This is a genomic window from Afipia sp. Root123D2, from assembly GCF_001425835.1.
Classification (GTDB): domain Bacteria; phylum Pseudomonadota; class Alphaproteobacteria; order Rhizobiales; family Xanthobacteraceae; genus Afipia.
The window spans coordinates 1,238,816-1,295,426 of the sequence record NZ_LMDP01000001.1 but is presented as its reverse complement, the minus strand read 5'-3'; the positions used below and the strand labels follow the sequence as shown (position 1 = coordinate 1,295,426).

The window sequence follows — 56,611 nt, the reverse complement described above, 5'->3', positions numbered from 1 at the left end:
CGCGGCGGGACGCCCGCTCGGCGGTCCGCTCAGTGCGGGACAGGCCGCGCGCATCTTCACCGGCGGCGTCGTTCCCGACGGCGCCGACGCCGTGGTGATCCAGGAAGACACCACGCGCGACGGCGACGTCGTCGTCATCACCGAGGCGGCGAAACCCGCCGCCAATATCCGCGGCGCCGGTCTCGATTTCCGTGAAGGCGACGTGCTGCTCAGGCAAGGCACGCGGCTGACCGACCGCGACCTGTCGCTCGCCGCCGGAATGAACCATCCGCGCCTGCCGGTTCACCGCCGCCCGAAAGTTGCGGTGCTCGCCACCGGCGACGAACTGGTGATGCCCGGCACGATCCCCGGCCCCGGCCAGATCGTCTATTCCAACGGCTTCGCGATCCGCGCGCTGGCGCGCAGCGAAGGCGCCGAGGTCGTCGATCTCGGCATCGCGGGCGACACGATCGAGGCGACCGCCGAAGCGATCCGGCGCGGGCGCGACAGCGGCGCCGACATCCTCGTCACCACCGGCGGCGCGTCGGTCGGCGATCACGACGTGGTGCAGCGCGCGCTCAAATCCGAAGGCGTCGAGATGACGTTCTGGAAAGTCGCGCTGCGCCCCGGCAAGCCGATGATGCACGGAAGGCTCCATCGCCCGTCAGGCGTGATGCGCGTGATCGGCCTGCCCGGCAATCCGACCTCGTCCTACATCTGCGCGTTCCTGTTCATGGTGCCGCTGATCCGCGCGCTGTCCGGGCGCAGCAGCGTGGCCCACATTCCCGAAACTGCCATTCTCGGCAACGACCTGCGCGCCAACGATCAGCGCCAGGATTATCTGCGCGCGCGCCTCGAAACGCGGGCCGACGGCCAGGTGGTCGCCTCCACCGTGAGCCATCAGGACTCCTCGCTGCTGGTCAATCTGTCGGCTGCCCGCGCCCTGATCGTCCGCCCGCCGCACGCCCCTGCAGTTAAGGCCGGAGAGGCCTGTGCCATTCTCAAGCTGCCGGCTTAAGCCTTCCTGCTTCGTTCACTCAAAATTAACCGTTGCGGAACACATATGGAACATATAGTGTTCGTTCATGATTTGTTTCGAGTGACTCGCACATAACGGGACCGTCTCGGCGGACCAGACCGGCGAATCGCTTTCCGGACAGAGGTCGCAAGAACCGGGCTGATCGGGCCGGGCTGGTGCGGCGCACCGGATAGGCGGGCCCGGACGGACAGGTCTTGAGGCACACAACTTGGCGATGGCCGGGCAAGGACTGCCGGCCGAATTGGGGACTGCTCAGATGCTTACACGCAAACAATACGAACTCCTGCGTTTCATCAACGAGCGGCTCAAGGAAGCCGGTGTCCCGCCCTCCTTCGACGAAATGAAAGACGCGCTCGATTTGCGCTCCAAGTCGGGCATCCACCGCCTGATCACGGCTCTTGAGGAGCGCGGGTTCATCCGCCGCCTCGCCAACCGGGCGCGCGCCATCGAAGTCATCAAGCTCCCTGAACTCGGCCACAGCGGTGGCGGCAACGGCCGTCGCGGGTTCACCCCGAGCGTCATCGAAGGCAATCTCGGCAAGGTGCGCGGCAACACCACCCAGAACTCCGAGGACGACGGCAACCGCCCGGTCTCGGTGCCGGTGATGGGCCGGATCGCCGCCGGTACGCCGATCGAAGCGTTGCAGACCCGCAGCCACACCATCAGCGTGCCGCCGGACATGCTCGGTGCCGGTGAACATTACGCGCTGGAAGTGCGCGGCGATTCGATGATCGAGGCCGGCATCCACGACGGCGACATGGCGCTGATCCAGAAGAACGACTCTGCCGACACCGGCGATATCGTGGTCGCTCTGATCGACGAGGAAGAAGCGACGCTGAAACGCTTCCGCCGCCGTGGCGCGTCGATCGCGCTCGAACCCGCCAACACCGCCTATGAAGTCCGCATCCTGCCGCCCAACCGCGTCCGCATCCAGGGCAAGCTGATCGGGCTGTACCGGAAGTATTGAGGGCCGCATTTAGCGAGTTCGCCATTCGGATGCGATATCGCCCCGCACTTTGATGTCATCACCGGGCTTGTCCCGGTGATCCCGCTGCACAGTGCATCCCTGATCGAGATGGCAGGGGCATAGGCGAGCGGAAGCGACGCCGTTCTTCGAACGGCTAAGCCCGGCCATGACAACGAGAACGCCGCTTAATCTTCCGCCTGCAGATCGCTTTCCGCCGGGGTCGCATCGACCGGCCGCTGTGGTGTGCGCTTCGACAGACCTGTCCGTGCGGATCGCGCGGAGGAATCCTTCGCTTCCGCAATCGCCGGCGACCATGGCCGATCGACGCCGCGCGGATGGATCGCGCTGACGGCGTAGTCCGCCTCCGCACCGCTGCCGATCCGGCGCAGCGTCACTGTTCCCGATCTGTGCAATGCATCGCGATCGAATACCCGCGCCGCGCAATCCACCGGCGGCGGATAAGACGTGACGACAATCGTCGCCCGCGCGCAGTCGTCGGCGAGCGACTCGGGCTTGAGCGACATCGCAACGAGGCGTCCGTCCGCCGCCCGCACCACGCAGCCGGACTGGTCACACGACACGCCATCGTTCAGGCTGGTGTCGGCCGCCCCGCGCGGATCGGCGTCGGCTGACAGCCATTCGCGCAGCAGGAACGCATCCCTGCCCGCGCTCATGACATGCAGCCGCCCGTCGCCGCCGCGCACCGCGACATGGCGGCCATCGCCCGCGATCAGGATATCCGGCTGCGGCGCCGTCACCGCCCAGAACGTCGCGAGCGCGATTGCCGCCGCCCCGCACCAGCGCAGCCTTGAGCTCAGCAGGCCGAGGGCGACAATGCCCGCCGCCATCAGCAGCAACGGCCCGGTGCCGAACGCCGCCATCCGCCCGAGCGCGCCCGGCAGCGCCGCGACCCACTGCGTCACCACGATCATCCATTCGATGCCGACATCCATCAGCCGCCAGAAAATGCTGTCGAGGCCGAACGGGATCGCCGCGATGCCGAGCAGCCCCGCCGGCATCACCAGCACCGACACCACCGGCATTGCCGCGAGATTGGCGAGCACGCCATAGGGCGTGATGCGGTGGAAGTGAAACGCGGCGTAAGGCGTGGTGGCGAGACCGACGACGAATGACGCCAGCGCCAGCGTCGCGATCTCGCGCCCGCCCCACAGCGCGGCGCGCGCCACCTGCGAATTATCCGGCGTGGCGAACAGCTTCGGCATCCCGATCTGCACCAGCGCAACGAGGCCCAGCGTCGCCGCGAACGACATCTGGAAGGTTAGACGCTAGTTCCTGGATTACTTGTGAATTCATCGTTTTAACTGGCGTCCCGTAACTTACTCCGGGATTTTTTCCGGGATTCCGCGAGCCGTTCAACGGCCACGGCAACATCTTCGTCGAGCACATGCGCATAGCGCAGCGTACTCTTGATGTCCCGGTGATTGAGCGCCTTCTGGACCAGTTTCAGATTGCCGCTGTCCCGCAGAAGCTTCGTTCCAAAGTCGTGCCGGAAGTCGTGGAAACGGAAGTCAGCCACGCCAGAGATGGTGCGGAGGCGCTGCCAAGCCGTCTTAGCGCCCGCATAGGTCAGAGGGTATCGCTGGCCCCTCACCCGGCCTAAGCGCTTGTTGCCGTAGACAGCCACGTAGGTGAATACGAACTCGGGATGCTGGCCCTGCAATGGAAAGAGGATCTCGCGAACCGCTGGTGTGATGGGGAAAACCACGCGCTGGTCGCCTTTGCCGGTCCGTACAATCTGTCGGGCGCCGAAATCCACCTCGGACCATCGCAGTGTCACGCACTCGTTCAGCCGCATACCGCTGGCGCGAACGAAATCAAAAAACGGCGCGTAGTCCACACGCATTACGCTGTCGAATGCGTTGGCCTCCTCGATCTTCAATTCGCGGACGCGTTCCAATGGCTCAGAGAGCAATAAATCTTCCCATTTAGGCTCACTGTCGAACACGGCGCCCTCGGACCTAGCGAAGGTGAATAGCCGTTGCAGCACCTTTGTCGCCGACCGATTGACCGTGGCGTTAGATATCAACGGTAAGGCCTGTTCCTCTTCCTTGGTCCGCTTGCCGCGGCGGGAGACGCGCTGGCCGCGGCGCCATGCAACCAATTCCTTGGCTGCCTTGTGGTCGATCTCAGTCAGCGGCTTTGCCTTGCCAAAATACTCGATCAGGCGCGCGAGATTGGTCTCAGTGGCCTTTGGCTCCGAGTCGTATTGCGCGCTATCATTCCAGAGGCGATCGGCAACGTCATCAATGGCCAGCGACGCCTTGGACCGCCGCGTCGCCTTCACTAGCGCCTTGGCTTTCTCTAGCTCTGCAGCCTCGAACCTTTCCGCGTCTCGTCGAGTCGTGCATTTCGTGCTGCCATGAAACCGATGACCTTGGTGCTGGAAATCGTATTGGTAGTATGGCGAACGCTTGTCACGATAGACTGACACGGCACTTCCCTCCTGCGGCGGCGCTCAAGAAACTCTTGGATGTCTTGCTCTGCGTATCGCCTTCGTGGCCGCTTCTTTCCGCGCCCGACGTTGATGTAAGCAATTTCGCCGTCGTGAGTGAGCGCGGCGAGTTGGTCTTCAGTGATATTGAGTCTCACAGCCGCCTGCTCGGGTGTGAGCAAGCGGCTATTATCGTTAGCGTGACTAGGAGTCATGTTCAGGATGAGCGTTAAGCACCACCTGTCCTACGAGAGATAAATTCTTTGACATAATCGGTGGCGGATTCCGGAAGCCAAGAACGGCCTACACCGGCCATTATATCATTGTCGGCTTCTTGATCCTGAAGGTCAGCAAAGAGATCGTAATAAGCGTCGAGTACACTGGGTTCGATCGAGTCCACGGTTTCGGCCAACCGAGTGAAAATCTCGGCGCGAGGTTGGTCCCCCTTCGATTGAGCAAATTCAGATGCACCCTGGAATTGAAGCTTCAGTAGGTCATTTGACACGGTTTATCCCCATAAAATCCCGCTCGCCGCGCCACCATTGGCGCAAGCGTCTTCGTTGCCCCGCGAAGGGGCGTCAGTTTGATTTTTTCGGGGTGTCAGCGCGCCCCGGATAGCAGTTGAAGAGCTTTACCTCGCCAGCTTTCGCTGACGCACAAGCCGCCCAGAATGGCGCGCCGCTCGGAGAAATGGGTGGACGATCCGAGCGGCGCAAGGGGTGGGCTGCAACTTTTTTACGACTCGCCCATGAGCCATAGAATTATACCGCAGGCGCGCCGGCCCTATGCCATGCCTCGGCAGGTTGGTGCGGAAAGTACCGCGAGGCCAGTTGATCGTTACAGAAGTCCGCAAGGCCGTGGTCTCGCCGGTCAATCCCGTGGCTGCGCTCGATCCAGAGGGCCAAGCCTGCTGCGCGGCGCGCCATTCGATTCGACCATTCTTTGCAACGCTTCTCGTCCCACATATGGGCTTGGTCGACATCACCGGCCTCGTCATAGAGGAAGACGACCTGCGCAAGCGCATCAACCGCAGTTATCGGACGCACGTATGACATGTTGCGCATAGTGGCGTAGGCGGCATCGAATTCCGCATAATCGTCGGATTTGCCGTTGTTCTGTTTGTCTTCGAACGACGCCCAGAGACAACGAAAAAGCGAGAGCATCGCCGAACTAAGCGACTCCGGGATAACTTTGCGCGGTTCTGTTTGGGGGGCAACTTTCGGTGTAGTTTTGCGGATAGCCATGGCGCAGAAGATCCTTTCGCGTCGAGGTTAGAGCCGGTGCAGGCGTTCCAGCGCTTGCCCGGCTCGCCAATTTATGACATCATCAAACCATGAAGTCAATAATAGATAGCGCTAAAAAACGCAAAAAGGGACGCCCGCCAGTGGACTCCATCGCGGTCAACGTGCGCTTGCCTATGGACGCGGTTTCCGAGATAGACGACTGGCGCCGCCAACAGGAAGACCTCCCCGGCAGGCCGGAGGCAATAAGAAGGCTGGTTGAGTTGGGGCTGAGGGGGAGGACTAAGGGAAGCGCATGAAAGGAATGAAGGCAGTAATGGGATTAGGATTAGGCCTCGCCCTGTTTTCAACAGTGGCGAGCGCTTCCCCCATTACCTTGATCTGCACTGGCAGTCTGACCTTTGCAAAACAGGGATCGCAAAAGATTGAGAGCGAGACCGCAATTGTAGATTTCGATGCTGGGTCGTTTAAGCCCCCGCTATATCCAGCGCTGCCAATAACTCGCGTTGATGAATCGAGTGTCAGCTTTGGAAACGAACGGGCAGACGTCTCGACGCAGGGCGGCCTCGACCGCATATCCGGTAGTCTGTGGATGAATGTGATGAGTACCGCCGACCGAAAGAAGTTAGGGGTCGGAAAAGGTGCACAATTCATGGCCTGGATGTCGGGAAAGTGCGCGCCAGCAAAAAGAATGTTCTGAACAAAACCGAGTGGTACCGATAATTCCAAGTCTTGTTGCGCTTGGTTCGGGCAAATCCCGGCGATACTGCCAGGTTTCCGCCTCGACGGCTAAACCGCCCCTTTCCCTCGCACCGACTTCATTACAATCAAATGTTTCGGCCGCTCGGGATAAATGAATTCATCGCCGAGCATCCAGCGGCCGTTGAACTTGTCCCAGAATCTGATCGCGTCGAACTGCCGGATGAAGTGATAGGTGCACCAGCGTTTGCCCTCTTGCTCGAACACTTCGCCGGTAGCATCGAACGGCACATCGTTGAACCGGCAACATTCGCTTATGTCGTCATAGCGCTCGCGCGCAAAGAAGTCCTCAAGCGCGACGTGATAGGGATGGGTTGGCTTCCAGTATCGACGGTGCTGCACCACGGGGCCGCGCTCAGTGAAGGCCGGATTTTTGTTTAGAAGCTCAGGGATGCGCGCGATGGTGCCAGCGATCCGGCGGGCTTCATCGCTGGTCAGGTGACCTTGGCCGAAACTCCAATGCTGTAGGTCGTCCCGGCAATAGACGCTGGCGAGGGTCACGCCGTTGGAATCCTTCACCAGATAGCCGTGCTGGGTGACTTCCACCCGCCAAGGTGGTGGGAAACGGCGTTTTGGCTCTCTTGACAGCATGAGAACAAAATAAGAACATCGGCCAAGCTTGGTCAATGAGGAACCGTGCCATGCTGTCGGATATTCTCAGCGAACGCTTTCAATGGGCGTCGTACTGGTTTCTGGAAGGATCAGAATTTCGCGAACTTACCGATGAAGAGTCCGCAGCCGTGCACCGCTTCGAAAAGCTCAGCGAAACAATTGCTGCGATCCCGCTGCCGTTGCTTGAACATGCCGAGTGCCTGGCGCAGGCGAACGATGAAAAATTCAACGCCACGTTCGATCAGATGATTTCGCGGGTGGGACGGGGCTACTACCCGGACACCGCGGAAGAGTTTGTCAGGACGTTGAGCGGATTCCTTGAATCCGCTTAGATCGCACTGCGATACGAGCGGAGCATTGTGCGGGCATCCTAGGTCGCGCTAGGCTTGGTGCGGGTCTGGGGAGATTTGAATGAAAAAATCGTTCGGGGCGCTGTGCATCACAGCATGCCTTGTTGCGTTCAGCAGCGCGGTCGCCCGTGCCGACATATCGGAAGATCTAAAGTTCTGCTCAACTCTGAAAAATGGAAAAGAGCGTTTGGCGTGCTATGACGCTGCAGCGCGGATTGAGAAACGCCAGCCGGTTCATCTCCGCTCCTCGTCGCTGGCGCTGACCAGAAACACGGTCACCGTATCAAGCCCCAACATTCCGCTAAAGAAGGAGTTTGCGGGCGCTTACGTTGTGGGCGTGGGAGGCTACGACTTCGGTGGAGACAATCCGGGATCGTTGCCATTTGCCCCTCCTACCCTTCCTATGATGCAAGGTGCTTTAGTAGGCGCCGCTGCAGGTTGGAATTTTCAGAGCGAGAACATTTTATTTGGCCTTGAAGGGCGCGCCTTATACTCGATGTCCAAGGCGGAGCGTTCTGACTCGTTCGTCGGCACTCCGATTTCTTTTCCTTATTGGTCCGGCTGGTGCCAGAGCTTTGGCGATCCCTTCTGTACGACCAACGCCAGTGCACCGCAGTTTCCCTTTGGTTTCCCATACCGGTCAGCGTTCGCGCTCACCAACAAGCTCGAACGCACAGCTGCATTCGACGCGTCCGCGAGGTTTGGTAGCGTGATTGCCGACTCTCTAATTTACGCAAAATTTGGCGGCGGCGCCGAAATGATCAAGTCAACATCGGTGAGTGACAGCACAGCACGCCTGACCTGCAACAATCCAGTTAGCGTGGTTATTCCGACAGGTCCAGATTCCGGAGACGCTTACGTTGTAGGCTGCGGGTCGATCACAGGCGGTACGGTTTCCGTCAGAACGGCTAACACCATTCAGCCTTATCTCACTGTCGGCCTCGGCCTCGAAAAGAACTTCGGCAGACTGTTCGCGCGCGTCGAGGGCGAAGTTCAAACTCATTTTATGCCAGCCGGCATTAACGGGTTGGGAGCGGTCTATTACACCACTCAGATAACAGCCGGATTGGGCTACAGATTCTAAATGCCTGAACGTCTCAGTTTTGCCAGTTTGGTTTTTGCGCGATGACGAGAAAAAAGATGGACATTGCAATTTTTTGGCTTCCGCTGATTGGGGGCCTTTTACTCGGCGGCGTAGCGATCAGCGGATGGTATGGAGGGGATAAATCGTTTGGACTGTGGATTGGCTTCACAGGACTCATACTTTTCTTGCTTGTGGCGGCCATCCAAATTCAACAATTCATCTGGCAAAACGTAAATCAACCGGACATTGACCTGGTCGCCTCTACGCAACGAGCCGTACTGAAATGGAATCCATCGAAAGGTGAGGCTTTTACGATGTTTAATGAAGGCGATCAGTTACCTCGTGGGCACTGGGCCGTACCAAAGCTAAAGCTTAAAAATAAGAGCACCTATAATGCGCTGGATGCAAAGATATCGTGGAGTGTTGCCCCTTACGATCTACGAAAACTGTTAGAAAGCCCCTCGCTTCAAAAAAAGAATATTGCCGTACTACCAGGATCACAAGTGCAGGTAGGAAACACCATTTATGATGTAACTCAACGGCACGACTTACCGATTATTTTCATTACTCGTGACACTGATACGTTCATTCCGCTCAATATTTGGATCAATGCGGCGCTTTTCTTCGCGGCCAGCCTACCGCCAGAACCGGGATCTCACTCGCCGACGTACTTTCTTGATGCAGTGATTAGCTGGAATATTCCGGACGGTGGCCAACCAAAGCGCTTGCGAGTCAAGGCGACCGCTACAAACATGGGTCCTGCTGGGGGCCTGGACGACGAATTCAGTGCCCTCATTGATTTTGAAGTCGAACAAAGGCCGCAATAGTACGTCGGCCGATTCAAGCCACCCTCCTCAGCGCCCACTTCCTCGCCTTCTTCATTAGCCGTTCCCGCTTTAGCCGCGACAGGCCAGCGCCATCCCGCCCCGCTCGCCACTGCGCCCAAACAATCGGCTGCGGCTCGATTGGTCTCTGAGTTTTATGGCGACCCTGTCTGGTCCATAACCATCTCGATCAACTTGGCTATTTTATCACGCGTCAAATCCCCGGAATTAGAAATGTAAGGTTCAGCCTCTGGATCAAAAACAAACGGGATGCCTTTTGATGTTCCACTATCCCCCACGCGCGTAACTACAATGTTCCCGTATAACGTCGTAATGCTTGTGGGAGCACCATTTCCAATCGTGAAGGACACTCCTACCGGGCGATGATCATTGAGCCCGACCTGAGGAGCGAAAGAAAACTGATCGTCTCCTAGGTGGTGCTTAAGCTCATTCAAAAAGGGAATAACTTCGCGTTATAGCGCATCTTTGCAATACTCGATGTCAGCAGTTCGCTTTTCCGCATTATCGTTGGCAATTCCAGTTTGCCTTTCCCTTTCAGCGACGGCGGCCGCGATCTTCGCCTTAAATTTATTAGCCAATTCTTCAGCGTTCATTTTTGGCTCCAATTGGTCAGATATTCCTAGATAGCCTATCCCGGTCTGGCGCCCTGGCATCGGGCCGGACCATCAACCTGCGGCCAATGCGAAAGCGCGCGGGCCCGGCTCCAAAGATCGCCGGCATACCGCGCGCCCACGCCACCCGACTAGTGCCGGGCGTCAGTCGACTCCTTCCCGCTCTCGAACTCTTCCAACGCCTCTATGAGCTGGTAGTCGTCCAGCACATTAAAAAGTTCGTTGATCGTTCGCTCGGGATCTCGAAAGCCGGGCTCGACATACGCTGACAGGACAAGCTGAGCATCCCTCACCGCGGCGGCTATTCTTTGTTCGGGGGTCATACGCCTTACTCACTCAACGCAACGCTACTTACCCCCGAACGGTTTCGACCTGCTCTCGTTCCACGGGAGGCGCGGGAACATCGCAGAATAAGCGATGTTCTATCCTCATGTCTGACGCGCCTGACTATCTGATGGCCCACGCCAAGAGGACCCTGCTGGAGGCTCGCACACTCCCTCCAGGGCCGATGAAGTTTTGGCTGCGACGGATCGGTGGAATCTACCACCTGCTCGCAAAGCAAGGCGCATACTCGAATATCGAGTTCCTCAACGACTATCGGGCTGTAAAGCAGGTCGAGCACGATTTGCGCCGCCGCTCGTGATCTCCATGGAACCAACGGGCCCGCCCGCAATTGAATCGCGATTGTGTAATGTTGCGTAGGAGTGCGTCCATGGCCCCGCGAGCCAATTGGAAGGGTTTTTTGCGTCTCTCGCTCGTTAACTGCCCGGTCGCATTGTATCCGGCAACTTCCGACGCTGAGAAAATTAGCTTCAATCAGATCAATCGAAACACCGGTCACCGCATTCGGTATCTCAAGGTAGATGCGGAATCCGGTGAAGAGGTTGAGGCGGAAGACATCATAAAGGGCTATCCCGTCGACAAGGACACCTACATACAAGTCTCCAAGGACGAGCTTGAAAACATTGCACTAGAGTCCACGAGAACAATCGAGATAGACGAATTTGTCCATAGAGACGATATCGATCCTCGTTATCTAATCCGACCGTATTACCTGGTCCCGGATGGCAAAATTGGTCACGATGCTTTCGCTGTCATTCGCGAAACCATCAAAAGCATGGGCATGGTGGCGATTGGTCGCGTTGTTCTGACGAACCGCGAACACATCATCGGGCTAGAGCCGCTCGGCAAAGGCATCATGGGTACTTTGCTTCGCTATCCTTATGAGGTGCGCTCCGAGAAAGACTACTTCGACGATATCCAAGACGTGAAAATTACGAAGGACATGCTCGACCTAGCGAAGCACATTGTCGAACAAAAAACTGGTCAATTTGAACCCGAGAAGTTCGAGGATCATTACGAGTCGGCCCTTGTTGAACTGATCAATAAGAAACGTGCGGGCCAAGCAATAGACGCCCCTGCGAAGTCTCGGACTTCCGGTAACGTTATTGATCTGATGGACGCTCTCCGGAGTAGCCTAAAGGACGTCAAGCAGCCGACATCTGGGGCAAAACCTAAAAAAGGAAAGAAGCGCGCTGCTGGACAAGGCGAATTGCTGCTTCCTATCAGTGGCAAAGGCGAAGCCAAGGCAGAAAGGAAGAAAGCTGAAAAGCCTTCGAGGTCGACAGCGCGGTCACGGAAGGCTGGCTGACAGGCGCTCATCACCTTGCACGGCCTCAAGCGATTGGTAGAGTTAGCTCTGCTCAATGCTCGGGCTAGCCTAGCGCGCGATATCGAAAGGAAGCTTTCGGTGAAACAAAGCCGTGACCACACTGGCGTCGATGAAATGCAACCCTCAAAGCGCAAAAGGCGGACGCTAACCTGGCTGGATCTCTTGCCCCTGATCGTTGGGTTCGGCTGTGCAGTCGCTATGTGGTCGGCCGGCGTGGTGTGGGTGATCTATCGGTAAAACTATGTCCAAACGCCACCATTACCCGCACGACGACGGCCTTTCCGAATTGGCGCTGGGGTTTTTTTTCGGCCTCGGCGCAGGCCTGTGTTTAGTCGGGCTAGCGGCTGTGCTGGTTATCGCGTTCGTCCCGCAGTGGATTCCACCGACGATACTTGGGCTGTTAGCACTTCACTAATCGCGCTGCTTGCGCTCGCTGCACCGCAAACCGTACTGACAAAGCGGCGAGACTGTGCCTAGAGTGGAGAATGGGAAGCTCAGCGCCTTATTGCCCAACGTGCAGACAGCCGATGACGTCCATGTTTAAAGGACGGAAGAAAACATTCATCTGCTCAAAGTGCGACGAAGATCCGCTGGAATCTTCGAAGCTTCAGAAGCTGATCCGGGCGGTTAAGCCTCCGAAGGATTCGTCCGAAATTCCTGGCGAGTGATTTGCCCAGCGAATGCGCGCGGACTAAAAGTCACCGACGCCATTTGCGGTTCAACTTAAAAAATCAGATCAGCCTACAGACCAAGACTGGAAGATGCGCGCGAACCATGCATCCACTTCCTCCGGCGTGTTCATCATCATGTCGACATAGGAGCCGAGGCAAAATTTACCGGCAACCGACGCGCCGTACCTGTCATCTGCATCTAGCCTAACACGCGTGCAGTTCAACACCCCGGCGTCGATGATCTCAGCCGCCGACAGATGTTTTCCATTCAAAGTAAAATAGACGCCATTGGTGAGGTCCCACGCCTTCCACTTGTTTTCGTGGAATACCTCGAAAATGATATGCCCATCGTCGACGCCGTTACGCTCTTCGCGGGTCAGAAGATTGATTTTGCGCGCCTGGTAACCGAACTGCGGAAGCATCCACACCATCAATCCGGCGATGTATCCGCACCGTAGCCGCCACTTGTGAGTCCGGCCGGCATTTGCCATGGCTTGAAAATCTGCCTGCTCGTCCTCTGTACCATGTTCATGATGCCAGGACGCGCCCGAGATGAACTCATAAAGCCCACCCTTTGTCATGACCAATCGGGATTGAATCGGAGAACTTCCCCCATCCCAAAATCGGTAAAGGCCAGCACGATTGCAATCGAAGCCCTGACCAGCAAAAAGGTAGTTGCCGGGAGCCATGGTGACGGCATCACTCGGAAGAACCCTAGCCGCCATCGTGGATGACAGAGCCTCGGCAGGTGCGTTCGACGAAAATAACTTTACGACAGGCCGTCGTTCCGTGGTGGCAGACGCCGGGGCGGTGACAGCCGAGAGCGCGATCGGCGTGAATGCCACTAGTCCACAGAAGTTGCGCCGGGATACTGCCATTGAGGCAACTTACCGACTGCGGGGCAAACGATCAATACCAGGCCCACGGACATCCCTGGACGTCCATTACCAAGCCCCATATTGTTGACCCATTTGGGATCGGGTTCATTTCGATGGTTTATTTCTTAGTCAGCGGCGCCGTTGCGCTCGCTCTTATTGTCGTTGTGGTGGCGGGAGTCATCGCGAAACTTCGTGAGATGGAGCCGCCAAATTGGCGATAGCTCCCGGTCGAGGTCGCGCTGGCTGCGGCACTCACTCCCGCCAATCCAGCGTCAGACCATGAATCTTTACGTTTTTCCCGTTGAGTGTCTTGATGCGCGCCGCGAATGATGTCCCTGCAGTGCAGGCGGTGTCTGCTGTCTCTGCTACACTTCGTCCGCCCTGACTATTGGCGGTAACGAGCGTCAGTGTCGCAGCAGCCCAGTTCGATCCGCCGTCGCAAGTCACCTCGACTGTCAAATCAGTATTAAGTGTCGGCGTCGCAATGTTGTCGTATTCGAGAAGAACGCGGCCATTACTCACCGACGAGTCCGCGGTTTGCGCGGCTGTGACCAACGTCATGTTGTTGGGCGTGCCAACATAATTGATCTCCATACGCCAATCTTCAGACGATGGGAGATTATTGGTAATCGCGGTGATAGTTGCACCGCGACCAGACCCATAGCTAGCGCTGTTAGCCGCCGTGTCGAAAAATACGTTTGGTGTACCGGATACAGGGGTCACCACCAACCAATAGACTGTGCTGCCTGTCACGGACGGAGGCGACCCGAAGGTGAACGTTTTCGCCCCACTGGTCGTGATCGACGTTCCTGAACTTGAAGAACCGATCTTCGTTCCCGGAGAACCGGAATTATTCGAATAGAGGCGCGCCTCCCAGGTGCCGCCGGTAGTGACGCTGTTAACGCTCATGCGGGCAGTATCAATCGTGCCGTCCGATGGTGCGGTAAATTGCATCGCAAGGCTTTCCCCGTCCGATGACTGTCGACCGCCGCCACCGGTAGAGCTGAGGGCGAACGTTCCAGTCGTTGTACCCGAGATGGTTGGCGCGACATAGCCATCGGTCGAATTTACCGAATAGTTGGACGAGGCGCCGGTGTTGATACCATTCGACGCGTCGTTGGCGCCCTTGAACCCGACGAGCCCTCCTGGCTGGTAGGACACCTTCCCAAAGCCAAACTGATAAACCTTGGCAGCCCCCTCCGGATTAATCGGTGCTCCGCACCTATCCGGCCAATGCTTCAGAATGCGTGATTCAACACGGTCCGCATAAACCGTTGTCAGCTGCGCAAAAGCGCCAACGGTGAAGGCCGACCCTCCCGCCAAGCCGGCATCGCAAACCTTAAGCCCGCGTTGCGCTTCCAGCGCCAGCATGCCATGCGAAACCGGATCGGAGATTCCCAGACGCTCGGTAAAACCACTGCCAAACTCATCAGCTTTTTGGTTTCCTATCACCAAACGTAGCGAATGTGATGTAAACGCCGGCGAGTAGTTCCAACAGTCAGTATCGCACCGAACGAATTTGAACTCCTTGTCAGTTGTCTTGGCGTTTAGTTTGAAGAATTGCCGCTCACCGTCCGGGGAGAAGCCACCCACATAGAATCCGAGGTTCAACTCAGGACGGCCATCGACGAAAATCTCGATCATTTTTGGGAGGATAGCCTCGACGTCGGCGACGACCTGATCGATTGTCACGCACATCTGCCCTGTCATTCCGAGTTGTCGACACAACTCAAGCGGGCCGCTAATACCGATCGCGCATCGCGCATGAGGAAACGCGAAAACCTTTTGGCCGATGGTGACCATACGGTTGGTATTCGGATCAATGAATGCGCCGTCTGAGAAGAAATGGATGGCGTCGTGTGTCTGAACAACGTTGAGAGCGGTCATGGTTTTCCTTTGAAGAGCGAGCCGGTACGTCCACGGTCGCGCAGTAGAGATGTTGCGAGCCCGCTTGACCGGCACATGCAGCCGTGCGGTTATTCGACTTTTGGGTCGCGAGATGATTTTAGAGAATATTGCGGGGGTGCTAGCGGTCTTGGCGGGGTTCGCGCTGGTGGTGCGCTGGTGGCAAAAGCGGCAAGACGTTATGCGGTACGTCGAGCGGCGCGACGATTAGTCAAGGATGTCGTCGGGCTCCTCTGCTGGCGCCCAATTGATTTTCGATGCATCCGCCGGCGTCGCGCCCATGCTGCTGAGACAGAGCCTCAACAAGCTCAGCGATTTCGTTCCCATCTCCTGGCCCGACTCCAATCGCGCACGCAGCACCGCGGCAATGCTCACGATGCACCGGTCGCTGACGCGCAACCAGGGAAGTTCGGACTCAAGTGAGCGCCATGCGGATTTCTGGCCTTCGTTTAGCCAGGCTGGCGGATCACCGATCGGTGACGCGGTTGGCGTGTTTCGCTTATAGCGGTGTGGATTCTTGATGTGGCGGCCTTCGACTTCTGCTCTGGCCGTTGGAGCACGTGGTCTTGCCAACTTTCGCCCCTGGGGGTTTGATTTGTGGACACGTGTGAAAGTGGGTGCCGCCGGTCCTTAAGACGGAAGGTCGGAGACTTTTTTTCGATCAAGATTGGTGGCGGTCACCCAAGGGAACCGAGGATGACCGCCCTGCTCACCGGTTTGCGTCCGACCAGCGAGCGAACCGCGCACGCCGCACAACGCGCGCGGTTGGTTGGTTAGGTGCTGACCGACAGGTCGCCGGAGACCAACGCTTCCGGGCGCGTCACCACGAATGCGAGACGCGACTCAACGCGCACGGTCGCCATATTGGTAGAAAAATTGTCCCCGTCCTCAGTGGAGATAAGGACTTCCGTATCCAAGCGATCGAAGATGAAGCAGTTGTTTGCAAACTGCCCGACGAGAAATTCTCCCGCGGGGATGGACTGACTGGTGACAACCGGCAGATTCCACAACCGCGGCACCTGCACTCCGAATGGCGACTGTTGCGCGATGTAGCGATTTTCGCCGTCCTTAATTCCCAGCAACGAGCGCCAGTCCGTGCTGTTAAGCACAATGCCATCGGCAACCGCGTTCGCCTGCTCAACCTGAGCGAGAGCCGCGTTGATTCTATCGAAGGCTTGTTCCGCGTCGGTCGTGAACGGTGGCGCGTAAGCAGTCGCCTGTGGCACGATTCCATTCAGGTTTTGGCCGGTGCCGTTGCCGGTTAGAAGCTGCTGCTCCTCAACGTACTTCAGGCCGTAGGTGCCGCGTGAACCGACATAGGCTGCAAGGCTGGGCCCGTCGTCCAACATTTGCCGGCTAATCTTGAAGATGTGAGCCAGCGTACGAACCGGCGCGGTCAAAAGATTGAAGGTGATAGCCGACTCAGGCTTTGCAGTTGTCTCAGTTACCGGACGCGCGTTATTCGAAAATCCGGTTTCCTTAACCCACTCGACTGAGTTGCTGGTGGTGCGCGCCTGCGTGCATAGATCACGGATTGTAAGCTGGCGTTCATAGGGAGTGACGATGCCAGCCACGCGCATACCAGGGACCAACGACGTCCCTGCGGACCGGCCGGCGCCAACGGTCGTGTCTGCAGAGGTGATCGCGGCACGCTCACCGGTGATCTTCACAACTGCCTTGCCGCGGAAGGTCGAAGTGAGATCCTTGATCTCCCTCGAATCCAGCAGCGCGGCAGCAAGTGGATTGTTGTCGTTCGCGGCAACGTAATTGTTCGGCGCATCTTCCGAGCGCGCAGCGCGCTTTTCCAGTTCGCCGATGCGAGTGCTGTGATCTTCGCGGACCTCCTTAAAAACTTCGGTTAGCTTGGTGATAGAGTTGTTCAATTCACTCAAATTAGTAGTCCTTGTAAATGCTGCAATGTACAGCGATGGAATTGCGCAGGGCAGCAAGCGCGTCTTTCATTTCTTCGTCTTCACGGTATTCATCGAGAAACGAAAGTCTCTCACGCGCCCACAGCGGCACGTCTTCGCCGTTGGCCTCGGCACGCTTCTTTTCTCTGACCGCCGCTTCGATCTGGACGATGTGGGTTGCGAGCGGGTGACCTCGCTTTGCTAATTCCGCGAGCGCTTCTCGCGCGGCAGTCAGTGGCGAAGGCGAGAATTCCGACTGGCCGTTTCGCTCGGCGAATTTATCGTGGCCGTAGTGAATGGCCGGAGTGGTGTTGAACATTAGGTTTCCTTATGTTTAGGCGAGTGCCGCAGCCAACCGGCCTACGGCTACGGCTTCGTCCGCGTCGTGTGGCGTGTAGCCCTGCATTTCGAGGATTGCCGCAGCCAGGTCGTCGCCGCGGATGACGACATGACGAGCCGCACCTTCGGCATGGGATGCGCCGTACCGGAGGTGGTGCGCAGCGGTTGAGATGGAGACGCCGGCTGGATCAAGCTGGACAATCACTGACTGCAAACCGGCAACGGCCGCGCGGCCAGATATCCACGCCTCAATCAGATCGACGAGCACAAGGCCCTCCGCTGACTGCAGGCCGGCAAATTCACGCACTGATTGACCGGCAACACCGATGCCTCTGTCGGCGATGCAGGCGAGCGTGAGATAGGAAAGCTCTAATGGAGAAAGTCGAGGGTTCGACTTGCCGGATCCTTTTGGTAGTATGCCTGCATCTGACGCCGCGACCAGCAAGGCGCTTACGCGTCCGTGCGATAGATTCAACCGGCGCGAAATAATCCGCGCCGCCTCGCCCTTCATCATGGCGACGCTCCATAGCTTCATGATTTCATTATTTTCAATGCAAACCCCGACGCGGTTACATCCGCCGCCGCCGGAAAAATGTTGCCGGAATCGAACCGGCTAATTGCACATCACGTCGGGGAAATAATGCCCCTCGAATACATACGGTCCGGCGATATTATTTATGCCGCCCGCATCTGTCGGGGAGTGTTGTCATTCGCCGCGACAGGCATCTTCCTTGGCCTGCCGCGCTTTGCTCTTTCGGCGGGTATCTCGGCCCATTGATCTGCAGTCTGGTCGATCAGGGCAATCATCGCGTTTTCCACCGCGCTAGGGTCGCCGTAACAACCGGCTCTGCCGGCCGCTGCGTTGCCGTGCACTGCCCTTCCCATGAAGCCAACATCAGCGGCGCAGCCAGTATCCAACCGCTCAACAGGGCCGGGCGTGGCCGTCCACAACGGCATGATCTCCACCCAATGCATCGCCCGTTGCCGCCGGTAGTCTTCGCCCTCTGAGCCGCATTCCCTGAACTGCGAGCGCTCCGGGAAGACGCCGGTCGCCGGCAGGTCCAGGTGCCGCGCATTGACATTTGCGCGCGTGGCCTTCGTCTGCCGGCGGCTGCCCTTGCTCTGCCGATATTTCTCCGCGGTGGAGTGCCAGCGTCCGTCCAGGCCCAACCATTTCGAATGGTCTGCGTTGAACGTCATCCGCGCCGCTTCGTCGAGTTGGGCACCATAAGCAGGTCCCATGCCGGGGAAGCGGCGGTGCAAGATGCGGTTCAGCTCTTCTGGGCTAGGGCGCAGTTCTATTACGGTGTCGGCGCCGAGTTGGTCGTTGTCGTTTGTATGCATGATGTGCACCCATGATGGGTTTCGTCTCAGGCCATTTTCTGGCTCTTAGTTTCGTCCGACTGTGCCGCCGGATCGGAATCAAAACCAAAAAAAATCTGTGCGTGTCGGGGCTGCTGGTATTCAGGTGTCGACGTTTTCCGCGTCGTTAATACCCCTGCGCTTTTCGTCTGTTTCAGTGCGAATTAGTATTGGCGTGCCCATTTCGGGCAGGGAGAAAAATTAGAATGGCAAGTTGTACTGATAAAGGCGGAGATACTTGGGAAATTTACCACGGCAATGATGGCTATCGTTGGCGCAGGACTGCATCGAACGGCCGAGTCGTAGGTGCTGCCACGCAGGGATATAACAACCGTTCTGACTGCGAAGACAACGCCAGGCGAAACGGCATGACCTGTACTCCGAAATAATATCGGTGTGGCCGAGCCTAGCGGCCCGGCCACACTATGTTTCCCTTTCCATTTTGCCCGCGGATTCCTGGACACGCCGGTCGTTAGGTCGATGGTGCTGGAGTGTGATGGTTGCCACTTGGGTGCTCACGCAGCATCCCGTTCTGCATCCAGCCAAGCGGGCCAATCAGCGGGTGGTGGTGGCGGACTTCCGTTGGCTTCAGGTTGCGGCTCCGGTCTGGGCTGGCCATTGCGCGGCCCGTGCCACGACAGGCCATTCTCGTCGACGAGCGCAACGACGACGCGGCCGATAAGCTCGGGCGGCAAGGGCGGCTGGAAATAGAAACCCGCACCGACGACAAACGATTGCAGTTCGTCTTGGCCAGCCTGCTGCACATCCGGTTTATGGTGCTCGGTGGTTATGCTGTGCGTGAATTCCTCACCGCTTGCATCCGACAACGTAAGCACTAACCGGCTCGACGTCTCGCCTTCCACAACGTCCGCCTTGATGATTTCGAGACGTGTCTCGCCTTCCGCGAAAGCATGGGTTGCCTTGGCCTTGCGGGGTTTGGCCGGGTTGTCCGATTTCTGATTGCCCGATTTAGCTGGCCGCTCCTTCGGCTGGTAGCCCGTTGGCGCGTCCTCATCATAACGCTCGTCTTTCAACCAGCGCGCCAACGTGAAACGCGGTGCATCGGGTTTGCCTTGCGCGGCCCAAGATTGTTGCCATGCTGCCGCCGCCTCAATCACGGCAGCCAAATCCGTTTCCGGCGGTAACGCATTCCACGCCGCGCGGGCTTCCTTTTTACCGCCAGCACGCTCCTTGCCGTAGGTGCGCCATAGGAGATCAAAGGTGGGCTCGGCGTCGGCAAGGGCTGCGCCCTCTTCCTCCGCCGCACCGCCCGCAGCGGTGGCCGCAAGGCCATCCGCAAGCGGCGGCGCCGTAGGCGCGGCGGGGTCAAATCTATCTATCTGTATCTCGGCCTTGTAGGCCGGATTCAGTAGATAGGATTCGGTCACGCCAGTAGGTACACTAGCGCCGCTAGAGGTATCGCCCACGTGACCACCTGAGGTCGTGCCAGCAGGTACGCTAGCGCCACCACTGCCAGAGGTCACGTCAGCAGGTACGCTAGTAGGAAAACCAAAATTCAGGGAGTATTCGGACGGCCTGGTACCCTGCCCTTGCCGGACCAGTGCGATGGCTCCCTGCTCTGCCAGCCGACGCAGGGACGCGACGACGTTAGACCGGCTGGCGCCTGTCGCTCGCTCAAGATACCGCAGGCTGGCCCTGCCGTTCCCGTGTTTCGGGTAATAGCGATCGATGATATGGCGCGCGACTTTGTGGTCCAGGCGGGTCGCCCATGACGTATCGATGATCGCGCCGAGCAGACGATATTGGTCTAGAAGGCCACCCGGCTTTTTTGCTGGTGCCGCTGGCTTGTTGTCCTTATCGGCTGGCTGTGAAGTCATCGGCGCAAGGCTCGCTTCCAAAAGTGTTCTGATAATCAACCACGGCGCGGGCAATCTCATCGACTGCAGCCGGACTAAACGCACTAGTGCGCCCTCCCATCGCGTTCGGCGCGTACACGCGAAACGATTGATCGGGCCGACGCTCGATGCGAAGTCCGAACATCTTGATGCCGTGACAGACCTCGACGTCTGCGTAAGCAATCGTGCCGCTCCCGCGCACAGCGGGGCGAGTCTTTAGGACCTTCAAAGAAAACCTCGCTTTGTTAATCTATGCCTTCGGATTGAGCGCACTTTCGACGGCGCCCTTGACGCCCTCAAGCCACTCTCGCGGCATCGCGGCCAGAGGAGCATTCTCCCAAGATCCGCAATCCTCGCGCTCGTTCCAAATCTTGACTGTCACGGCATCACCGCCGTCATAGAGGAGGTCATCAACGTATCGACCGTCACGCAAAACCATTCCAGGACTCCGTCCTCTGGCTGGTTGCTCAGGTACCTCGCCCCGGCCCGGCCGGTGGCGATCAAGTTAGTTGGCAGGAACCTTGCGAGGGATACAGCGGGGCTGAACCATGAGTGCCGAATTCAAACAGATCGAGGCGCACAATGAGCCACCAGTACCGCGATGACACACCAAACTCGCATGCCTTTCAAATTTCCGTTCTGATCGCCGAGATGGAGCGAACAGTGGAGCTTTTGGGCGAAGGCATTGCCGCGAGCGAAACCCAGGCCAACGTGTTCGACAGGACTGCCATCGCCTATCCGCCCCTCGCCCGATCGCTATGGGAACGACAGACGAAACTAAGACAGACGATCTCGGACCTTCGGCGCCGAATTCCCGCGCCAGTTGTGGAAGAGGCTTAAGTCCCGGCAGCCCCCGGAGGGCGTCAATGCCAGTCGACAGATATACCTAGGCGTCGATGTCTGACGCCGTCAAGAAAGCAATACTAAATATACTTCGGTTCGCTAAATCCCAGCTGCAGCTCAACAATTATTTTTTCTTGCCGTTGAGGGCCGCAGATATCCGACCGGCAATAGTATCTGCCCGCCCTCCGTAGGGCGTTAACGGCCACACCGAACGTACATGGAACGCACCAAACCATTCCGGGACTATTTCCGGGAGTTTGCGCCGCCGTTAGCGGATTTTAGCCCTGCTATGGGCGCTTTTTGTTCGCAGTAGCCGTGATTGGCAACGTCAAAAACATTAGACAATTCAACGAGCTTACAGGCTGAAACGCGGTCTACGTCGTTGGCGCATTCAATTTCTGGAAGCTCGGATGCACCAGCGCCTCCGGTGCGATCATCAACACGACCAGCGCCGCCAGCGCCAGCGTGCGGAACGTCACCGCGCGGCGATCGACCATCACTGCGATCAGCACCACCGCCGTCATGTAGAACGAGCGCTGCGTCGCCACTTCCGCACCGGACAGCAGCAAGTAAAACAGCGCGGCGGCCAGCGCCGCGAGCGCCGACCATTTCTTGATCGGGAACGTCACGGTGAGCGCCGGGATCAGCGCCAGCAGCGCGCGGATGCCGAAGAACACCACGCCCGCCACCACCGCCATGTGATAGCCGGAGATCGACAGCACGTGGCCCAGACCTGAAATGAACATCGCGTCGTTGACCGGCGCGGAGATCGCGTCGCGCCGTCCGGTCAGCAGCGCGGTGGCGATGGCGCGGCTGTCGCCGGAGAGCGTGCCGCGAATCCGCGCGTCGATGGCGTCGCGCATGTCCTGCATCGCCTTGGCGTAACGCAGCTTCCATCCACCATCCGCCGGCGGATCGACCACCTTGATCGCGCCGAGCGCGAAACCGGATGCGCCGATGCCGGCGAAATACATGTCGCGGCCGAAATCGTAGGAGCCCGGCCGCATCGGCGACAGCGCCGGCAACAGCTTGCCTTTCATCTCGATGAAACTGCCGACCGGCGGCGCAGTGCCCTTCTTCACCGACAGCCGCACCCTCGTGAGTTTGGGCGCATCGCGCGCGCTGCTCATTTCAGCGACGCGCAACACGAAGCGGTCGGTGCGCGCTCGCTCTTCATGGGTTTCGACGAAACCCTTCAGCGCCACCGCAAAGACCGGCTTTGCCAGCACGGTGTGCGCGACGCGCGCGGTCTTCAGTGTCGCGGCGGCAAAGCCCGATGCCATCGCCGCGACCATCACAATGGCCGGAAACAACCGCCAGCGCCGCGCCAGTATCGCAACGGCGCACAGCACCACCGCGACCGGCACCACCACCGACGCGAACGGTTCACGGTCGGCGGCGAAATAAAGCGCGATGCCGGAGCCGAACGCCACCGGCACCCACGGCAGCAACCGGCCCGGACCGGTCTCGGCGCGGATCCAGTTGCGCAGCGTCTCTATGAAGGATTGCCAGAGGGTGTTGCCGGACAGCGCAGCATCGGCGCGTGTCGCCATGCGCGGCGGCCATGTGGTGGCCCGCCCCGCATGACCGCGCGGCCGCTTCTGCTCCCCGCCCCCGTTCGCCATTCCGCCGCCCGTGTGCCGGCCGTCCCCGGCGCGATGCTAACGGAAGGGCGCAGCGGCTGAACACCGGAACGGATGGAGAATCTGAGCGGTATTATTCGCGTGTGGGGATCGGTAAAATTCTCCCCGCTCATCTGAGGAGAGAGTGTGAATCTCAGTTGTCATGGGCGGATTTATTCCGGCCATCCCGCTTAGGGACGCACCGTGCCCGCCTCGCCGGGATCACCGGGACATAGGCGAGCGGAAGCGACGCCGTTCTTCGAACGGCTATGCCCGGTGATGACAGTCAGAAGTTGACGCACCTTCAGCGCAACTGGCCCCGCGCCCCTACCCCGCCGCCGACACCTTCGCCCACGTATCGCGCAGGCCGACGGTGCGGTTGAACACCAGTTTGCCGGGCGTCGAATCCTTGTCGCGGACGAAATAGCCCTGACGTTCGAACTGAACGGCGCCGTCGAAATTGTCACTCGCCAGCGCCGGTTCGACCACCGCGCCACTGAGCACTTCGATCGACTCCGGATTGATCTGCGCGGCGAAGTTGGCGGCGTCGGGCTGTGGCGTCGCGAACAGGTGATTGTAGATCCGCACCTCGGCCGGAATGCCCTCGGTGGCGCTGACCCAGTGGATCGTCGCCTTGACCTTGCGGCCGTCCGGCGCGTTGCCGCCGCGCGTTTCAGGATCATACGTGCAGCGCAGCTCGACGATCTCGCCGGATGCGTCCTTGATGACCTCGCGGCAGGTAATGAAGAAGGCATAGCGCAGCCGCACCTCGCGGCCCGGCGCGAGGCGGAAGAATTTCTTCGGCGGGTCTTCCATGAAGTCGTCGCGCTCGATGTAGATCTCGCGCCCGAACGGAATGGTGCGCGTGCCTTGCGCCGCGTCGTCCGGATGGTTGACCGCTTCGAGCTGTTCGATCTGCCCTTCGGGGTAATTCTCGATCACCACCTTGATCGGCCGCAGCACCGCCATGCGGCGCGGCGCACTCGAATTGAGCGCCTCGCGAATGCTGAATTCGAACATGCCGATGTCGACGGTCGAGTTCGCCTTGGCGACGCCGATGCGCTTGACGAAATCGCGCAATGCTGCCGCCGGCACGCCGCGCCGCTGCAATCCGGCGAGCGTCGGCATCCGCGGATCGTCCCAGCCCGAGACGTGACCGCCGCGCACCAGTTCGGTCAGCACGCGCTTGGACAGCAGCGTGTGGGTGACGTTGAGGCGCGCGAACTCATACTGGCGCGGCCGCGACGGCACCGGCAGATTCTCGATGAACCAGTCGTAGAGCGGACGATGATCCTCGAACTCCAGCGTGCAGATCGAATGGGTGATGTGCTCGATGGCGTCCGACTGGCCGTGGGCGAAATCGTAGCTCGGATAGATGTGCCAGGTGTTGCCGGTACGCGGATGATGCGCATTCAGGATGCGATAGAGCACCGGGTCGCGCAGGTTGATGTTGCCCGAGCCCATGTCGATCTTGGCGCGCAGCACGCGGGCGCCGTTGGGAAACTCGCCGGCGCGCATCCGCGCGAACAGGTCGAGGTTTTCCTCCACCGGCCGGTTGCGGAACGGGCTGTTCTGTCCGGCCTCCGTGAGCGTGCCGCGGGTGAGACGGATTTCGTCCTGGGTCTGGTCGTCGACATAGGCCTTGCCGGCGCGGATCAGGTCCTGCGCCCAGCCGTAAAGCTGCTCGAAATAATCCGAGGCGAAATGCAGATGCTCGCCCCAGTCGAAGCCGAGCCAGCGGACGTCGCGCTGGATCGCGTCGATATATTCCTGCTCTTCCTTGGCCGGGTTGGTGTCGTCGAAGCGCAGATGACAGCGGCCGCCGAACTCCTCGGCGATGCCGAAGTTGAGACAGATCGACTTGGCGTGGCCAAGATGCAGGTAGCCGTTGGGCTCCGGCGGAAAACGCGTCACCACGCCCTTGTGCTTGCCAGTGGCGAGGTCCGCCGCGACAATATCGCGGATGAAGTCGCGGCTCGCTTCCAGCGCCGATTCGTCAGTCATTTGGTCCCTTTCAACCCAGTGTGGCGGTTCGCACGCCCGCATCATTTCGGTGCCCGTTCGTTTGCGGGCGTGCGAACCGAAGCCACACTGGAAATACGACTTCCAATGTCCTTTTGAATTCGAAGTTCGCTACGGAAGATGCCGCGAAATGAGGCGAACTTCGGATTCAGGACATTGGGCTCTATGTGCCAAATCCGGGCCGCCGCGCCAAGGGGCGGAGCTTGGTTCCGGAAGGAAGCTGCGCCCCTCGGGGGACCATCCGCAACAGTTCGTTAGCCAGACCGGCAATTTCGCAGGACGGTGAGACAGCCTGCTGCCAGTGTGATAAACGCCGCGCCCAAGAACATCGCGCACCTCCCCATCCGCATTTGAAAGTGACAGCCCGCCCGAAATGACTGAACCCATCGTCACCCGCTTCGCGCCGTCCCCGACCGGCTTCCTCCACATCGGCGGCGCGCGCACCGCGCTGTTCAACTGGCTTTACGCCCGCAAGCGCGGCGGGAAGATGCTGCTGCGGATCGAGGACACCGATCGCGAACGCTCGACCGACGCGGCGATCGGGGCCATCCTCGACGGCCTGAAATGGCTCGGCATCGATTGGGACGGCGACACGGTTTATCAGTTCCAGAATGCATCCCGACATCGTGAGGTCGCCGAGCAGTTGCTCGCCGCCGGCAAGGCCTACCGCTGCTACGCCTCGCCCGAGGAACTGACGCAGATGCGCGAGGCCGCCAAGGCCGAAGGCCGCGCCATGCGCTACGACGGCCGCTGGCGCGACCGCGATCCGTCCGAGGCACCGGCCGGCGTCAAGCCGGTGATCCGCCTCAAGGCGCCGCAGACCGGCGAGACCGTGATCGACGATCAGGTCCAGGGCCGCGTCACATGGCAGAACGAGAATCTCGACGACCTCGTGCTGCTGCGCTCCGACGGTAACCCGACCTACATGCTCGCCGTGGTGGTCGACGACCACGACATGGGCGTGACCCACGTCATTCGCGGCGACGATCACCTGATCAACGCCGCGCGCCAGAAACATATCTACGATGCGCTCGGATGGACCGTGCCGGTGATGGCACACATTCCGCTGATCCACGGGCCGGACGGATCGAAACTCTCGAAGCGCCACGGCGCGCTCGGCGTCGATGCCTATCGTGCAATGGGCTACCTCCCCGCCGCCGTGCGCAACTATCTGGTCCGGCTCGGCTGGAGCCATGGCGACCAGGAGATCTTCTCGACGCAGGAGATGATCGACGCCTTCGATCTTCCGGCCATCGGCCGCTCCGCCGCGCGATTCGATTTCGCCAAGCTGGAAAATCTCAACGGCCACTACATCCGCACCACGCCGGATGATGAACTGGCGAAGGCCTTCGAGGACGTGCTGCAATTCGTTCCCGGCGGCGACGCCATCGCGGCCAAGCTCACCGATGAGACCCGGAGCCAGCTCCTGCGGGCGATGCCGGGACTGAAGGAGCGCGCCAAGACGCTGGTCGAGCTGATCGACAGCGCACACTTCATTTTCGCCGAGCGGCCGCTGCCGATTGAACCGAAAGCCGCCGCGCTGCTGACCCCGGAGACACGAGCCCTGATCGGACGCCTTCACGATACCTTGATGCCGGTCGAACCGTGGACCGCCGCCGCGATCGAAGCGGCGATGCGTGCCTTCGCCGAGCAAAACAGCCTGAAGCTCGGCGCTGTTGCCCAGCCCCTGCGCGTGGCGCTGACCGGGCGCACCACCTCGCCCGGTATTTTCGACGTTCTGGCGGTTCTGGGCCGCGACACATGCCTGAATCGGCTGCAGGATCAGGCGCAGGCGGCCCCTCCGAAAGCGGGATAGGGGCCGTCTTGCAGCGCACTCGCCAATGAGCTACCCATCCTGCTGACCTCATCTGGACCGGAGCTTGCCGCGCCATATATGGCAAGACGACCTCCTCGTCCGCCCTGCCCTCCTGTCATCGGGGACATTTACGATGGATGCAAAAACCAACCAGAAAACCGCAACGCTGACCGCGGACGGCAAGTCCGCGCAATTCCCGGTGAAAAGCGGAACGATCGGGCCGGACGTTATCGACATCAGCAAGCTGTATGCCCAGACCGGCATGTTCACCTACGATCCCGGCTTCACCTCGACGGGAAGCTGCGAGTCCAAGATCACCTACATCGACGGCGACGAAGGCGTTCTGCTGTATCGCGGTTATCCGATCGAACAGCTCGCCGAAAAAGGCGATTTCCTCGAGACCTGTTACCTGCTGCTGTACGGCGAACTGCCGACCGACGCGCAGAAAAAGGATTTCGACTATCGCGTCACGCACCACACCATGGTGCACGAGCAGATGGCCCGCTTCTTCCAGGCCTTCCGCCGCGACGCTCACCCGATGGCGATCATGGTCGCCTCGGTCGGCGCGCTCGCTGCCTTCTATCACGACTCGACCGACATCAACGATCCGCACCAGCGCATGGTCGCCTCGATGCGCATGATCGCCAAGGTGCCGACGCTGGCCGCGATGGCCTACAAATATACGGTCGGCCAGCCGTTCGTGTATCCGAAGAACGCGCTCGGCTTCGCCGAGAACTTCCTGCAGATGTGCTTCGCGGTGCCGTGCGAGGAGTTCAAGATCAACCCGGTCATGGCCGAGGCGCTGGACAAGATCTTCATCCTCCACGCCGACCATGAGCAGAACGCCTCGACCTCGACCGTGCGCATCGCCGGTTCGTCTGGCGCCAACCCGTTCGCCTGCATCGCCGCCGGCATCGCCTGCCTGTGGGGCCCGGCGCATGGCGGCGCCAACGAAGCTGCGCTCGCGATGCTCGCCGAGATCGGCACCGTCGACAAGATTCCCGAGTTCATCGAGAAGGTGAAGGACAAGAATTCCAACGTCCGCCTGATGGGCTTCGGTCATCGCGTCTACAAGAACTACGACCCGCGCGCGAAGATCATGCAGCAGATGTGCCACAAGGTGCTCAAGGAAACCGGGCACCAGAACGACCCGCTGCTGGAAGTCGCGCTGGAGCTCGAAAAGATCGCGCTGCACGATCCTTACTTCGTCGAGCGCAAGCTCTATCCGAACGTCGATTTCTATTCGGGCATCACGCTGAAGGCGATGGGCTTCCCGACCTCGATGTTCACCGTGCTGTTCGCGGTCGCCCGCACCGTCGGCTGGATCAGCCAGTGGAGCGAGATGATCGAGGACCCGCAGCAGAAGATCGGCCGTCCGCGCCAGCTCTACACCGGCGCCACCCGCCGCGATTACATGCCGCTGTCGTCGCGCAAGTAATTTTCACGGCTCTGAAAATGCAGAACGGCCGGTGCTTTTGCACCGGCCGTTCTGTTTGTGCTCCTCACCATGAGGGGCAACCATTCTCGGAAAGCACTCCACTTTCGATGTCGTGCCCGGGCTTGTCCCGGGCATCCCGCGTAGGAAGGCACGTGCTTTACCTAAGCGGGATCACCGGCACAGGGCCGGTGACGACATTGTGTTTGACGAGACAGCGGCGCTTCTTAAAGCGCCCACATCACCCCGCGTTCCGCTCCAGCACCTCGATCACGACATCCGCCGCCGCTTCGCTCGGCGGTTTGCCGGTCGCCATCATGCCGTCAAGGCGCGCGAACGCCTCGACCTGACGACGGCGTTGCGGCGTGTCGGCCAGAATCTCGCGCAATGCGGGCGCGAGATGAGGCGCCGAACATTCCTCCTGATGGAATTCCGGAATCACATTCTCGCCGATCACGAGATTGGCGAGAATGATCGACGACACCCGCACCACGCGCCGCGCGATCCATGCTTCAACTGCGCCGCCACGATAGGCCGTGACCATCGGCACGCCCGACAGCGCCAGTTCGAGTGTGACGGTGCCCGATTTGGCGAGCGCCGCACGCGCGATGCGGAACGCGGCGCGCTTGGCCTCCTCGCCGACGACGATGCGCGGCGGCACCGGCCAGGCCGCGGCGGCGGCTGTCACCGTCTCGACCAGATGCGGCATGGTCGGCAACACCGCTTCAAACGCCACGCCCTGCGCCGCCAGTTGCCTCAGGGTTTCGCCGAACGGCGCCATGTGATGGCGGATTTCACCACGCCGGCTGCCGGGCAGCACCAGCAGAACCGGCGGCTGGGCATCGCGCCGCGCTTGCTCATCAGAATCCGGCCGCAGCGTATCGAGTTGTTCGATCAGCGGATGGCCGACATAGGTGCAGGGCGGCCCGCCGAGGGTGCGATGCTCCTGCGGTTCGAACGGCAGCAGCGCCAGCACGTGATCGACATAACGGCGCATCGCCTTCGCACGCCCCGGCCGCCACGCCCACACCGTCGGCGACACGTAGTTGACGATCGGGATCGACGGATCGCGGGCGCGCACGCGCCGCGCCACCCGGTGGGTGAAATCCGGACTGTCGATGATGACGAGCACGTCGGGTTTGGCCATGAGCACGGCATCCGCCGCCTCGCGGATGCGACGCAGGAGCATCGGCAGCCGCTGGGCCACCGCCGCGAAGCCGATGATCGACAATTCCTCGATCGGGAATAGCGAGACCAATCCTTGCAGGCCCATGGCGCGGCCGCCGATACCGGCAAACGCCACGCCGCCGCCAAGACGTGCGTTGAGGCTGGCCATCAGCGCGGCGCCGAGCCGGTCGCCGGATTCCTCCGCCGCGATCATGAAGACCGTTAGTGGCGCGGCACGCGGCTCGCCGGGGCCGGTCACGCCGGCAGCCCAATGACGAACAGGCCCGCCTTGTCGGCGGCCTCGATCATCGCCTGCGGTTCGGCGACCACCGAATGTCCGGCGGCGATGGCGATGCCCGCAAGGCCCGCTGCAGCGGCACCAGCGACGGTGCGCGGCCCCAGCGCCGGCAGATCGAACCGCAGGTCCTGCCCGGGCTTGGGCGCCTTCACCAGCACGCCGCGTCCCGGTTTCGCGCGCAGGCGGCCCTCCTCGCGCAGCCCTGCGACGCGCGCCAGCAGGCTGTCCGTGCCGCCGATATCCTCGAGGCTGACGATGTGACGATCGATCACGACCGCGCCCTGCCCGATGTCGAACGGCCCGGTGGCGCGCAGCACGTCACGGCCCATGGCAATGTCCGACAGCGCCGCGTCGTCGGGTTTGGCGAACGTCACGCAGCCTTCCGGCATCAACAGATCCGGCGCGACGTCGTGCAGCCCGAGCAGCCGGAAGCCGTCGCGCTCGAACATGTCCGCCGTGGCGGAGAGCATATGATCGTCGCCGCCGCGCAGACCTTTCACAATGGTCGGGATGAGCCGGATGGTTTTCCAGTCGAGCCGCAAATCGGACAGCGCCGGGCGCACCAGCGATCCGATGAAAACAATGTCGCGGCAGCCTTCGCTGCGCATCGCGCTCATCATCTTGCCGAACTGGCCGAGCGCGACCCAGCGGTGGCGAAAGCGATTGACCTGCTCCGGATCGCAAAACCCCTTGAGCGGAAACAGCACCGGCGTGACGTCGCGCGCGCTCAACGACTCCGCCACCGCGAACGGAAGCACGCCGCCACCCGCGATCAGTCCGATGGGAGACGAGATGTCGGCAACCTGATCGGTCATGGTGTGTCCGGAGAGGTCAGGCGTGGTCGTGTTGCTCGGCCGGCAGACAGAGAGAGCGCCGCCGGTCCGCAGCGATAAAGGCCAGGATTTCCGCAATCGCGGGGTCGGTTGCACCGAGAGGCTGGAGCTTGACCAGCCGCTCGGCAAACACGCCGCGTCCATGGAACAGCTTCTGATAAAATGCGCGGATCGCCTTCAGGCGCTCACGGGTGAACTGCCGCCGCCGCATCCCGACAATGTTCAGCCCCTCGAGATGCGCGTAGTCGCCGCTCACCAATCCATAGGGAATGACGTCGTTGCGCACCGCGCAGAGTCCTCCGACCATCACCTGCGGTCCGATGCGGACGAACTGATGGGCGGCGGTGAGCCCGCCCATGAAAACATAATTGCCGATCTCGCAGTGGCCGCCGAGCGTCGCCGATGTCGCAAACACCACATCGTTCCCGACGATGCAGTCGTGGCCGACATGGGCATTGTTCATGAAGAAACCGCGATCGCCGACGCGGGTGATGCCGCCGCCCTTGACCGAGCCGCAATTCATCGTGACGCCTTCGCGGATGACGCAATTGTTTCCGATCACGAGTTGCGTCGGGATTTCGGCGTAGTTCGATATCTGCGGCGGCGTGCCCAGCGAGGCAAACGGATAGATCGTGCAGTTCTCGCCGATCGTCGTGCGCGCGGTGACATTGACGTGAGAGACGAGCTTCGTGTTGGCGCCGATGACCACGTCGGGACCGACAAGGCAATACGGGCCGATCGAGACGCCGTCGCCAATCACCGCGCCATCTTCAACCCGCGCGGTGGGATCTATATTCTTCATTGGTCCTCTCGTCAGTGCCGTTCGGCGGCTGAAAGCCGATTCAAAATCATCCGCAATACGGTCTGGATGTACGTGATCCCAGCCGCCGGTGTGGTCATGATTTGTTACGTATCATGACTTGAAACGGCGGCCGCCAACCTCAGTCCGCGAGCATCGCGCCGATCTCGGCTTCCGCGACGACCTTGCCGTTGACCTTGGCCTGGCCGTGAAACCACCAGATCGCGCGTTTCCGGTTGATGCGGCGCATGTGGTAAAAAATGGTGTCGCCGGGCAGCGCCGGCGTGCGGAATTTGCATTTGTCGATGGTGACGAAATAGACCGCCGTCGGGCGCTGGGTCTCCGTCGCCGACAACATGCCGATGATGCCTGCGGTCTGCGCCATGCCTTCGATCATCAGCACGCCGGGGAAGATCGGCCGGTTCGGGAAGTGCCCCTGGAATTGCGGCTCGTTGACCGTGACGTTCTTGACGCCAATGCCCGCATAGTCGCCGCGAATGTCGATAACGCGATCGATCAGCAGAAACGGAAAGCGATGCGGCAACGTCTTGAGGATGACGTCGATCTCCGCCGCTTCAATCGTGACCGGATAATCTGTGATCTCCCCTTCGGGGACCGGATGCTCCATCAGTCTTGTCCTTCACCCTCGCGCAGTTTCACCGTCGCCTTTGCATGGCCCGAGACGCCCGAGCGGCCGAGCCGCTCGACCTCGAACAGTTCGCGGAAAAATTGTTTGATCGGCTTCGCCGGCGAGCCGCCGAAGCGCGCGCCGGCCGGAATCTCGCCGACCACGCTGGAACGCGCGGCAAGCTGCGCGCCTGCGCCGATCCTGGCGTGATCGCTGACGCCAACCCGTGCGCCGAGCACCGCGCCGTCGCCGAGCGTCGAACTGCCGGCGACTCCGCTCTGGCTGACGATGATGCAGCGCCGCCCGATCATGACGTTGTGGCCGATCTGGACCAGATTATCGATCTTGGTGCCCTCGCCGATCACGGTGTCGCGCAGTGCGCCGCGGTCGACCGTCGTTCCGGCGCCGATCTCGACATCGTTCTGGATCAGGACGCGGCCAGTCTGTGGAACCTTGAGGTGACCCTCCGGCCCCGGAACGAAACCGTAGCCGTCCTGCCCGATCCGGCAGCCGGGATGGATGATGACGTTGTTACCGATCAAGGCATGCAGAACGGTCGCGCCGGGGCCGATGCTGCAATCGCGGCCGATCCTGACATTGGCACCGATCACGGCGCCCGCTCCGATCACCGTGCCCGATCCGATCTCGACGCCGGGACCGATCACCGCGAGCGGATCGACGGTCACACCGTCCTCCAGACGGGCCCCCGGATGGATGATCGCAGATGGCGCGATCCCGTCGGTGTCGAACGACGAGGCCGGCCGCAGGCTGTCGGCATGAAGCTCGCGGGCGATCTGGACGAACGCCGCATAGGGGTTCGCCACCGTGAGCGCCGCGATCCGGGGCGGAACGCTTGCCTCCAGCTTCTCGGTCACGAGACAGGCGCCGGCATGGGACCGGGCCAGATCGTCGGCGTATTTCTTATTGTCGAAGAACGCCAGGTGCATCGGACCGGCGAGATCGAGGGGGGCGAGATCGCTGATGGCGCGGTCGGCCCGTGCTGGGTCAGCCAGACGCGCGCCCGTCAGCGCGGCAATCTCGGCCAGCGTCAGCTTCAAAGGCTGCTTGAAAAACGTCGGCTGCGCCATGCCACCCGCTGCGATCAGGCTTAAAACATCGTCCGGCGACCGGAAACCGGCCGCCGGATAAAATGCGTAAAATCAAGCGATTGGGGACAGTCCAACCGCGGAACCGGCATCTACTTTTGCCGATTTCGCTCTCAGGTCAACCTCAGAACGAGGTTCCGCCGCCGAATCTGAACTCCTGCACGCGGTCGTTCTTGCCTTTGCTGAGCGGCACCGCGTAGTCGAAGCGCAGCGGACCGAACGGCGACTGCCAGATCAGGCCAACACCGACCGAGGAGCGGATGACGTTTTCATTGTCAGCCGTGATGCACTGCCCGATCTCGGCCCAGCACTGCGGACCCTTATAGTCATACAGCGAGCCGGCATCGGCGAAGACGGCACCCTTCAGGCCCACTTCCTTGGGCAGGAACCAGAACGGCATCTGCAGTTCGGCGGTGACGCCCCAATACTTGGTGCCGCCGAGCGCGTCCTGCGTGGTGCTCCCGAGGTCGCGCGGGCCGATGCCGAGCGGTTCGAAGCCGCGGACGAGGTTCGGACCCATCTGGAAGTGATCCAGCATGCGCAGGCCGTTGTCACCCCAGTCGTTCAACATGCCGCCCTGGAAGCGCAGCAGGCCGACGATGTCCGACACGATCGGAGCGTAGTACTTCGCATCAATGGTCGACTTGATGTACTTCACGTCGCCGCCGACGCCAGCGAAGTCCTGAGCCCAGGTGACGAGGAAGCCGGAGTTCGGGTTCTTGTTGTTGTCGAGGGTGTTGTAGACCAGCGAATAACCGACCGACGAGGTCAGGACCGGGCCCTGCGCCAACTCCATCTTGATCGGGATCGAGGCTTCACCGTCCGCCAAGCAGTCCGGAGGTCCGAACACCGGCAGGACTGGATTGGCCGGGTTCAGGTTACAGTTGGTCAGGTTGCTCGGCAGCGTGATTTCCTGGCGCGAGATCGAGTAACGCACCTGCAGCGCGAGGTCTTCGCGAAGCTGGAAGCCGAGGCGCGGGCTGAAGCCGAGCGTCTTGCTGTCGTACGAGATGTAGTTGTTCGAGAGCTGCTGGCGCTGATAGAGGTCCATGCCCAGCGCGACATGGTAGCCGAACAGGTAAGGCTCAACGAACGACAGCGAGTAACCGCGGGCGTACTGGCCATACTGCACGGCCGCCTTGGCGTAGAGGCCGCGGCCCAGAAGGTTGCGTTCGGCGATGCTGACTTCGCCCAGCAGGCCGTCAGACGTCGAGTAACCGCCGGACACCGAGAAGTCGCCGGTGGACTTTTCCTCGAGATCGACATTCAGGATGATGCGGTCGGGAGACGAGCCCGGCTCCTGGGTGATCTTCACCGACTGGAAGAAGTCGAGGTTCTTGAGGCGGCGCTCGGCGCGATCAACCAGCGCGCGGTTGTAGGCGTCGCCTTCGGCGATATCGAACTCGCGGCGGATCACGTAATCGCGGGTACGGGTATTGCCACGGATATTGATGCGCTCGATGTAGACCCGCGGGCCTTCATCGACCGAGAAAACGATCGAAACGGTGTGCTGCTCGAAATTGCGCTCGCCGCGCGGCTTGACGCTCGCGAAGGCATAGCCGCGGCGCGAGGCCTCGATCGACATTTCCTCGACCGACTTCTCGATGGCTTCGGCGTTGTAAACCGATCCGACGCTGACGCGCGACAGGCCGCGGAACGAGTTGGCGTCCAGCGACGGGATGGTGGTCTGGAAATCGACCGATCCGACGCGGTACTGCTGGCCTTCCTCGATCTTGAAGGTGACGATGAAGCCCCTCTTGGCGGGGTCATACTCGGTCAGCACGCCGACCACCTGAACGTCGGCGTAGCCGTTCTTCAGGTAGTAGCGGCGAATCAGGTCGCGGTCAGCCTCGACGCGATCCGGATCGTAGACGTCGCCCGAGGAGAGGAAGCTCAGAAGATTGGTCTCGCGGGTCTTGATGACGTCGCGCAGGCGATAGCCCGAGAATGCCTTGTTGCCGACGAACTCGATCGACTCGACGCCGGTCTTCTTCCCCTCGGTGACTTCGAACACGAGGTCAACGCGGTTGTTCGGCTGCTCGATGTATTTCGGCACCACGCTCACGTCGTAGCGGCCGCTGCGGCGATAGATTTCGGTGATGCGCTGGGTGTCGGACTGCACCGTCGCGCGCGACAAGGCGGCACGCGGCTTGGACTGGATTTCAGCCTGGAGCTGCTCGTCCTTGATCTTCTTGTTGCCCTCGAAGGCAACGCGATTGATGACCTGGTTCTCGACCACGACCACGACCAGCCGGCCGCCGCGATGCTGAATCTGGACGTCCTGGAACAGGCCGGTCTGGATCAGCGCCTTCAGGCCGTCATCGATCTGGACGGGGCCGAGGCGGCCGCCCGGGCCGGGCCGGAAATAGGAGCGGATGGTGTCGGCTTCGATACGGCGATTACCCTCGACGCCAATCGACGCGGCAGTCTGAGCCTGAGCCTGCGTGGCCGTCAGCGTCGCGGTCGCCACGGTCGCGGCGGGCAAAGCGAACATGATCAGGGCAGCGGCGAAACCGCCCTTTAGAACGTTCATTCCGATTCGCATCCGCCAAGCGCCCTTATCATTCCAGAGCCAGCCCTGTGACAGGCCGGGAGATTCCCAAACATTGCCCCGCTTGTAGACAATTTTGCCAGTTGGGCAAACGTCATTTCGCAGCGCGATTTCAATTTCTTAACAGTACGTTGCTCAATAGCCACGCTAGACCGGGAGATCAGGATTTGGCCAGGTGCAGGATGTCGTTGTACGTGGCGAAAACCATCAGCATGAGGACAAGGGCCAAACCCACCCGAAACCCCATTTCCTGTGACTTTTCCGACAGCGGCCGGCCCCGGATCGCCTCCACCGCGTAGAAGAGAAGGTGTCCGCCATCGAGCATCGGCACCGGGAACAGGTTCAGCAGACCGATCGAGACCGATAGTACCGCGGCGAGGTGAATCAGGGCCGAAATCCCGAAGGTCGCCACCTGCCCCGAGATCTGGGCGATGCGAATCGGTCCGCCGACCTGATCGGCGCTCGCCTTCCTGGTGAAAATATCCCCGATATAAACCAGCGTGCTCTTGGCGACGAACCAGGTCTCCTTGGCGCCCAGCCAAAAAGCGGTCGCCGGATTCACACGTTCAGTTCCCACCTCGCCCGGCGTCGTGGCCCGGGTGATCCCGAGGATGCCGACGCGATGGGCGTTGCCGAAGCTGTCCTTGATCTCGCGAAGTTCCGGCGTGGCGTCCAAGGATACCAACGCCCCGTCGCGCTTGACCGAGAACACCAGCTTGGTTCCGGCGCTGGCGGAGACGATGCGCTGCATCTCGGTGAAATTGTCGATGGTCTGGCCGTCGATCGCCGTAACCGTGTCGCCCGGCTTGAAGCCTGCGGCCGCCGCGGCGCTGCCGGCCTGGACCTGATCGACCCGGGCGGTGGTGCTCGGCTTGCCGAAGAACGTGAACAGGCAACCGAAAATGACGATGGCGAGAATGAAATTCGCAATCGGTCCCGCCGCGACGATGGCTGCCCGCGGCCCGACCTTCTTGTGATGGAAACTGCCTTTGCGCTCCTCGGCGTTCATCGCCGCCAACGCATCCGACGACGGCGTGCTGGCCTCGGTTTCGTCGCCGAAGAATTTGACGTAGCCGCCGAGCGGAATCGCGGAAATTTTCCAGCGTGTGCCGTGGCGGTCGTTGAAGCCGACGAGTTCCGGACCGAAGCCGAGAGAGAACGTCAGAATCTTAACACCGGCCCAGCGCGCCACCAGGAAGTGGCCGAGTTCATGAAAGAACACAACGATGGTCAGCACGAACAGGAAGGGAATGACGTAGCCGATCAGGCCGTGACTCAACGTGCTGAAACCGTTCAGAAAAAAATCCACTCGTCGTCCCTCGTCATCCGAACCGGAAAGCTCGTCCCCAATCCTCTAGGATGCCTTTAAGGCTATTTGAGGCAAGAGGGTGGCGGCGATATTTCGCGCGTTATGGTCAATAGAAAGCGCATCTTCCACCGTCGCAGGTCCTTGCGCGGAACCGTCGCGCGCCGCTGCGTTGAGCGTTCCTTCAACCAACCTCGCAATACCGCCGAACCGGATTTTACCGCTAATGAATGCCGCGACCGCCACTTCATTGGCGGCGTTGTAAACCGTCGTCGCGCCCTTCCCCGCACGCAGCGCATCGTAAGCGAGCCGCAAACCGGGAAAGCGTTCGTAGTCCGGCGCTTCGAATGTGAGTTGTCCGATCTTCGCCAGATCGAGCGCCGCGGCGCGGCCCGAAATGCGATCCGGCCAGCCGAGGCAATGCGCGATCGGCGTGCGCATGTCGGGCGCGCCCAATTGCGCCACCACCGAACGGTCGGCGAACTCAACCATGCCGTGCACGATCGATTGCGGATGAACCAGCACGTCGATCTCGTCCGGCGACAGCGCGAACAGATACGATGCTTCGATCACCTCGAGGCCCTTGTTCATCATCGACGCGGAATCGATGGTGATCTTCTGCCCCATGCTCCAGTTCGGATGCTTGAGCGCCTGCTCCAGCGTTGCGTTCTCGATGTCCGCCGCCGACCATGTGCGGAACGGACCGCCGGACGCGGTGATGATGACGCGCGTGAGTTCATCGCGATTGCCGGAGCCGAGCGCCTGAAACAGCGCGTTGTGTTCGGAGTCCGCCGGCAGGATACAGGCCTGTGCTTTCGCCGCGCGCGACATGAAGAAGTCGCCGGCGCACACCAGACACTCTTTGTTAGCGAGCGCGATCGTCGCGCCGCGATCGACCGCTGCGAGCGCCGGCCGCAGACCCGCCGCGCCGCTGATCGCCGCCATCACCCAGTCCGACGCGCGCTGCGCCGCTTCGATGATCGCGCTTTCGCCCGCGCCGCTTTCGATGCCGCTGCCATCGAGCGCCGCGCGCAGTTCACCGAGCCGCGAGGGATCGGCGACGGCGGCAAAGCGTGCGCCGAATTCACGCGCGAGTTTTGCGAGACCCTCAACGTCGGTGTTCGCCGTCAGCGCCGCGACTTGATATTTCTCGGGCGTCGCACGGATCAAATCCATCGTGCTGGCGCCGATCGAACCGGTCGCGCCCAGCACCGTCACCTGTCTGACATGGCCGTTGACGGCCTTGTCGTTACGCAATGGAACAGCATTCATCCCGTCACCAAACCATGAAACCACGGCCGACGCCATCGACGCCGCCGCGCAAAAAACCGATCAGAGCCGCGATCACGATCGCCGCCACGAAGCCGTCGAGGCGGTCGAGCAATCCGCCATGTCCCGGAATGATCCGGCTCGAATCCTTGACGCCGAACCGGCGTTTCACGGCGGACTCGAACAGGTCGCCGAGCTGCGACACCACCGACAGCACCGTCGCCAGCGCCACCGACGAGGTCAGCTTGCCGAAACCGAGCAGCGCAAAAGTGATCGCGACGGCGATGCTCAAAACCAGGCCGCCAATCGCGCCCGCCCAGGTCTTGTTCGGCGACACGCGCGGCCACAGTTTCGGTCCGCCGATGCCACGGCCTGCGAAATAGCCGCCGATGTCGGTGACCCACACCACGAGCAGCGTGAACATCAGCGCGGTGAATCCCATCACCGGGTCGAGCCGGACAAGGATCGCCGCGAGCAGCGCCGCGCCCGCATACAGCAAGCCTGTTGCGTTCCACGCCTGGCCTTCCGCCGACGCCACCGCGACCACGACCACGACGATGCCGGCAGCCACAACCGCCAGCGCGCCGCCGGCATAGCCACAGGCGATTGAGAATCCGGCAATCACCAGCGCCGCGACACCAACGATCATCGCGCGACGGTCCTGCGTCGCGTTCACGATCAGCAGCCATTCAACGTAGAGGCCGACCGCCGCGGCGATCACCAGGAGCGCCCACAACCAGCCGCCTGCCCAGGCAATGGCAATCGCAAGCGGCGCCAGCACGGCCGCGGCCGCGATCCGCATCACGAGATTGCTCGGCGCCCTGCCCTGCGCCGGCGCGGTCAGCTTGTCAGGATCGGGATTGGTCACGAGCCGGTCTTTGCGACCAGACCGCCGAACCGGCGCTCGCGGGTAGCGTATTCGGCAATCGCACTTTCGAGCGCGGCCTTGTCGAAGTCCGGCCAATGAACCGGCACGAACACCAGTTCGCTGTAGGCGGCCTGCCACATCAGGAAATTCGACAGCCGCTGCTCGCCGCTGGTGCGGATGATGAGATCGGGATCGGGAATGTCCGGCGCGTCGAGATACTGGCCAATCGCATCCACCGTGACGCTCGACGCATCGCGCTTGCCGTCGGCGACTTCCTGCGCGAGGCGCTGCGCGGCGTTGGCGATTTCCTGCCGCGAGCCGTAGTTGAATGCGACCACCAGCGTGAGACGGGTGTTGTCGCGCGTCAGATCCTCGGCCTCTTTCAGCAGCGCACAGATGTCGGGCTCCAGTCCGGCGCGCTCACCGATGATCCGCACCCGCACGCCATCGCTGTGCAGCGTGGCAAGATCGTTGCGGATGAAACGGCGCAGCAACCCGAACAGATCGCCGATCTCGGTCGCCGGGCGCGACCAGTTCTCGGAGCTGAAGGAGAAAATCGTCAGATAGGAAATGCCGAGTTCGTGCGACGCGCGCACCACCTTGCGCAACGCCTCGACGCCACGGCGATGGCCTTCCGCACGCGGCAGACCGCGCGCCGCCGCCCACCGGCCGTTGCCATCCATGATGATCGCGACATGCCGCGGCGCGCCGGTTCCGGCCGCTCCATCGGTGTTGGGCATGGCGCCATTCGACATTCGGGCGATCTCTTAAACGGTGAGGATTTCTTTTTCCTTGGTCCCAAGCAACTTGTCGATGTCCGCGATCGTGGCATCGGTCGCTTTCTGAACCTCGCCCGAATGACGCTCGTGATCGTCCTCGGAGATCTTGTGATCCTTTTCGAGTTTCTTGACGACATCAAGACCGTCACGGCGAACGTGACGCACGGCGACGCGCGCGGCTTCGGCGTATTTATGCGCGACCTTCACCAGTTCCTTGCGGCGTTCCTCGTTCAGCTCAGGAATCCGCAGGCGAATGACCTGGCCCTCGGTCGCGGGGCTGAGGCCGAGATTGGAATTGACGATCGCGGTCTCGACCGCCTTGACCATCGACTTGTCCCACACCTGCACCGACAACAGGCGCGGCTCGGGCACGCTCACGGTCGCAACCTGGTTGAGCGGCATGTGGCTGCCGTAGGCCTCGACCTGCACCGGCTCGAGCATCGAAATCGCTGCGCGTCCGGTGCGCAGCCCACCGAGCTCGTGCTTCAGCGATGCAACCGCGCCGTCCATGCGGCGCTTCAAATCGTTGATGTCAAAAGTGTCCGACGCCATGACGTGCTCCTGTTACTCAACCGGCAACGATCGTACCCGTGCCGTTGCCGCTCAATATCGCGCCGATCGAACCCGGCTCGGCGATGGAAAAAACGATGATAGGCAACGAGGTTTCGCGGGCAAGCGCGAACGCCGTCGCATCCATGACCTTGTAACCGCCCGCGAGCGCCTGCGAATGACTGAGGCGTTCGAAGCGCTTGGCGGTTTTGTCGGTCTTCGGATCGGCGCTGTAGACGCCGTCCACATTGGTCGCTTTCAGCACCGCCTGCGCGCCGATTTCGGCCGCCCGCAGCACGGCCGTGGTGTCGGTGGTGAAAAACGGATTTCCGGTACCGCCGCCGAGCAGGATGATCTTGCCTTCGGCGAGATAGCGATGGGCTGCGCCGCGGGTGAACAGTTCGCAGACCTGCGGCATGACGAAGGCGGACAGAGTCCGCGACGACTTGCCCTTGCGCGACAAGGCTGATTCCAGCGCGAGGCAGTTCATGACCGTGGCGAGCATGCCCATGGTGTCGCCGGTCGGGCGCGACACGCCGCGCGAGGAGACTTCGACACCGCGGAAGATGTTGCCGCCGCCGACGACGACGGCGATCTCGACGCCAAGTTCGCTGGCGGCGATCAGGTCGCCGGCGATGCGGTCGATGGTGGGCTGGTCGATGCCGAAGGACTGGCTGCCAGCGAGGTACTCGCCGGACAGCTTGACCACAACACGACGATAGACCGGCGGCTCACCCATGATGCGATCGCTTCCCTGGAGCATGATCCCGAAGGGCCGGTTCCGGCTTTCGGAAGGTACCACGCTCAGACAAAAGATAGATGGCCGGAGCCGCCGTTAAAACCTCCGGTCAGTTCTGCCCGGCGGCGGCGGCGACTTCAGCGGCGAAATCGGAATCCTGCTTTTCGATTCCCTCGCCCAGACCATAGCGCACAAATCCGGCAATCTTCACCGGCGCGCCGACCTTGCCCTCAGCTTCCTTCACAGCCTGGGCAACGGTCTTGCCGCTGTCATGGATGAAAGGCTGCTCGAGCAGGGTCACTTCCTTGTAGTAGGTCTTCAGGCCCGATTCGACGATCTTCTCGATCATCGCATCCGGCTTGCCCTGCTGACGGTACTTGTCGGCCAGCACGTCCTTTTCGCGGGCGACCACCTGCGGATCGAGACCGGCGGCGTCCAGCGCCTGCGGGTTCGAGGCCGCGACATGCATCGCGATCTGGCGGCCGAGAGTCGCAAGCTCATCCTTGGCGCCGGTCGATTCCAGCGCGACGATCACGCCCATCTTGCCGAGACCGTCGATCACCGCGTTATGGACATAGCTCGCAACAACGCCGTCCTTGACCGACAATTCGGCGGCACGGCGCAGCGTCATGTTCTCGCCGATGGTGGCGATGGCGTCGGTGATGGCGCGATCGACGGTGACATCGCCAACCTTCGCCGCCTTGATCTGCTCGACGTCCGTGCCGGCCTTGAGCGCGACCTGCGCGATCATCTTGACGAGGCCCTGGAACTGCTCGTTGCGCGCAACGAAATCGGTTTCGGAATTCACTTCGATGACAACGCCCTTGGTGCCGGACACCACCGCGCCGATCAGGCCCTCGGCGGCAACGCGGCCGGCCTTTTTGGCGGCCTTCGACAGACCCTTCTTGCGCAGCCAGTCCACCGCGGCGTCCATGTCGCCGTTGGTTTCGTTGAGCGCCTGCTTGCAATCCATCATGCCTACGCCGGTCTTCTCGCGCAGATCCTTGACCATTGCTGCTGTGATCGTTGCCATCGTCGGATGTCCTTTGCCTGTCGGGCAGCGCGGGGCCGGCCCTGAGCCGGATCGCGGGCTATGAAGCCCTGTCCGCGTGCGGGATTCCCATCGGGAATCCAAAATCGAAGTGTTCGGATGAATCCGCGGCCGGGGCGATCCCGGCCGCGCAAATCGCGTGAGCCGTTACTCGGCTTCGGCGGTCAGTTCTTTCGACTTGGCAACCCAGCCATCGGCGCGGGCCGGCAGGCCGACTTCTTCGCCGATCTTGTGGACGGCCGCATGGTCGAGTTCGGCAATCTGCCAGAAGTGGAAGACGCCAAGATCGTTGAGCTTCTTTTCGATCGCGCCGGAAACGCCCGGCAGCTTCTTGAGATCGTCGGCGACGCCACGCGGACCGGCGAGACCTTGGAAGCCCTTCGGCTGAGCCGCTTCGACAACTTCCGGAATCGGGTTGGACATCGCACCGACGTCGACACCCGAGCCGCCCTGGGCGCGCGAAATACCGTCGATCACCGCACGAGCGATGAGGTCGCAGTACAGCGAGATCGCACGGCCGGCGTCGTCATTGCCTGGCACCACGTAGGAGATGCCCTTCGGGTCCGAATTGGTATCGACGATCGCCGCCACCGGGATGTTGAGGCGGTTGGCCTCCTGGATCGCGATGTCTTCCTTGTTGGTGTCGATGACGAAGATCAGGTCGGGCAAACCGCCCATGTCCTTGATGCCGCCGAGCGAACGGTCGAGCTTGTCGCGTTCGCGGGTGAGCGTCAGGCGCTCTTTCTTGGTGTACTGATTGCCCTCGCCGGAGCCGAGCATTTCTTCGAGCTGGCGCAGACGCTTGATCGAACCGGATACGGTCTTCCAGTTGGTCAGCGTGCCGCCGAGCCAGCGCGAGTTGACGAAATACTGCGCCGAACGCTTGGCCGCTTCCGCCACGCCGTCCTGGGCCTGACGCTTGGTGCCGACGAACAGCACGCGGCCGCCCTTGGCGACGGTGTCGCTGACAGCCTGCAGCGCGCGATGAAGCAGCGGCACGGTCTGGGCGAGGTCGATGATGTGAATGTTGTTGCGTGCACCGAAGATGTAATCCGCCATTTTCGGATTCCATCGGTGGGACTGGTGGCCGAAGTGAACGCCAGCTTCAAGAAGCTGACGCATAGAGAAGTCGGGTAGCGCCATTGTTCAGTTCTCCGGTTGTTCCTCCGGAAGCGTGTGAGCAGGACGAATCGCAAGAATCGAATCGAAAACTTGCGTCCCGGCTGCCACCGGACGGCCTTTTAGAGCCATGCTTCCGTGTGAGATGGCGCGCTTATAGCTTCGGCCCCGGCGCGAAGCAAGGATTTCCGGCCTTATCCGGCTGTCCGGGGCGCGAAAAATACCGGCCGGACCATGAGGTCCGGCCGGTATAAATCTAGCATTTCGCTGCGCCGGGTGGGCACCGCTTGGCCGGGGCCGCCCGGGCTGCAGGCGCAGGCCGCGGCGGAGCGGCAGGCCGGGGAGCCGCGCGCGGAGGCGCCATTCTTGGCGGCGGAGCCGGTCGCGCGGCCGGTGCCGGGCGTGGCGGGGCCATGCGCGGCGGAGGTGCTCGTGGCGGAGCCATACGCGGTGGCGGAGCCATACGCGGCGGCGGGGCTGCTCGCGGAGGTGCTGCGCGCGGAGGCAGTGCTGCTCGCGGAGGCGCAGCGCGCGGGGGCGGTGCAACTCGCGATGGTGCAGCCCGCGGCGGCGCGACCCGCGGCGGCGGTCCCGGCCGATGGGTCTGCGGCGGCGGAGCCGGACGCGGCGTGGCGGCTGGTTTCGGCGGCGGAACCGGGCGCGACGGCGCAGTGACCGCTGGGCCAGGCCGCGGTGTCGCAGCCGGACCGGCCGCCCCCGGAGCGGCGGGCTTCGCAGGTGCTACGCCCGGCGGTTGACGGTCGGGGCGATCCCGCCCGGGGCCCCGCGCATCGGGACCACGATCAGGGCCACGGCCAGCCGGGCCGCCAACAGCCGGACCGGGCCGCCTGTCGAGAGCCGGCGGGGCGCCCTTCGCACCCGGCACCGGAAGCGTGTTTGCCTTCGGCAGGTCGCGTCCCGGAGTCCGGCCGGCCTGTCCGGGCTGTGCCGGAGTCGGCTGGCCCGGCCTGACCACGGCAGGCTGATTAGGTGAAGGCTGGCTCGGCAAAGGCTGACCGGGGCGCGCAGCCGAAGGCGGCGCACCGGGTCCCGGCGCCGGGCTGGCGTTCGGCCCGCGTTGTTCGTTCGGTCCACGCTGTCCGTTCGGACCCCGTTGTCCGCGCGGACCGCGCGGTCCACGCGGCGTGACGGAGCGGTCCGCCGGCGCGGTTGCGACCGCCGGGCGGATTGACGCGCTGGGCGGCACCGGAGCCTTGCCCTGCCGGATCAGGTTCGCCCGTTGCGTCACGGCCTTCGGCAATGCCGGTCCAACGCGCTCGGCGTTTCGCGGCAACGCTGCTTTCGGATTGGCGATCACCGGCACCGGACGGCCATTGGCGATGGGCCTGACAAAGCCCTGCCCCGGCCGGTTGATGGTCTGGATCGCCCGTGCGTTATGGATGTTGTTGAAGATGATGTTGTTGCGCGGCGGCCGGAGATAGCGCGGCGGACGCACATAGATCGGGATCGGCACAAAGATCGGCCGCGGCAGGATGAACAGGCCGACCGCCACCAACGGTGGCGCCAGGTCGATGAAGTCCAGCGGCGGCGGCGGCAGATAATACACCGGCGGCGGTGGCGGCGGCGCGAAGTCGAAATACGGATCGCTGAACATCAGCACCGGACGGTCGATGTAAACGATCTCCTCCGGAGGCGGCGGCGGAAGATCGTAATCCATCACCGTGAACGACGGCGGCGGTTCGAGCGCGGCAGCCAGAATCGCCAGACGGCGGCGCGCGTCGGCGGCATGCGGCCCATTCGGATAGCGCTTCAGATACGACCAGTAGGCATCGGGCGTGTCGGCGCGATAGGTCCGCCGCCAGGTGATCGCTTCGCGGCGCGCCGCCGTGATCGCCCTCACCCGCTTGGCCATCGGATCGTCCGGATAGGCGCCGAGGAAATCCTCGTAGCCCTGAATGGTGTCACGCCCGAGCGCGGCGGTGTAGGCGTCCGACGCGCCGAGATCCTTGATCGGCTTGTCGCGCAATGCCGCCCTCCGGTCAGGCTCGGCCGGCGCCGGCGCGTCGGGTGCGCGGTCGAAGAACATGAATTGCGCATCGACCTTCTGGGTGTCCCAAGGCACCTGTCCGCCCTTGGTGTTCTCGTTGACGCGCAACCGCACGCGGTCGAACACCTCGGTCAGCGGCAAGCCGCCGGTGCGGATCATCTCCGCCAGCGACTGCGCGTAAGCGCCGTATGGCCCCTCCTCTTCCGGAGCAACCGTGCCCGGAGCGGCGTTGAAGGCAATCAGCATTTTCGGATCGGGCTCGGCCAGCGCGAGACCGCTGGCGATCTGCTGGCCGCCCTCGATGAACGGCTGCTCGCGCGCACCATCAACCACGAACACGCTGACCTTGAGCGGCAGCGCCGAGAGCTGGCGCATATAATCGCCGAGCCGCAATCCCTCGATCGGAATATCGGTGTCGCGGGTGATCGTGGTGTCGACCGGAATGAAATAGTTCTCGCCGGCGAGCTGCATCGCGTAGCCGGAGAGATAGACCATCGCGACCGTGTCGGGACCGGACTCCTCGGCCTTCTTGACGAAATCGCGGAAGGTGGTGCGCAGCGTATTGCCGTCGAGATCGCGCGCGCCGGTGACATCGAAGCCCGCCGCCTGCAGGGTCTGCGCGATCAGGCCGGCGTCGTTCGCGGCGGTGGCCAGCGGTTCCTTGGCATAGGCGCTATTGCCGATGACAAGCGCGATGCGCTTTTCTTCCTTCTGCGCATCGGGCGTCTGCGCGGAGGCGCTGCGCGGGTGCATCGCAATCGGTCCCGCAAGCAGGACGCCGAGAGAAAATATCGAAAACGATCTGGCCAAGCGCATGGTTGTCCCGTCCGTTCGGCATTGAAAATACAACGTCACATTCAGCCGGTTGCCGGATGAACATGACTTGAACGAAAAACGTTGGGATTAAGGCGAGACCGCGCAAGGCGGCGGCGCAAATGTCGCACCGCCCGGCCGGATCAGACGGACTGGACGTCCACCACGCCGCTGACCGCCTTGATGGCGCCTGCAATCTGCGGCGACACCTTGAAGCGGCCCGGCAGTTTCATTTCAACCTCGGTCTGGAGATCGAGCATCATCACCAGCGTGACCTCGCCCTCCCCACCGGCAACCGGCGTCGAGTTCGGTCGCGGCTGGCCCGAACCGCCGCCTTCCAGCCGCTTGGCGATCGACTCCAGCGGCTTGTCGTCGCGCACGAAAATACGCAGGCCCTTTTGCGTCTTCGCCGCCGCGGCATCGAGCGGCTCGGCGTGAAGAATGCGCGCACGCACCTCCTCGCCCTGCAACTCGGCGCCGAGTTGCAACAGCACCGCCGTGCCGGGTTCGAGCACGTCGCGGAACTGGGCGAGGCCTTCCGAGAACAGCACCGCCTCGAAATGGCCGGTCGGATCGGACAGGCCCATGATGCCCATCTTGTTGCCGGTCTTGGTGCGGCGCTCCATGCGCGACACCACCGTGGCGGCAACCTTGCCCGCGGTTGCGCCGGTTTTGACCGCGCGCGAGAACTCAGCCCACGACTGAACCCGCAGCCGCTTCAGCGCTGTGGCGTAATCGTCGAGCGGATGGCCCGAGAGGAAAAAGCCGATGGCGTCGTATTCGCGGCGCAGCTTGTCGGCCGGCAGCCACGGCTCGATCGCCGGCAGCATGATCGAGGGCGCGTCGGCCATGCCGCCGAACATGTCGTTCTGCCCGCTGGTCGAGGCTTCATGCTGGCGCTGGCATGCGGCGAGAATGGCGTCGGCGCCGGCGAACACCCGCGCGCGGTTCGGATCGAGGCAATCGAACGCGCCTGCCGCCGCGAGACTTTCCAGCACACGCTTGTTGATCGCGCGCGGCGACACCCGTGAGGCGAAATCGGCGAGCGAGGTGAAAGCGCCGCCGGCGCGCGCCTCCACCAGCATATCGACCGCCTGCCCGCCCACGCCTTTCAGCGCGGCGAGCGCGTAATAGATCGTGCCGTCGCGAACCTCGAAGGTGGAGCCCGACAGATTGATCGACGGGGCCTCGACCTTGATGCCGAGCCGCTGCGCCTCGGCGCGGAATTCGGACAGCTTGTCGGTGTTGTTCATGTCGAGCGTCATCGACGCAGCGATGAACTCCACCGGATAGTGCGTCTTCATGTACGCCGTCTGGTACGACACCAGCGCGTAGGCCGCCGCGTGGCTCTTGTTGAAGCCGTAGTCCGCGAACTTGGCGAGCAGTTCGAAGATCGTCTCCGCCTGCCCCTTGCTGACGTTGTTCTTTACTGCGCCGGCGACGAAGATCGCACGCTGCTTGTCCATCTCGGCGCGGATCTTCTTGCCCATCGCGCGGCGCAGCAGGTCGGCGTCGCCGAGCGAGTAGCCCGCCATGACCTGCGCGATCTGCATCACCTGTTCCTGGTAGATGATGACGCCGAAGGTTTCCTTGAGGATCGGCTCAAGCATCGGATGCATATATTCCGACTCTTCGTCGCCGTGCTTGCGCGCGCAGTAGGTCGGGATGTTCGCCATCGGGCCCGGACGATAGAGCGCGACCAGCGCGATCAGGTCCTCCAGACGGTCCGGCCGCATATCGACCAGCGCGCGGCGCATGCCCTGACTTTCAACCTGGAACACGCCGACCACTTCACCGCGCGACAGCATTTCGTAGGTCGGCTTGTCGTCCAGCGGCAAATGAGCCAGATCGATTTCGACGTCGCGTTGCTTGAGCAGCTTCACCGCGACATCGAGCACGGTCAGCGTCTTGAGGCCGAGGAAGTCGAACTTCACGAGGCCCGCGGGTTCGACCCATTTCATGTTGAACTGGGTGACCGGCATGTCCGATTTCGGATCGCGATACATCGGTACCAGTTCGGACAGCGGCCGGTCGCCGATCACGATGCCCGCCGCATGGGTCGAGGCGTGGCGGGTCAGGCCTTCGAGGCGCTGGGCGATATCGAAAGCGCGCGCCACCACCGGATCCTCGTCGCGGAACGCCTGCAGCTTCGGCTCGCTGGCGATGGCGGCGGCAAGCGTCACCGGCGCGGCCGGGTTTTGCGGCACCAGCTTGGTGAGCTTGTCGACCTGCCCGTAAGGCATCTGCAGCACACGGCCGACGTCGCGCAGCACGCCGCGCGCCTGCAAGGTGCCGAAGGTGATGATCTGCCCGACCTGCTCGCGGCCGTAGCGCTCCTGCACGTAATGGATCACCTCGACGCGGCGATCCTGACAGAAGTCGATGTCGAAGTCCGGCATCGACACGCGCTCGGGATTGAGGAAGCGCTCGAACAGCAGTCCGAAGCGCAACGGATCGAGGTCGGTAATGGTGAGAGCGTAGGCGACCAGCGAGCCCGCGCCCGAACCACGCCCCGGTCCGACCGGAATGCCTTTCGACTTCGCCCACTTGATGAAGTCCGACACGATCAGGAAGTAGCCCGGATATTTCATGCGGGTGATGACGTCGAGCTCGAAGACGAGACGCTGGCGGTAGTCTTCTTCGCTCTGCCCTTGCGCGACGCCGTGCGCGGCGAGCCGGCGCGCCAGCCCCTCCTCGGCCTGTCGCTGCAGTTCGGCGGCCTCGGCGGCGGACGGGTCGTCGGCATGTTCGCTGCCGACGGTGAAATGCGGCAGGATCGGCTTGCGGGTCTTCGGGCGGAACGAGCAGCGCTGCGCGATCTCCACCGTCGAGGCCAGCGCCTCCGGCAGATCGGCGAACAGCACCGCCATTTCGGCGCGGCTCTTGAAACGATGGTCGGGCGTCAACTGATAGCGGTCGGTCTCGGCGACCAGCCGTCCGCCGGCGATGCACAGCAGCGCGTCATGGGACTCGTAGTCGTCGGCGGTCGCGAAATACGGCTCGTTGGTCGCGACCAGCGGCAACCCGCGCGCATAGGCCATGTCGATCAGCGCGCCTTCGACCCGCCGCTCGACATCGAGGCCGTGGCGCTGCAACTCGATATAGAGCCGGTCGCCGAACAGCGCCTGCAAACGATCGCAGCGTGACGCCGCAAGCGCAGCATGATCGGCGGCGAGCGCCAGCGAGATCGGTCCCTCGGGGCCGCCGGTCAGCGCGATCAGATCGTCGGTGGCGCCTTCGAGCCACTCGATCTTGATATGGGGCACCTGATTGACCGGCGTTTCCAGGAAGGCGCGGGAATTGAGATGCATCAGCGCCCGGTAGCCGGCCTCTCGCATCGCCAGCAGCACGATCCGCGCCGGTGTCGTCAGCGCCGCATTGCGCGCATTGGGGTCCTGATCGCCGAAATCGACCGCCAGCGCGCAGCCGACGATCGGCTGGATGCCGGAGCCCGCCATCTTGTCGGAGAATTCGAGCGCGCCGAACATGTTGTCGATGTCGGTCAACGCCAGCGCCGGCTGGTGATCGGCCTTGGCCAGATCGCCCAGCTTCTTGATGGTCATCGCGCCTTTCAGCAGCGAATAGGCCGAATGGACGTGAAGGTGGACGAAACCGAGGTTCGGCATGGGGCTCTGCAACAGATCAGTGTGGGTGACAGGTGAACCGACCGGGCACGCAGCCGCCGACTCGGCCAGTCAATGGTGGACGCCACGCCCCTCTGTGTCCACGTTCGCGACGCCGGGGAACGCATCTGTCATCCTTTTCCCCAACGTCAGATTGCGCGATGCGCAACATGCGGCCAAATGCCGGCCGACGACAGCAGTCCTCACAGTTGTGGAATGACCTGTGCCCAAACCGCGACGGTTCCAACGAACAGGATGATGGACGTCAGCGATGCAGCCTCTTCGACGAACGTCTTCAACATATCGACCTCCCTAGGGGTGAACGCCCGGCCAACGCCGGTGGACTCGACTAGAACATAGTAGGAACATTGTTCTCTTTCTGTTCTCAAAGTCAAGGACGGTTGGCGACGGGGAACAAAGAAGGCTAACAAAACGTATATCTCGGGAATCAGCCTATTGATGCGATCCGGTCGCGCCAACGTGTGTTGACGTTGAACCGCGCAACGGGTTCCAGAGACAATGAAACGTTGGGGCAGTTCCCCAAGGAGAAAAAGATGCGCACCCTGTTGTTTGCACTCATGGCGATCGGCACGCTGACGGCGATCAACGCCACGCCGGCCGCGGCACGCGACTATCCGTTCTGTATCAATGGCGCGGATTATATGGGGCTGGGTGATTGCAGCTTCGATAGCTATCGACAGTGCATGGCCACGGCCTCTGGCCGCTATGCCTATTGCGAGCGCAACCCGTTCTTCACCGGATATGCCCAGGAGCGGCCGAGAAAGCCGCGCCACCATCGCCAGCGCCACCATCGATCGTACTGAACGACCGGAGCCTTTCTGCCGCTCCGGCGGCAACGCGTGACGCCAGCCAGCTCCGCGTCACATGAGAATCCACGGAGACACCCATGCGCACTGCGCTTTTCGCCGCCCTGCCGGTCATTCTGGTTTCGCTCGCGGGAGCTTCCCCGGCTGCAGCGCGCGACTATCCCTACTGCCTCGAGCAATACGGCCCGACGTCCTACAAGGAATGCGCCTATTCGACGATGGAGCAGTGCAAGATGTCTGCGTCCGGTCGCGCGGCGTCCTGCTATCGCGATCCGTTCTATCCGGTCTATGAAGAGCCGCGCGTCGAGCGGCGCCATCGCCGCCAGTACTGAGCGCCACCGCTCTCGATGAGCGGTCGCGCATCTTTCGGAAACCGCCCTACTGCGAGACGCCCTGACGGTCGTGAACCGCCGTCAAGGTGCCCGTCATCGTGGCGATCAGGCGCGGCTCAGGCTTGTCCGTGACTGCGAAGGCCTCTGCATCGCAGATCGTGAGCGTCTTCCCCGGCTTGATCACGCGCCCCCGAAACAGGAATCCCTTGCCCGCCGCCGGCGCGAGCAGATTGATCTTGAATTCAACCGTCAGCACCGCCGCATCCGGCGGCATCAGCGAGAACGCGGCGTAGCCGCAGGCACTGTCCATCGCTGTCGAGATGATGCCGGCATGGGTGAAGCCATGCTGCTGGGTGTAGGCAGCGTTAAAAGCCATGGCGAGTTCGATCTCGCCGGGCACGAGACGCACAATCTCGATACCGAGGGTCTGCATCACCCGCTGACGAGCGAAGCTCGCTCGCACGCGCTCATCGAATTTGGGGTCTTGCGCTTCGAATGGCATGGTTCATCTTCCCGATAGCAGGCGCTCTCGTCCAGACCCGCCGGGAATAACCCTAATCGAGTTCGATGACCTGACCGTCCGCCAGCGACACGCGGCGATCCATCCGCGCGGCGAGGTCCATGTTGTGGGTGGCGATCAGCATCGCCACCTGCGTCGCCCGCACGATCTGCATCAAGGCATTGAACACATGGTCCGCCGTGTGCGGATCGAGATTGCCGGTCGGCTCGTCCGCCAGCAACACGCGCGGCGCGTTGGCCACCGCGCGGGCGATGGCGACGCGCTGCTGTTCGCCGCCCGACAATTCCGCCGGCCGGTGAGTGATGCGCTTGCCGAGGCCGAGATAGGCGAGGATTTCCCGCGCCCGCTGCGATGCCTCGCGACGTGACAGGCCGCGGATCAACTGCGGCATCATGACGTTTTCCAGCGCGGTGAATTCCGGCAGCAAACGATGCGACTGATAGACGAAGCCGATCTCGGTGCGGCGGATCTGGGTGCGCTCGGCGTCCGACAGGCCGGAGGTCGCCATGCCGCCGATATAGACCTCGCCGTCGTCGGGCTGCTCCAGCAGTCCGGCGACATGAAGCAAGGTCGATTTGCCAGTGCCCGACGGCGCCACCAGCGCCACCGACTGTCCGGCCCACAGCCCGAGCTTGGCGCCATCCAGAATCGTCAGCGTGTCGTCGCCCTGCAGATACTGGCGGCGAATCTCGTGGAGATAAACCACCGGCGCGTCATTGTCCCCCTGCTCCATCGTGGTGCTCATTCGTATCGCAGCGCTTCGATGGGATCGAGGCGCGCCGCGCGCCACGACGGGTAGAGCGTCGCCAGGAACGACAGCGTCAGCGCCATGATGACCACCGCCGTTGTCTCGCTGGCATCGACCTGCGCCGGGAGCTTGGAGAGGAAGTACAATTCAGGCGAGAACAATTCGGTGTTGGTCAGCCACGAGATGAACTGCCGGATCGATTCGATATTCGCGCAGATCAGGAGCCCGATGGCGAGGCCGACCAGCGTGCCGACCACGCCGATCGCGGCACCCGTGATCAGGAACACGCGCATCACTGAACCCTGCGTCGCCCCCATGGTGCGCAGAATCGCGATGTCGCTGCCCTTGTCCTTCACCAGCATGATCAGGCCGGAGACGATATTCAGCGCCGCGACCAGCACGATCAGGGTCAGGATCAGGAACATCACGTTGCGCTCGACCTGAAGCGCGTTGAAGAAGGTGGAATTGCGCTGTCGCCAGTCGACAAGGAAGATCGGCCTGCCGGCTGCCTCCGTCACCGACTTGCGGAATTCGTCGATCTTGTCGGGATTTGTCGTGTAAATCTCGATTGCCGTGACATCGTTGGCGCGGTTGAAATAGGCCTGCGCCTCGGCCAGCGGCATGAACACGAACGCCGAGTCGTATTCCGACATGCCGATCTCGAACACGGCCGCGACCTTGTACGGCTTGATCCGCGGCGTCGTGCCCATCGGCGTCACCGCGCCGCGCGGCGCGACCAGCGTCACCGTGTCGCCGGCGCGCAGCGACAGCTGATCGGCGAGACGGCGGCCGATGGCGACGCCCTGCCCCTCGTCGAAGCCTTCGAGCGTGCCCTGCTTGATGTTCTTGGAGATCGAGGTGAGCTGCTCGAGGTCGGCGGCGCGGATGCCGCGCACCAGCACGCCGGAGGCATTGAACGGCGACGACGCCAGCGCCTGACCTTCGACGATCGGCGCGGCGAGCTTGATGCCGTCCACCTTGCTGATCCGCTCGGCCACATCCTTCCAGTCGGTCAGCGGCGATTCCAGAGGCTGCACCAGCAGATGGCCGTTAAGACCGAGAATCTTGTTGAGCAGTTCGGCGCGGAAGCCGTTCATCACCGCCATGACGATGATGAGTGTGGCGACGCCCAGCATGATGCCGAGAAACGAGAAGCCGGCGATGACGGAAATGAAGCCTTCCTTGCGGCGCGCTCTCAAATACCGGGCCGACAGCAGCCATTCAAAGGCCGCGAAAGGTGGGGTCCGAACAGGCTCACTCATGCATTTTGTCCATTGTCCGGATTTTCACACGAATCGGGCGAATTGTAGTCGCACGAGGATCGATCCGCGACCGGACGCTGAACAAAATCAGTGTGTAAACCTGTTCAACGCCTCGTCGAGCGACATGAATTCGCGGCTACCGTCAGCGCGCTTCTTGATTTCGACCTTGCCTTCAGCCAGTCCCTTCGGACCGATCAGGACCTGCCACGGAATTCCGATCAGGTCGGCGGTGGCGAACTTGCCGCCGGGCCGCTGGTCGGTGTCGTCGTAGAGAACGTCGACGCCCTTGGCCGCGAGCGCGCCATACAGCTTCTCGCAGGCCGCGTCAGTCTCGGCAGCTCCCTGCTTGAGGTTGAGGATCGCGACACGGAACGGCGCGACGGCCTCGGGCCAGATGATGCCCGCGTCGTCATGGCAGGCCTCGATGATCGCGCCGACGAGGCGCGACACGCCGATGCCGTAGGAGCCGCCGTGGATCGGCCGCTCGGCGCCATCCGAGCCTGACACCAGCGCCTTCATCGAGTCCGAATACTTGGTGCCGAAGTAAAACACCTGCCCGACCTCGATGCCACGGGTATTGATCCGCTTGTCGGCCGGAACCTCTTTCTCATAACGCGCGGCGTCATGGACGTCCTCGGTCGCGGCGTAGAGTTCGGTCCACTGCTTGATAACCGGCGTGAGATCGCCGTCGTAATCGATGTCCTCGCCCGGCACCGGCAGATCGAGCACGTCCTTGTTGCAGAACACGCCGGATTCGCCGGTCTCCGCCAGCACGATGAATTCGTGCGACAGGTCACCGCCGATCGGTCCGGTATCGGCCCGCATCGGGATCGCCTTCAGGCCCATCCGTGCGAAGGTCCGCAGGTAGGCGACGAACATCCGGTTGTACGACGCGCGCGCCGCAGCCTCGTCGATATCGAACGAATAGGCATCCTTCATCAGGAATTCGCGGCCGCGCATCACGCCGAAGCGCGGACGCTGCTCGTCACGGAATTTCCATTGGATATGATAGAGATTGAGCGGCAGGCTGCGGTAAGACTTCACGTAAGCGCGGAAGATCTCGGTGATCATTTCCTCGTTGGTCGGCCCATAAAGCAGCTCGCGCTTGTGGCGATCCTGAATGCGCAGCATCTCCGGCCCATAGGCGTCATAACGCCCGCTCTCGCGCCACAGGTCGGCGAGTTGCAGCGTCGGCATCAGCAGTTCGAGGGCACCGGCACGATCCTGCTCCTCACGCACGATCTGCTCGATCTTCTTCAGGACCCGGAAGCCAAGCGGCAGCCAGGCATAGATGCCAGCGGCCTCCTGCCGCAGCATGCCGGCGCGCAGCATCAGGCGGTGCGAGACGATCTCGGCCTCCTTGGGCGTCTCCTTGAGAATGGGCAGAAAGAAACGCGACAGTTGCATGGGAATACTCGAGGTTTTCGGGATTTCTGTCCGGGAATCGGGCCGGTTCGGGAACCTTTTCAGTGAAAGCGGATCAAACGGCAAAAGACAAGAGAAAGCATGCGACCGGCTTGGGCAAGACCCGCCGGGTCTTTGCGGCATGTGACAGCCGTGGTACAGGCGGAACCGGGGATGCGATGACTGCGACACGGATCAGAGCGATTGGACGATGGGCTGCCTTTGTTGCGGTCTATGCGCTTGCCTTTAACGTGATCCTGACCAGCATGCTGCTCGCCAGCGTTTCACCGCTCAAATCCAATGCTGCCCACGAACTGTGTCTCAACGGCAGTTCCGGACCATCCAGCACGGACGACAACGCCAAACCGATCATCCGCTGCCCGCTTTGTCTGTCCGGTATCGCGGCGATGGCGGATCAGCCGCCGCAAACCCCGGCTCTGGCCATCCGTATCGCGTTGCAGGTTCTGTTCGAACCGGCGCGGCTCGATGACGGCATCGCCCGCTTTACGATGCTCGACCACCAGCCGCGCGGCCCTCCCCACCTGAGTTGACGACCCGCGCTTTCGCGCACCGCTTCACGTCATTCTCAGTCTCAGTTTGGGGTTTACCTTATGTTTCCCGTTTTCTCGCGGGGGCCGCGTCCGTTGCGACGCGGCTCACTCGCACCCGTTCCCGTTATCCTGCTCGCGCTGATGCCTCCCGCATGGGGCCAAAGCAGCGGCGACGCGCTTCCCACCATCAGCGTCGAAGCCGAGGCGCAAACCGCGCCGCCGTTGCCGACGGCGTTCACCGCCGAACAGGCCAGGCGCGAAATCCAGCAGACGCCGGGCGGCGTCGCGGTGGTTTCGGCGGAGGATTACAAGAACAGCTCGGTCGCCAGCACCATCAAGGATGTGCTCGGCTTCGTCCCCGGCGTGTTCGCCCAGCCCAGATGGGGCGACGACACCCGGCTGTCGATCCGTGGCTCGAGCCTGTCGCGCAACTTCCACCTGCGCGGCGTGCAGCTCTACATGGATGGCATTCCGATCAACACCGCCGACGGCTACGGCGATTTCCAGGAGATCGACCCGACCGCCTACAAATACGTCGAGGTCTACAAGGGCGGAAACGCGCTCCAGTTCGGCGCGAACTCGCTCGGCGGCGCGATCAATTTCGTGACGCCGACCGGCCGCGACGCCGGCATCAACAGCGCCGGCATCGACATGGGCGCATTCGGCTATCGCCGGTTTCAGGCCAGCGTCGGCGGCGCGCATGGGCCGTGGGACGGCTTCTTCACCGCCGCCAACCAGCACGCGGAAGGCTTCCGCGACCACAGCGACGGCCACTCGACCCGCGTCAGCGGCAATATCGGCTATCGGTTCTCGCCGGACTTCGAGACGCGTTTCTATCTCAACGCCAACGACGTCCGTCAGCGCATCCCCGGCTCTATCAGCCGGACCTCGGCGCTGACCTCGCCGCAGACCGCCGCTCCGGGCAATCTTGCGCTCGACCAGCAGCGCAACATCGACACCGTGCGGCTCGCCAACAAGACCACGCTGCGGCTCGACAACACCACGTTCGAGTTCGGCGCGTTCGGCGTCGACCGCCATCTGATGCACCCGATCTTCCAGTGGCTCGACTACCGCTACAAGGATTACGGCGGCTTCGCCAAGGCGACCGACGACCGCATCATCGGCGGCTTCCGCAATCGCCTCGTCGCCGGCATCAACGTCATCAACGGCACCCTCGACAACCGGCAGTTC

General features: G+C 62.0%; 53 protein-coding genes and 2 pseudogenes (2 of these 55 cut by a window edge). 17 read left to right on the top strand and 38 right to left on the bottom strand.

From position 1 onward, the window contains the following. Positions 1–997, top strand: the 3' portion of a protein-coding gene (locus ASC80_RS06415; protein WP_056294102.1) for a molybdopterin molybdotransferase MoeA. It extends 224 nt beyond the left edge of the window; only the last 997 of its 1,221 coding nucleotides appear in the window; its start codon lies off the left edge, out of view; it ends in the stop codon at positions 995–997. 277 nt (positions 998–1,274) lie between these two features. Continuing rightward, positions 1,275–1,985, top strand: coding sequence for a transcriptional repressor LexA (lexA, locus tag ASC80_RS06410; protein WP_056294099.1), 711 nt, complete (start codon positions 1,275–1,277; stop codon positions 1,983–1,985). Between the two features lie 185 nt (positions 1,986–2,170). On the opposite strand, the gene ASC80_RS06405 is transcribed toward lexA, so the two are convergent. From ASC80_RS06405 to ASC80_RS06390, 5 genes and pseudogenes are all read right to left on the bottom strand, one after another. Continuing rightward, positions 2,171–3,256: a ComEC/Rec2 family competence protein gene (locus ASC80_RS06405; protein WP_056294096.1), complete on the bottom strand. Its 1,086-nt coding sequence runs from the start codon at positions 3,254–3,256 to the stop codon at positions 2,171–2,173. A 47-nt stretch (positions 3,257–3,303) separates the two neighbouring features. Next, complete coding sequence (locus tag ASC80_RS06400; protein WP_056294093.1) at positions 3,304–4,437, bottom strand: tyrosine-type recombinase/integrase; 1,134 nt, start codon at positions 4,435–4,437, stop codon at positions 3,304–3,306. Between the two features lie 26 nt (positions 4,438–4,463). Continuing rightward, positions 4,464–4,652: pseudogene (locus ASC80_RS24720) on the bottom strand (helix-turn-helix domain-containing protein); the annotation flags it as partial. 14 nt (positions 4,653–4,666) lie between these two features. Beyond that, entirely contained in the window at positions 4,667–4,942 is a 276-nt protein-coding gene (locus ASC80_RS06395) for a hypothetical protein (RefSeq protein WP_056294090.1), read from the bottom strand. A 256-nt stretch (positions 4,943–5,198) separates the two neighbouring features. Beyond that, positions 5,199–5,681, bottom strand: coding sequence for a hypothetical protein (locus tag ASC80_RS06390; protein WP_056294088.1), 483 nt, complete (start codon positions 5,679–5,681; stop codon positions 5,199–5,201). Positions 5,682–5,973: 292 nt separating this feature from the next. Here ASC80_RS06390 and ASC80_RS06380 point away from each other — a divergent pair, with 292 nt between their 5' ends. Next, positions 5,974–6,378: a hypothetical protein gene (locus tag ASC80_RS06380; protein ID WP_056294082.1), complete on the top strand. Its 405-nt coding sequence runs from the start codon at positions 5,974–5,976 to the stop codon at positions 6,376–6,378. Between the two features lie 89 nt (positions 6,379–6,467). On the opposite strand, the gene ASC80_RS06375 is transcribed toward ASC80_RS06380, so the two are convergent. Continuing rightward, positions 6,468–7,064, bottom strand: coding sequence for a hypothetical protein (locus ASC80_RS06375; protein WP_244487193.1), 597 nt, complete (start codon positions 7,062–7,064; stop codon positions 6,468–6,470). Between the two features lie 14 nt (positions 7,065–7,078). Here ASC80_RS06375 and ASC80_RS06370 point away from each other — a divergent pair, with 14 nt between their 5' ends. The 3 genes from ASC80_RS06370 (at position 7,079) to ASC80_RS06360 (ending at position 9,310) form a co-directional block, all read left to right on the top strand. Then, positions 7,079–7,381, top strand: coding sequence for a hypothetical protein (locus ASC80_RS06370; protein WP_056294077.1), 303 nt, complete (start codon positions 7,079–7,081; stop codon positions 7,379–7,381). A gap of 79 nt (positions 7,382–7,460) precedes the next feature. Further along, on the top strand, positions 7,461–8,483 hold the full coding sequence (locus tag ASC80_RS06365) for a hypothetical protein (RefSeq protein WP_056294075.1): 1,023 nt from the start codon (positions 7,461–7,463) through the stop codon (positions 8,481–8,483). Between the two features lie 56 nt (positions 8,484–8,539). After that, positions 8,540–9,310 (top strand): hypothetical protein, encoded by a 771-nt coding sequence (locus ASC80_RS06360; protein WP_156464289.1) that lies wholly within the window; start codon positions 8,540–8,542, stop codon positions 9,308–9,310. A gap of 470 nt (positions 9,311–9,780) precedes the next feature. On the opposite strand, the gene ASC80_RS06355 is transcribed toward ASC80_RS06360, so the two are convergent. Both ASC80_RS06355 and ASC80_RS06350 read right to left on the bottom strand, forming a co-directional pair. Beyond that, on the bottom strand, positions 9,781–9,921 hold the full coding sequence (locus ASC80_RS06355) for a hypothetical protein (RefSeq protein ID WP_156464288.1): 141 nt from the start codon (positions 9,919–9,921) through the stop codon (positions 9,781–9,783). Between the two features lie 149 nt (positions 9,922–10,070). After that, positions 10,071–10,262 carry a hypothetical protein gene (locus ASC80_RS06350; protein ID WP_056294063.1) on the bottom strand — a complete coding sequence of 64 codons (192 nt, stop codon included), beginning with the start codon at positions 10,260–10,262 and terminating at the stop codon, positions 10,071–10,073. Positions 10,263–10,369: 107 nt separating this feature from the next. Here ASC80_RS06350 and ASC80_RS06345 point away from each other — a divergent pair, with 107 nt between their 5' ends. Further along, positions 10,370–10,582, top strand: coding sequence for a hypothetical protein (locus ASC80_RS06345; RefSeq protein WP_056294061.1), 213 nt, complete (start codon positions 10,370–10,372; stop codon positions 10,580–10,582). 69 nt (positions 10,583–10,651) lie between these two features. Next, entirely contained in the window at positions 10,652–11,590 is a 939-nt protein-coding gene (gene ku / locus ASC80_RS06340) for a non-homologous end joining protein Ku (RefSeq protein WP_056294058.1), read from the top strand. A gap of 757 nt (positions 11,591–12,347) precedes the next feature. Here the strand turns inward: ku and ASC80_RS23615 are convergent. Further along, positions 12,348–13,160 carry a hypothetical protein gene (locus ASC80_RS23615; RefSeq protein ID WP_156464286.1) on the bottom strand — a complete coding sequence of 271 codons (813 nt, stop codon included), beginning with the start codon at positions 13,158–13,160 and terminating at the stop codon, positions 12,348–12,350. A 252-nt stretch (positions 13,161–13,412) separates the two neighbouring features. After that, positions 13,413–15,047, bottom strand: a complete 1,635-nt coding sequence (locus ASC80_RS06320; protein WP_056294049.1) for a choice-of-anchor R domain-containing protein — start codon at positions 15,045–15,047, stop codon at positions 13,413–13,415. A gap of 235 nt (positions 15,048–15,282) precedes the next feature. Between ASC80_RS06320 and ASC80_RS23610 the strand changes: the two genes are divergently transcribed. Further along, the gene (locus ASC80_RS23610) at positions 15,283–15,570 is read left to right on the top strand and encodes a hypothetical protein (protein WP_056294046.1); all 288 of its coding nucleotides are present in this window, start codon (positions 15,283–15,285) and stop codon (positions 15,568–15,570) included. A 268-nt stretch (positions 15,571–15,838) separates the two neighbouring features. On the opposite strand, the gene ASC80_RS06310 is transcribed toward ASC80_RS23610, so the two are convergent. From ASC80_RS06310 to ASC80_RS24325, 4 genes are all read right to left on the bottom strand, one after another. Next, entirely contained in the window at positions 15,839–16,957 is a 1,119-nt protein-coding gene (locus tag ASC80_RS06310) for a phage major capsid protein (RefSeq protein ID WP_056294044.1), read from the bottom strand. A gap of 1 nt (position 16,958) precedes the next feature. After that, the gene (locus tag ASC80_RS06305) at positions 16,959–17,294 is read right to left on the bottom strand and encodes a hypothetical protein (RefSeq protein ID WP_056294042.1); all 336 of its coding nucleotides are present in this window, start codon (positions 17,292–17,294) and stop codon (positions 16,959–16,961) included. A gap of 15 nt (positions 17,295–17,309) precedes the next feature. Beyond that, the gene (locus ASC80_RS06300; RefSeq protein ID WP_156464284.1) at positions 17,310–17,828 is read right to left on the bottom strand and encodes a hypothetical protein; all 519 of its coding nucleotides are present in this window, start codon (positions 17,826–17,828) and stop codon (positions 17,310–17,312) included. 161 nt (positions 17,829–17,989) lie between these two features. Continuing rightward, complete coding sequence (locus ASC80_RS24325) at positions 17,990–18,658, bottom strand: hypothetical protein (RefSeq protein WP_244487192.1); 669 nt, start codon at positions 18,656–18,658, stop codon at positions 17,990–17,992. A gap of 224 nt (positions 18,659–18,882) precedes the next feature. Between ASC80_RS24325 and ASC80_RS22960 the strand changes: the two genes are divergently transcribed. Next, positions 18,883–19,065 (top strand): DUF1508 domain-containing protein, encoded by a 183-nt coding sequence (locus ASC80_RS22960; protein WP_082512423.1) that lies wholly within the window; start codon positions 18,883–18,885, stop codon positions 19,063–19,065. A 126-nt stretch (positions 19,066–19,191) separates the two neighbouring features. Here ASC80_RS22960 and ASC80_RS23995 read toward each other — a convergent pair whose 3' ends face one another. Together ASC80_RS23995 and ASC80_RS24540 are read right to left on the bottom strand one after the other, a co-directional pair. Next, a complete protein-coding gene (locus ASC80_RS23995; protein ID WP_162244579.1) occupies positions 19,192–20,574 on the bottom strand; it encodes a hypothetical protein in 1,383 nt (460 codons plus the stop codon). A 208-nt stretch (positions 20,575–20,782) separates the two neighbouring features. Beyond that, positions 20,783–20,914, bottom strand: coding sequence for a hypothetical protein (locus ASC80_RS24540; RefSeq protein WP_283805037.1), 132 nt, complete (start codon positions 20,912–20,914; stop codon positions 20,783–20,785). A 200-nt stretch (positions 20,915–21,114) separates the two neighbouring features. Between ASC80_RS24540 and ASC80_RS06275 the strand changes: the two genes are divergently transcribed. After that, entirely contained in the window at positions 21,115–21,372 is a 258-nt protein-coding gene (locus ASC80_RS06275; protein ID WP_056294024.1) for a hypothetical protein, read from the top strand. Positions 21,373–21,755: 383 nt separating this feature from the next. Here the strand turns inward: ASC80_RS06275 and ASC80_RS06270 are convergent. After that, positions 21,756–23,000 (bottom strand): annotated as a pseudogene (locus tag ASC80_RS06270) (ComEC/Rec2 family competence protein); the annotation flags it as partial. Positions 23,001–23,324: 324 nt separating this feature from the next. Continuing rightward, complete coding sequence (locus ASC80_RS06265; RefSeq protein ID WP_056294021.1) at positions 23,325–25,001, bottom strand: glutamine--tRNA ligase/YqeY domain fusion protein; 1,677 nt, start codon at positions 24,999–25,001, stop codon at positions 23,325–23,327. Positions 25,002–25,392: 391 nt separating this feature from the next. Here ASC80_RS06265 and gltX point away from each other — a divergent pair, with 391 nt between their 5' ends. Continuing rightward, positions 25,393–26,835 carry a glutamate--tRNA ligase gene (gltX, locus tag ASC80_RS06260; protein ID WP_056294018.1) on the top strand — a complete coding sequence of 481 codons (1,443 nt, stop codon included), beginning with the start codon at positions 25,393–25,395 and terminating at the stop codon, positions 26,833–26,835. Between the two features lie 133 nt (positions 26,836–26,968). Further along, on the top strand, positions 26,969–28,273 hold the full coding sequence (gltA, locus tag ASC80_RS06255; RefSeq protein ID WP_056294015.1) for a citrate synthase: 1,305 nt from the start codon (positions 26,969–26,971) through the stop codon (positions 28,271–28,273). 238 nt (positions 28,274–28,511) lie between these two features. Here the strand turns inward: gltA and lpxB are convergent, their stop codons facing one another. The 16 genes from lpxB to dnaE all read right to left on the bottom strand — a co-directional run bounded on the left by lpxB (position 28,512) and on the right by dnaE (position 49,779). Beyond that, positions 28,512–29,696 carry a lipid-A-disaccharide synthase gene (gene lpxB, locus ASC80_RS06250; RefSeq protein WP_283805036.1) on the bottom strand — a complete coding sequence of 395 codons (1,185 nt, stop codon included), beginning with the start codon at positions 29,694–29,696 and terminating at the stop codon, positions 28,512–28,514. Further along, positions 29,693–30,550 (bottom strand): LpxI family protein, encoded by an 858-nt coding sequence (locus tag ASC80_RS06245; RefSeq protein WP_056294013.1) that lies wholly within the window; start codon positions 30,548–30,550, stop codon positions 29,693–29,695. Before ASC80_RS06245 ends, lpxB begins: the two co-directional genes overlap by 4 nt. Positions 30,551–30,566: 16 nt before the next feature. Continuing rightward, positions 30,567–31,370 carry an acyl-ACP--UDP-N-acetylglucosamine O-acyltransferase gene (gene lpxA / locus ASC80_RS06240; protein WP_056294011.1) on the bottom strand — a complete coding sequence of 268 codons (804 nt, stop codon included), beginning with the start codon at positions 31,368–31,370 and terminating at the stop codon, positions 30,567–30,569. 139 nt (positions 31,371–31,509) lie between these two features. Next, positions 31,510–31,995: a 3-hydroxyacyl-ACP dehydratase FabZ gene (fabZ, locus tag ASC80_RS06235; protein WP_056294010.1), complete on the bottom strand. Its 486-nt coding sequence runs from the start codon at positions 31,993–31,995 to the stop codon at positions 31,510–31,512. Next, positions 31,995–33,083, bottom strand: coding sequence for a UDP-3-O-(3-hydroxymyristoyl)glucosamine N-acyltransferase (gene lpxD / locus ASC80_RS06230; RefSeq protein WP_056294007.1), 1,089 nt, complete (start codon positions 33,081–33,083; stop codon positions 31,995–31,997). The genes fabZ and lpxD overlap by 1 nt, the downstream gene beginning before the upstream one ends. Positions 33,084–33,225: 142 nt before the next feature. After that, entirely contained in the window at positions 33,226–35,646 is a 2,421-nt protein-coding gene (gene bamA / locus ASC80_RS06225; RefSeq protein ID WP_056294004.1) for an outer membrane protein assembly factor BamA, read from the bottom strand. A 166-nt stretch (positions 35,647–35,812) separates the two neighbouring features. Beyond that, positions 35,813–36,961 (bottom strand): RIP metalloprotease RseP, encoded by a 1,149-nt coding sequence (gene rseP / locus ASC80_RS06220; RefSeq protein WP_056294000.1) that lies wholly within the window; start codon positions 36,959–36,961, stop codon positions 35,813–35,815. A gap of 45 nt (positions 36,962–37,006) precedes the next feature. Continuing rightward, positions 37,007–38,230, bottom strand: a complete 1,224-nt coding sequence (dxr, locus tag ASC80_RS06215) for a 1-deoxy-D-xylulose-5-phosphate reductoisomerase (protein ID WP_056295685.1) — start codon at positions 38,228–38,230, stop codon at positions 37,007–37,009. Between the two features lie 4 nt (positions 38,231–38,234). Further along, complete coding sequence (locus tag ASC80_RS06210) at positions 38,235–39,095, bottom strand: phosphatidate cytidylyltransferase (RefSeq protein ID WP_502690934.1); 861 nt, start codon at positions 39,093–39,095, stop codon at positions 38,235–38,237. Continuing rightward, positions 39,092–39,850 carry an isoprenyl transferase gene (locus ASC80_RS06205; RefSeq protein WP_056293997.1) on the bottom strand — a complete coding sequence of 253 codons (759 nt, stop codon included), beginning with the start codon at positions 39,848–39,850 and terminating at the stop codon, positions 39,092–39,094. Before ASC80_RS06205 ends, ASC80_RS06210 begins: the two co-directional genes overlap by 4 nt. A gap of 12 nt (positions 39,851–39,862) precedes the next feature. Further along, positions 39,863–40,426: a ribosome recycling factor gene (gene frr / locus ASC80_RS06200; RefSeq protein ID WP_056293994.1), complete on the bottom strand. Its 564-nt coding sequence runs from the start codon at positions 40,424–40,426 to the stop codon at positions 39,863–39,865. Positions 40,427–40,442: 16 nt separating this feature from the next. Then, complete coding sequence (pyrH, locus tag ASC80_RS06195) at positions 40,443–41,162, bottom strand: UMP kinase (RefSeq protein ID WP_056295679.1); 720 nt, start codon at positions 41,160–41,162, stop codon at positions 40,443–40,445. Between the two features lie 109 nt (positions 41,163–41,271). Further along, positions 41,272–42,195 carry a translation elongation factor Ts gene (gene tsf, locus ASC80_RS06190; RefSeq protein WP_056293991.1) on the bottom strand — a complete coding sequence of 308 codons (924 nt, stop codon included), beginning with the start codon at positions 42,193–42,195 and terminating at the stop codon, positions 41,272–41,274. Positions 42,196–42,360: 165 nt separating this feature from the next. Beyond that, positions 42,361–43,356, bottom strand: a complete 996-nt coding sequence (locus ASC80_RS06185; RefSeq protein WP_056293990.1) for a 30S ribosomal protein S2 — start codon at positions 43,354–43,356, stop codon at positions 42,361–42,363. Between the two features lie 232 nt (positions 43,357–43,588). Next, the gene (locus ASC80_RS06180) at positions 43,589–46,156 is read right to left on the bottom strand and encodes a caspase family protein (protein ID WP_056293987.1); all 2,568 of its coding nucleotides are present in this window, start codon (positions 46,154–46,156) and stop codon (positions 43,589–43,591) included. 140 nt (positions 46,157–46,296) lie between these two features. Then, positions 46,297–49,779, bottom strand: a complete 3,483-nt coding sequence (dnaE, locus tag ASC80_RS06175) for a DNA polymerase III subunit alpha (RefSeq protein ID WP_056293984.1) — start codon at positions 49,777–49,779, stop codon at positions 46,297–46,299. Between the two features lie 551 nt (positions 49,780–50,330). Here dnaE and ASC80_RS06170 point away from each other — a divergent pair. Together ASC80_RS06170 and ASC80_RS06165 are read left to right on the top strand one after the other, a co-directional pair. Then, entirely contained in the window at positions 50,331–50,600 is a 270-nt protein-coding gene (locus ASC80_RS06170; protein ID WP_056295677.1) for a DUF3551 domain-containing protein, read from the top strand. Positions 50,601–50,683: 83 nt separating this feature from the next. Then, on the top strand, positions 50,684–50,935 hold the full coding sequence (locus ASC80_RS06165) for a DUF3551 domain-containing protein (protein WP_056293982.1): 252 nt from the start codon (positions 50,684–50,686) through the stop codon (positions 50,933–50,935). A 46-nt stretch (positions 50,936–50,981) separates the two neighbouring features. Here ASC80_RS06165 and ASC80_RS06160 read toward each other — a convergent pair whose 3' ends face one another. From ASC80_RS06160 to proS, 4 genes are all read right to left on the bottom strand, one after another. Further along, positions 50,982–51,437: a PaaI family thioesterase gene (locus ASC80_RS06160; protein WP_056293979.1), complete on the bottom strand. Its 456-nt coding sequence runs from the start codon at positions 51,435–51,437 to the stop codon at positions 50,982–50,984. Between the two features lie 52 nt (positions 51,438–51,489). Continuing rightward, entirely contained in the window at positions 51,490–52,188 is a 699-nt protein-coding gene (locus ASC80_RS06155; protein WP_056295675.1) for an ABC transporter ATP-binding protein, read from the bottom strand. An 8-nt stretch (positions 52,189–52,196) separates the two neighbouring features. Further along, positions 52,197–53,465: a lipoprotein-releasing ABC transporter permease subunit gene (locus ASC80_RS06150; RefSeq protein ID WP_056293977.1), complete on the bottom strand. Its 1,269-nt coding sequence runs from the start codon at positions 53,463–53,465 to the stop codon at positions 52,197–52,199. Between the two features lie 87 nt (positions 53,466–53,552). Then, a complete protein-coding gene (gene proS, locus ASC80_RS06145) occupies positions 53,553–54,872 on the bottom strand; it encodes a proline--tRNA ligase (protein ID WP_056293974.1) in 1,320 nt (439 codons plus the stop codon). 176 nt (positions 54,873–55,048) lie between these two features. Between proS and ASC80_RS06140 the strand changes: the two genes are divergently transcribed. Next, complete coding sequence (locus ASC80_RS06140) at positions 55,049–55,420, top strand: hypothetical protein (protein ID WP_056295673.1); 372 nt, start codon at positions 55,049–55,051, stop codon at positions 55,418–55,420. Positions 55,421–55,480: 60 nt separating this feature from the next. Then, positions 55,481–56,611: the 5' portion of a TonB-dependent receptor family protein gene (locus ASC80_RS06135; RefSeq protein ID WP_056293970.1), read on the top strand. 969 nt of this gene lie beyond the right edge of the window; only the first 1,131 of its 2,100 coding nucleotides appear in the window; it begins with the start codon at positions 55,481–55,483; the stop codon falls past the right edge of the window.

Bases quoted from the DNA above. Each gene is read 5' to 3' on its own strand.
- ASC80_RS06205 (WP_056293997.1), bottom strand. From the start codon at position 39,850: ATGTCGAATGGCGCCATGCCCAACACCGATGGAGCGGCCGGAACCGGC.
- ASC80_RS06140 (WP_056295673.1), top strand. From the start codon at position 55,049: ATGACTGCGACACGGATCAGAGCGATTGGACGATGGGCTGCCTTTGTT.
- ASC80_RS06245 (WP_056294013.1), bottom strand. From the start codon at position 30,550: ATGACCGATCAGGTTGCCGACATCTCGTCTCCCATCGGACTGATCGCG.
- ASC80_RS06320 (WP_056294049.1), bottom strand. From the start codon at position 15,047: ATGACCGCTCTCAACGTTGTTCAGACACACGACGCCATCCATTTCTTC.
- ASC80_RS06380 (WP_056294082.1), top strand. From the start codon at position 5,974: ATGAAAGGAATGAAGGCAGTAATGGGATTAGGATTAGGCCTCGCCCTG.
- ASC80_RS23995 (WP_162244579.1), bottom strand. From the start codon at position 20,574: ATGAGATTGCCCGCGCCGTGGTTGATTATCAGAACACTTTTGGAAGCG.
- ASC80_RS22960 (WP_082512423.1), top strand. From the start codon at position 18,883: ATGGCAAGTTGTACTGATAAAGGCGGAGATACTTGGGAAATTTACCAC.
- ASC80_RS06165 (WP_056293982.1), top strand. From the start codon at position 50,684: ATGCGCACTGCGCTTTTCGCCGCCCTGCCGGTCATTCTGGTTTCGCTC.
- fabZ (WP_056294010.1), bottom strand. From the start codon at position 31,995: ATGGAGCATCCGGTCCCCGAAGGGGAGATCACAGATTATCCGGTCACG.
- lpxA (WP_056294011.1), bottom strand. From the start codon at position 31,370: ATGAAGAATATAGATCCCACCGCGCGGGTTGAAGATGGCGCGGTGATT.
- ASC80_RS06150 (WP_056293977.1), bottom strand. From the start codon at position 53,465: ATGAGTGAGCCTGTTCGGACCCCACCTTTCGCGGCCTTTGAATGGCTG.
- ASC80_RS24325 (WP_244487192.1), bottom strand. From the start codon at position 18,658: ATGCATACAAACGACAACGACCAACTCGGCGCCGACACCGTAATAGAA.
- dnaE (WP_056293984.1), bottom strand. From the start codon at position 49,779: ATGCCGAACCTCGGTTTCGTCCACCTTCACGTCCATTCGGCCTATTCG.
- ASC80_RS06180 (WP_056293987.1), bottom strand. From the start codon at position 46,156: ATGCGCTTGGCCAGATCGTTTTCGATATTTTCTCTCGGCGTCCTGCTT.
- ASC80_RS06300 (WP_156464284.1), bottom strand. From the start codon at position 17,828: ATGATGAAGGGCGAGGCGGCGCGGATTATTTCGCGCCGGTTGAATCTA.
- ASC80_RS06390 (WP_056294088.1), bottom strand. From the start codon at position 5,681: ATGGCTATCCGCAAAACTACACCGAAAGTTGCCCCCCAAACAGAACCG.
- ASC80_RS06345 (WP_056294061.1), top strand. From the start codon at position 10,370: ATGTCTGACGCGCCTGACTATCTGATGGCCCACGCCAAGAGGACCCTG.
- ASC80_RS06365 (WP_056294075.1), top strand. From the start codon at position 7,461: ATGAAAAAATCGTTCGGGGCGCTGTGCATCACAGCATGCCTTGTTGCG.
- ku (WP_056294058.1), top strand. From the start codon at position 10,652: ATGGCCCCGCGAGCCAATTGGAAGGGTTTTTTGCGTCTCTCGCTCGTT.
- ASC80_RS06160 (WP_056293979.1), bottom strand. From the start codon at position 51,437: ATGCCATTCGAAGCGCAAGACCCCAAATTCGATGAGCGCGTGCGAGCG.
- ASC80_RS06405 (WP_056294096.1), bottom strand. From the start codon at position 3,256: ATGTCGTTCGCGGCGACGCTGGGCCTCGTTGCGCTGGTGCAGATCGGG.
- ASC80_RS06170 (WP_056295677.1), top strand. From the start codon at position 50,331: ATGCGCACCCTGTTGTTTGCACTCATGGCGATCGGCACGCTGACGGCG.
- ASC80_RS06275 (WP_056294024.1), top strand. From the start codon at position 21,115: ATGAGCCACCAGTACCGCGATGACACACCAAACTCGCATGCCTTTCAA.
- ASC80_RS23610 (WP_056294046.1), top strand. From the start codon at position 15,283: ATGTCGTCGGGCTCCTCTGCTGGCGCCCAATTGATTTTCGATGCATCC.
- ASC80_RS06360 (WP_156464289.1), top strand. From the start codon at position 8,540: ATGGACATTGCAATTTTTTGGCTTCCGCTGATTGGGGGCCTTTTACTC.
- lexA (WP_056294099.1), top strand. From the start codon at position 1,275: ATGCTTACACGCAAACAATACGAACTCCTGCGTTTCATCAACGAGCGG.
- ASC80_RS06350 (WP_056294063.1), bottom strand. From the start codon at position 10,262: ATGACCCCCGAACAAAGAATAGCCGCCGCGGTGAGGGATGCTCAGCTT.
- frr (WP_056293994.1), bottom strand. From the start codon at position 40,426: ATGGCGTCGGACACTTTTGACATCAACGATTTGAAGCGCCGCATGGAC.
- lpxD (WP_056294007.1), bottom strand. From the start codon at position 33,083: ATGGCGCAGCCGACGTTTTTCAAGCAGCCTTTGAAGCTGACGCTGGCC.
- ASC80_RS06265 (WP_056294021.1), bottom strand. From the start codon at position 25,001: ATGACTGACGAATCGGCGCTGGAAGCGAGCCGCGACTTCATCCGCGAT.
- gltX (WP_056294018.1), top strand. From the start codon at position 25,393: ATGACTGAACCCATCGTCACCCGCTTCGCGCCGTCCCCGACCGGCTTC.
- ASC80_RS06370 (WP_056294077.1), top strand. From the start codon at position 7,079: ATGCTGTCGGATATTCTCAGCGAACGCTTTCAATGGGCGTCGTACTGG.
- ASC80_RS06185 (WP_056293990.1), bottom strand. From the start codon at position 43,356: ATGGCGCTACCCGACTTCTCTATGCGTCAGCTTCTTGAAGCTGGCGTT.
- pyrH (WP_056295679.1), bottom strand. From the start codon at position 41,162: ATGGGTGAGCCGCCGGTCTATCGTCGTGTTGTGGTCAAGCTGTCCGGC.
- tsf (WP_056293991.1), bottom strand. From the start codon at position 42,195: ATGGCAACGATCACAGCAGCAATGGTCAAGGATCTGCGCGAGAAGACC.
- dxr (WP_056295685.1), bottom strand. From the start codon at position 38,230: ATGAATGCTGTTCCATTGCGTAACGACAAGGCCGTCAACGGCCATGTC.
- ASC80_RS06155 (WP_056295675.1), bottom strand. From the start codon at position 52,188: ATGGAGCAGGGGGACAATGACGCGCCGGTGGTTTATCTCCACGAGATT.
- proS (WP_056293974.1), bottom strand. From the start codon at position 54,872: ATGCAACTGTCGCGTTTCTTTCTGCCCATTCTCAAGGAGACGCCCAAG.
- ASC80_RS23615 (WP_156464286.1), bottom strand. From the start codon at position 13,160: ATGGCAGTATCCCGGCGCAACTTCTGTGGACTAGTGGCATTCACGCCG.
- ASC80_RS06305 (WP_056294042.1), bottom strand. From the start codon at position 17,294: ATGTTCAACACCACTCCGGCCATTCACTACGGCCACGATAAATTCGCC.
- gltA (WP_056294015.1), top strand. From the start codon at position 26,969: ATGGATGCAAAAACCAACCAGAAAACCGCAACGCTGACCGCGGACGGC.
- ASC80_RS06355 (WP_156464288.1), bottom strand. From the start codon at position 9,921: ATGAACGCTGAAGAATTGGCTAATAAATTTAAGGCGAAGATCGCGGCC.
- bamA (WP_056294004.1), bottom strand. From the start codon at position 35,646: ATGCGAATCGGAATGAACGTTCTAAAGGGCGGTTTCGCCGCTGCCCTG.